The sequence below is a fragment of the Nocardia sp. NBC_01377 genome, assembly GCF_045040005.1.
GTDB lineage: Bacteria > Actinomycetota > Actinomycetes > Mycobacteriales > Mycobacteriaceae > Nocardia > Nocardia noduli.
Genome location: NZ_CP109566.1, coordinates 6,385,051 through 6,440,623, shown reverse-complemented (window position 1 = coordinate 6,440,623; position 55,573 = coordinate 6,385,051). Strand labels below are relative to the sequence as shown.

The 55,573-nt window shown below is 67.2% G+C and carries 60 protein-coding genes, 1 tRNA gene and 1 pseudogene (2 of these 62 running past the window's edge); 38 read left to right on the top strand and 24 right to left on the bottom strand.

The window, feature by feature from the left end; all coding sequences use genetic code 11:
* A protein-coding gene (locus tag OG225_RS29895) for a TetR/AcrR family transcriptional regulator (protein WP_109529090.1) crosses the window boundary here: on the top strand, positions 1-385 show its 3' portion. The gene continues 221 nt to the left of window position 1, outside the view; only the last 385 of its 606 coding nucleotides appear in the window; its start codon lies beyond the left edge, outside the window; the stop codon is at positions 383-385.
* Here OG225_RS29895 and OG225_RS29890 read toward each other — a convergent pair.
* The 6 genes from OG225_RS29890 to rpmB all read right to left on the bottom strand — a co-directional run bounded on the left by OG225_RS29890 (position 359) and on the right by rpmB (position 3,844).
* Positions 359-1,345 carry an AvrD family protein gene (locus tag OG225_RS29890; protein ID WP_405178272.1) on the bottom strand — a complete coding sequence of 329 codons (987 nt, stop codon included), beginning with the start codon at positions 1,343-1,345 and terminating at the stop codon, positions 359-361. The genes OG225_RS29895 and OG225_RS29890 overlap by 27 nt on opposite strands.
* A gap of 36 nt (positions 1,346-1,381) precedes the next feature.
* Positions 1,382-2,356 (bottom strand): beta-ketoacyl-ACP synthase 3, encoded by a 975-nt coding sequence (locus OG225_RS29885; protein ID WP_405183412.1) that lies wholly within the window; start codon positions 2,354-2,356, stop codon positions 1,382-1,384.
* Positions 2,357-2,833: 477 nt separating this feature from the next.
* Positions 2,834-3,088 (bottom strand): 30S ribosomal protein S18, encoded by a 255-nt coding sequence (gene rpsR, locus OG225_RS29880; RefSeq protein ID WP_011211513.1) that lies wholly within the window; start codon positions 3,086-3,088, stop codon positions 2,834-2,836.
* Between the two features lie 32 nt (positions 3,089-3,120).
* Positions 3,121-3,426, bottom strand: coding sequence for a 30S ribosomal protein S14 (rpsN, locus tag OG225_RS29875; protein WP_405178271.1), 306 nt, complete (start codon positions 3,424-3,426; stop codon positions 3,121-3,123).
* Positions 3,426-3,596 carry a 50S ribosomal protein L33 gene (gene rpmG / locus OG225_RS29870; RefSeq protein WP_405178270.1) on the bottom strand — a complete coding sequence of 57 codons (171 nt, stop codon included), beginning with the start codon at positions 3,594-3,596 and terminating at the stop codon, positions 3,426-3,428. The genes rpsN and rpmG overlap by 1 nt, the downstream gene beginning before the upstream one ends.
* Before the next feature lie 11 nt (positions 3,597-3,607).
* Positions 3,608-3,844 (bottom strand): 50S ribosomal protein L28, encoded by a 237-nt coding sequence (rpmB, locus tag OG225_RS29865; RefSeq protein ID WP_405178269.1) that lies wholly within the window; start codon positions 3,842-3,844, stop codon positions 3,608-3,610.
* A gap of 100 nt (positions 3,845-3,944) precedes the next feature.
* Between rpmB and mrf the strand changes: the two genes are divergently transcribed.
* A complete protein-coding gene (gene mrf / locus OG225_RS29860; protein WP_405178268.1) occupies positions 3,945-5,264 on the top strand; it encodes a ribosome hibernation factor-recruiting GTPase MRF in 1,320 nt (439 codons plus the stop codon).
* A 21-nt stretch (positions 5,265-5,285) separates the two neighbouring features.
* Positions 5,286-5,459 (top strand): 50S ribosomal protein L32, encoded by a 174-nt coding sequence (rpmF, locus tag OG225_RS29855; protein ID WP_405178267.1) that lies wholly within the window; start codon positions 5,286-5,288, stop codon positions 5,457-5,459.
* A 45-nt stretch (positions 5,460-5,504) separates the two neighbouring features.
* Here the strand turns inward: rpmF and OG225_RS29850 are convergent, their stop codons facing one another.
* The 7 genes from OG225_RS29850 to OG225_RS29820 form a co-directional block, all read right to left on the bottom strand.
* Entirely contained in the window at positions 5,505-5,726 is a 222-nt protein-coding gene (locus OG225_RS29850; protein WP_109528704.1) for a hypothetical protein, read from the bottom strand.
* A gap of 468 nt (positions 5,727-6,194) precedes the next feature.
* Positions 6,195-6,722 carry a hypothetical protein gene (locus OG225_RS29845; protein ID WP_405178266.1) on the bottom strand — a complete coding sequence of 176 codons (528 nt, stop codon included), beginning with the start codon at positions 6,720-6,722 and terminating at the stop codon, positions 6,195-6,197.
* A gap of 65 nt (positions 6,723-6,787) precedes the next feature.
* Entirely contained in the window at positions 6,788-7,561 is a 774-nt protein-coding gene (locus OG225_RS29840) for an MHYT domain-containing protein (RefSeq protein ID WP_405178265.1), read from the bottom strand.
* Between the two features lie 11 nt (positions 7,562-7,572).
* Positions 7,573-8,157: a GTP-binding protein gene (locus OG225_RS29835; protein WP_405183411.1), complete on the bottom strand. Its 585-nt coding sequence runs from the start codon at positions 8,155-8,157 to the stop codon at positions 7,573-7,575.
* 25 nt (positions 8,158-8,182) lie between these two features.
* Positions 8,183-8,557, bottom strand: a complete 375-nt coding sequence (locus OG225_RS29830; RefSeq protein ID WP_216914688.1) for a DUF742 domain-containing protein — start codon at positions 8,555-8,557, stop codon at positions 8,183-8,185.
* Between the two features lie 8 nt (positions 8,558-8,565).
* A complete protein-coding gene (locus tag OG225_RS29825) occupies positions 8,566-8,976 on the bottom strand; it encodes a roadblock/LC7 domain-containing protein (RefSeq protein WP_216914686.1) in 411 nt (136 codons plus the stop codon).
* Positions 8,973-11,696 carry an ATP-binding protein gene (locus OG225_RS29820; protein WP_405178264.1) on the bottom strand — a complete coding sequence of 908 codons (2,724 nt, stop codon included), beginning with the start codon at positions 11,694-11,696 and terminating at the stop codon, positions 8,973-8,975. Before OG225_RS29820 ends, OG225_RS29825 begins: the two co-directional genes overlap by 4 nt.
* Positions 11,697-12,051: 355 nt before the next feature.
* Here OG225_RS29820 and OG225_RS29815 point away from each other — a divergent pair, with 355 nt between their 5' ends.
* From OG225_RS29815 to OG225_RS29790, 6 genes are all read left to right on the top strand, one after another.
* Positions 12,052-12,738 (top strand): response regulator transcription factor, encoded by a 687-nt coding sequence (locus OG225_RS29815; RefSeq protein WP_216914682.1) that lies wholly within the window; start codon positions 12,052-12,054, stop codon positions 12,736-12,738.
* A 12-nt stretch (positions 12,739-12,750) separates the two neighbouring features.
* On the top strand, positions 12,751-14,226 hold the full coding sequence (locus tag OG225_RS29810) for an ATP-binding protein (protein WP_405178263.1): 1,476 nt from the start codon (positions 12,751-12,753) through the stop codon (positions 14,224-14,226).
* Positions 14,227-14,299: 73 nt separating this feature from the next.
* Entirely contained in the window at positions 14,300-15,679 is a 1,380-nt protein-coding gene (locus OG225_RS29805; protein WP_405178262.1) for a S1C family serine protease, read from the top strand.
* 92 nt (positions 15,680-15,771) lie between these two features.
* Positions 15,772-16,266 (top strand): molybdenum cofactor biosynthesis protein B, encoded by a 495-nt coding sequence (locus OG225_RS29800; RefSeq protein ID WP_232840176.1) that lies wholly within the window; start codon positions 15,772-15,774, stop codon positions 16,264-16,266.
* A gap of 692 nt (positions 16,267-16,958) precedes the next feature.
* Positions 16,959-17,633 carry an MspA family porin gene (locus OG225_RS29795; RefSeq protein ID WP_405183410.1) on the top strand — a complete coding sequence of 225 codons (675 nt, stop codon included), beginning with the start codon at positions 16,959-16,961 and terminating at the stop codon, positions 17,631-17,633.
* A 70-nt stretch (positions 17,634-17,703) separates the two neighbouring features.
* Positions 17,704-18,375: an MspA family porin gene (locus OG225_RS29790; RefSeq protein WP_216914673.1), complete on the top strand. Its 672-nt coding sequence runs from the start codon at positions 17,704-17,706 to the stop codon at positions 18,373-18,375.
* A gap of 78 nt (positions 18,376-18,453) precedes the next feature.
* Here OG225_RS29790 and mscL read toward each other — a convergent pair whose 3' ends face one another.
* From mscL to OG225_RS29770, 4 genes are all read right to left on the bottom strand, one after another.
* Complete coding sequence (gene mscL / locus OG225_RS29785) at positions 18,454-18,858, bottom strand: large conductance mechanosensitive channel protein MscL (protein ID WP_405178261.1); 405 nt, start codon at positions 18,856-18,858, stop codon at positions 18,454-18,456.
* Between the two features lie 135 nt (positions 18,859-18,993).
* Entirely contained in the window at positions 18,994-19,662 is a 669-nt protein-coding gene (locus OG225_RS29780; RefSeq protein ID WP_405178260.1) for an SAF domain-containing protein, read from the bottom strand.
* Between the two features lie 100 nt (positions 19,663-19,762).
* Complete coding sequence (locus OG225_RS29775; RefSeq protein WP_405178259.1) at positions 19,763-20,086, bottom strand: FmdB family zinc ribbon protein; 324 nt, start codon at positions 20,084-20,086, stop codon at positions 19,763-19,765.
* An 80-nt stretch (positions 20,087-20,166) separates the two neighbouring features.
* Positions 20,167-20,763, bottom strand: a complete 597-nt coding sequence (locus OG225_RS29770) for a 5-formyltetrahydrofolate cyclo-ligase (RefSeq protein WP_405178258.1) — start codon at positions 20,761-20,763, stop codon at positions 20,167-20,169.
* 79 nt (positions 20,764-20,842) lie between these two features.
* On the opposite strand from OG225_RS29770, the gene OG225_RS29765 reads away from it, so the two are divergent.
* From OG225_RS29765 to OG225_RS29735, 7 genes are all read left to right on the top strand, one after another.
* Entirely contained in the window at positions 20,843-21,799 is a 957-nt protein-coding gene (locus OG225_RS29765; RefSeq protein ID WP_405178257.1) for a UTP--glucose-1-phosphate uridylyltransferase, read from the top strand.
* 171 nt (positions 21,800-21,970) lie between these two features.
* Complete coding sequence (glp, locus tag OG225_RS29760; protein WP_405178256.1) at positions 21,971-23,230, top strand: gephyrin-like molybdotransferase Glp; 1,260 nt, start codon at positions 21,971-21,973, stop codon at positions 23,228-23,230.
* Positions 23,231-23,242: 12 nt separating this feature from the next.
* Positions 23,243-23,893, top strand: a complete 651-nt coding sequence (locus tag OG225_RS29755) for a GNAT family N-acetyltransferase (RefSeq protein ID WP_216914664.1) — start codon at positions 23,243-23,245, stop codon at positions 23,891-23,893.
* A gap of 300 nt (positions 23,894-24,193) precedes the next feature.
* A complete protein-coding gene (gene glpR, locus OG225_RS29750) occupies positions 24,194-25,417 on the top strand; it encodes a gephyrin-like molybdotransferase receptor GlpR (protein ID WP_405178255.1) in 1,224 nt (407 codons plus the stop codon).
* 85 nt (positions 25,418-25,502) lie between these two features.
* Positions 25,503-25,575: transfer RNA gene (locus OG225_RS29745), tRNA-Ala, on the top strand.
* Positions 25,576-25,806: 231 nt separating this feature from the next.
* Positions 25,807-25,989 carry a hypothetical protein gene (locus OG225_RS29740; protein WP_405178254.1) on the top strand — a complete coding sequence of 61 codons (183 nt, stop codon included), beginning with the start codon at positions 25,807-25,809 and terminating at the stop codon, positions 25,987-25,989.
* Positions 25,990-26,187: 198 nt separating this feature from the next.
* Complete coding sequence (locus OG225_RS29735; protein ID WP_405178253.1) at positions 26,188-26,649, top strand: hypothetical protein; 462 nt, start codon at positions 26,188-26,190, stop codon at positions 26,647-26,649.
* A 159-nt stretch (positions 26,650-26,808) separates the two neighbouring features.
* On the opposite strand, the gene OG225_RS29730 is transcribed toward OG225_RS29735, so the two are convergent.
* On the bottom strand, positions 26,809-27,075 hold the full coding sequence (locus tag OG225_RS29730; protein WP_405178252.1) for a hypothetical protein: 267 nt from the start codon (positions 27,073-27,075) through the stop codon (positions 26,809-26,811).
* Here OG225_RS29730 and OG225_RS29725 point away from each other — a divergent pair.
* Positions 27,059-27,526: an LppP/LprE family lipoprotein gene (locus tag OG225_RS29725; protein ID WP_405178251.1), complete on the top strand. Its 468-nt coding sequence runs from the start codon at positions 27,059-27,061 to the stop codon at positions 27,524-27,526. The genes OG225_RS29730 and OG225_RS29725 overlap by 17 nt on opposite strands.
* 6 nt (positions 27,527-27,532) lie before the next feature.
* Here the strand turns inward: OG225_RS29725 and OG225_RS29720 are convergent, their stop codons facing one another.
* Positions 27,533-28,333: a DUF1460 domain-containing protein gene (locus tag OG225_RS29720; RefSeq protein WP_405178250.1), complete on the bottom strand. Its 801-nt coding sequence runs from the start codon at positions 28,331-28,333 to the stop codon at positions 27,533-27,535.
* A 208-nt stretch (positions 28,334-28,541) separates the two neighbouring features.
* On the opposite strand from OG225_RS29720, the gene OG225_RS29715 reads away from it, so the two are divergent.
* The 3 genes from OG225_RS29715 (at position 28,542) to OG225_RS29705 (ending at position 30,739) form a co-directional block, all read left to right on the top strand.
* A complete protein-coding gene (locus tag OG225_RS29715) occupies positions 28,542-28,979 on the top strand; it encodes a hypothetical protein (protein WP_405178249.1) in 438 nt (145 codons plus the stop codon).
* 97 nt (positions 28,980-29,076) lie between these two features.
* Complete coding sequence (locus OG225_RS29710; RefSeq protein WP_216914454.1) at positions 29,077-29,298, top strand: hypothetical protein; 222 nt, start codon at positions 29,077-29,079, stop codon at positions 29,296-29,298.
* Between the two features lie 154 nt (positions 29,299-29,452).
* Positions 29,453-30,739, top strand: coding sequence for a glycosyltransferase 87 family protein (locus OG225_RS29705; protein ID WP_405178248.1), 1,287 nt, complete (start codon positions 29,453-29,455; stop codon positions 30,737-30,739).
* A 122-nt stretch (positions 30,740-30,861) separates the two neighbouring features.
* Here OG225_RS29705 and OG225_RS29700 read toward each other — a convergent pair whose 3' ends face one another.
* Entirely contained in the window at positions 30,862-33,165 is a 2,304-nt protein-coding gene (locus OG225_RS29700) for a hypothetical protein (RefSeq protein ID WP_405178247.1), read from the bottom strand.
* 96 nt (positions 33,166-33,261) lie between these two features.
* On the opposite strand from OG225_RS29700, the pseudogene OG225_RS29695 reads away from it, so the two are divergent.
* From OG225_RS29695 to OG225_RS29680, 4 genes and pseudogenes are all read left to right on the top strand, one after another.
* Positions 33,262-33,351, top strand: a pseudogene (locus tag OG225_RS29695) (DsbA family oxidoreductase); the annotation flags it as partial.
* Positions 33,352-33,406: 55 nt separating this feature from the next.
* Complete coding sequence (locus tag OG225_RS29690) at positions 33,407-33,778, top strand: DsbA family protein (protein ID WP_405178246.1); 372 nt, start codon at positions 33,407-33,409, stop codon at positions 33,776-33,778.
* 88 nt (positions 33,779-33,866) lie between these two features.
* Positions 33,867-34,322, top strand: coding sequence for a MarR family winged helix-turn-helix transcriptional regulator (locus OG225_RS29685; protein ID WP_405178245.1), 456 nt, complete (start codon positions 33,867-33,869; stop codon positions 34,320-34,322).
* Positions 34,323-34,374: 52 nt separating this feature from the next.
* On the top strand, positions 34,375-34,833 hold the full coding sequence (locus tag OG225_RS29680) for an SRPBCC family protein (protein ID WP_405178244.1): 459 nt from the start codon (positions 34,375-34,377) through the stop codon (positions 34,831-34,833).
* Between the two features lie 47 nt (positions 34,834-34,880).
* On the opposite strand, the gene OG225_RS29675 is transcribed toward OG225_RS29680, so the two are convergent.
* Positions 34,881-36,422 (bottom strand): AMP-binding protein, encoded by a 1,542-nt coding sequence (locus OG225_RS29675; RefSeq protein WP_405178243.1) that lies wholly within the window; start codon positions 36,420-36,422, stop codon positions 34,881-34,883.
* A gap of 231 nt (positions 36,423-36,653) precedes the next feature.
* On the opposite strand from OG225_RS29675, the gene OG225_RS29670 reads away from it, so the two are divergent.
* From OG225_RS29670 to OG225_RS29635, 8 genes are all read left to right on the top strand, one after another.
* Positions 36,654-37,670 (top strand): GAF domain-containing protein, encoded by a 1,017-nt coding sequence (locus tag OG225_RS29670; protein WP_405178242.1) that lies wholly within the window; start codon positions 36,654-36,656, stop codon positions 37,668-37,670.
* 305 nt (positions 37,671-37,975) lie between these two features.
* The gene (locus OG225_RS29665; protein WP_109527807.1) at positions 37,976-38,419 is read left to right on the top strand and encodes a GyrI-like domain-containing protein; all 444 of its coding nucleotides are present in this window, start codon (positions 37,976-37,978) and stop codon (positions 38,417-38,419) included.
* Positions 38,416-38,850 carry a GyrI-like domain-containing protein gene (locus OG225_RS29660; protein WP_216914466.1) on the top strand — a complete coding sequence of 145 codons (435 nt, stop codon included), beginning with the start codon at positions 38,416-38,418 and terminating at the stop codon, positions 38,848-38,850. Before OG225_RS29665 ends, OG225_RS29660 begins: the two co-directional genes overlap by 4 nt.
* A 258-nt stretch (positions 38,851-39,108) precedes the next feature.
* Positions 39,109-39,882, top strand: coding sequence for a hypothetical protein (locus OG225_RS29655; protein ID WP_405178241.1), 774 nt, complete (start codon positions 39,109-39,111; stop codon positions 39,880-39,882).
* Positions 39,872-42,013 carry an Rv1355c family protein gene (locus tag OG225_RS29650; RefSeq protein WP_405178240.1) on the top strand — a complete coding sequence of 714 codons (2,142 nt, stop codon included), beginning with the start codon at positions 39,872-39,874 and terminating at the stop codon, positions 42,011-42,013. The genes OG225_RS29655 and OG225_RS29650 overlap by 11 nt, the downstream gene beginning before the upstream one ends.
* A 67-nt stretch (positions 42,014-42,080) precedes the next feature.
* Complete coding sequence (locus tag OG225_RS29645; protein WP_216914515.1) at positions 42,081-43,898, top strand: bifunctional diguanylate cyclase/phosphodiesterase; 1,818 nt, start codon at positions 42,081-42,083, stop codon at positions 43,896-43,898.
* A gap of 90 nt (positions 43,899-43,988) precedes the next feature.
* A complete protein-coding gene (locus OG225_RS29640) occupies positions 43,989-45,116 on the top strand; it encodes a glycosyltransferase (protein ID WP_405178239.1) in 1,128 nt (375 codons plus the stop codon).
* Between the two features lie 119 nt (positions 45,117-45,235).
* Positions 45,236-46,075, top strand: coding sequence for an SDR family oxidoreductase (locus OG225_RS29635; protein ID WP_405183409.1), 840 nt, complete (start codon positions 45,236-45,238; stop codon positions 46,073-46,075).
* On the opposite strand, the gene soxR is transcribed toward OG225_RS29635, so the two are convergent.
* A complete protein-coding gene (soxR, locus tag OG225_RS29630; RefSeq protein WP_109527813.1) occupies positions 46,044-46,529 on the bottom strand; it encodes a redox-sensitive transcriptional activator SoxR in 486 nt (161 codons plus the stop codon). The two genes, OG225_RS29635 and soxR, sit on opposite strands and share 32 nt — an antisense overlap.
* Positions 46,530-46,653: 124 nt before the next feature.
* On the opposite strand from soxR, the gene arcA reads away from it, so the two are divergent.
* Positions 46,654-47,949: an arginine deiminase gene (gene arcA, locus OG225_RS29625; RefSeq protein ID WP_216914474.1), complete on the top strand. Its 1,296-nt coding sequence runs from the start codon at positions 46,654-46,656 to the stop codon at positions 47,947-47,949.
* A 6-nt stretch (positions 47,950-47,955) separates the two neighbouring features.
* A complete protein-coding gene (locus OG225_RS29620; RefSeq protein WP_405178238.1) occupies positions 47,956-48,318 on the top strand; it encodes a GntR family transcriptional regulator in 363 nt (120 codons plus the stop codon).
* A 17-nt stretch (positions 48,319-48,335) separates the two neighbouring features.
* Here the strand turns inward: OG225_RS29620 and OG225_RS29615 are convergent, their stop codons facing one another.
* Positions 48,336-49,976 carry a dolichyl-phosphate-mannose--protein mannosyltransferase gene (locus OG225_RS29615; protein WP_405178237.1) on the bottom strand — a complete coding sequence of 547 codons (1,641 nt, stop codon included), beginning with the start codon at positions 49,974-49,976 and terminating at the stop codon, positions 48,336-48,338.
* 247 nt (positions 49,977-50,223) lie between these two features.
* On the opposite strand from OG225_RS29615, the gene rsmI reads away from it, so the two are divergent.
* Together rsmI and OG225_RS29605 are read left to right on the top strand one after the other, a co-directional pair.
* Positions 50,224-51,126 (top strand): 16S rRNA (cytidine(1402)-2'-O)-methyltransferase, encoded by a 903-nt coding sequence (gene rsmI, locus OG225_RS29610; protein ID WP_405178236.1) that lies wholly within the window; start codon positions 50,224-50,226, stop codon positions 51,124-51,126.
* The gene (locus OG225_RS29605) at positions 51,123-51,875 is read left to right on the top strand and encodes an isocitrate lyase/phosphoenolpyruvate mutase family protein (protein WP_405178235.1); all 753 of its coding nucleotides are present in this window, start codon (positions 51,123-51,125) and stop codon (positions 51,873-51,875) included. The genes rsmI and OG225_RS29605 overlap by 4 nt, the downstream gene beginning before the upstream one ends.
* 72 nt (positions 51,876-51,947) lie before the next feature.
* On the opposite strand, the gene metG is transcribed toward OG225_RS29605, so the two are convergent.
* Positions 51,948-53,510: a methionine--tRNA ligase gene (gene metG / locus OG225_RS29600; RefSeq protein WP_405178234.1), complete on the bottom strand. Its 1,563-nt coding sequence runs from the start codon at positions 53,508-53,510 to the stop codon at positions 51,948-51,950.
* A gap of 163 nt (positions 53,511-53,673) precedes the next feature.
* On the opposite strand from metG, the gene OG225_RS29595 reads away from it, so the two are divergent.
* Together OG225_RS29595 and OG225_RS29590 are read left to right on the top strand one after the other, a co-directional pair.
* Positions 53,674-54,501, top strand: coding sequence for a TatD family hydrolase (locus tag OG225_RS29595; protein ID WP_405178233.1), 828 nt, complete (start codon positions 53,674-53,676; stop codon positions 54,499-54,501).
* 173 nt (positions 54,502-54,674) lie between these two features.
* A protein-coding gene (locus OG225_RS29590) for a transglycosylase family protein (RefSeq protein ID WP_405178232.1) crosses the window boundary here: on the top strand, positions 54,675-55,573 show its 5' portion. It continues 229 nt past the right edge of the window; only the first 899 of its 1,128 coding nucleotides appear in the window; the start codon lies at positions 54,675-54,677; its stop codon lies beyond the right edge, outside the window.

The following is a 55,573-nucleotide window of genomic DNA, read 5'->3' as shown; positions in this document are numbered from 1 at the left end:
CGAACTCGATGATCCGGCGGCGGCGACCGCGCCGGATGTGTGGGACCGTCTCGGCGCGGTGTACAGCAGGCTGGTCGAGGACCGCGACGTGCTCGTCGTGCTCCTGCAAGGTTTCAGCGCGGCGGCCGCGCACCCGCAGATCGCCGCGGCGGCGCGGCGCTGCCTGGTCACCCTGTTCCACCTGCTGGTCGAGCGCACGGGGAGCCCGGCCCAACAGGTGCAACAGTTCATCGCCAACGGCATGCTGCTCAACGCGCTGCTCGCGATGGACGCGCCGGAGCACGCCGCGGAGGAACCTGCCCTCGCGGCGCTCGCCGACTGCGCGCTGGGCCAGCACACCGGCTATACCCTCGGCCCCTCAGTCCGGAAGTTGATGGGCAAGTAGGCAGGAGCCGGTCACGCCCTGGAACTCCTTGATCAGCAGATCGGCGCTGCGCCAGCGCTGACCGCCGCGGTCGATGACCGACGAGCGTTTGATTTCCACCGTGCCGTCGAAGGTCTCGTCGGAAGGGCGATGCGGACCGTCGGCGAAGAATTCCAGTTTCCGCATCCACAGTGTGTTGCTGCTCGTGCGGTCGAGCGAATCCATCGCGTAGAGCAGGATCTGCGACAGCTGGGCCGCGCCGACGACCGCGTCGATCGGCGAGACCGAGTTCCAGTAGGCCGATTCGGCGCCGACGTATCCGCCCTCGATCCCGGTGCGGACCTGCTGGCGCCCGGTGATCCTGGTCGAGTCCGCGCTCACGACGAGGTCGGTGGCGGTCAGCGTGTGGTCCTTCACGCCGTTGAGGTAGTAGTGCGGAGCGGGACCGAAGATATCGCCGAGGGAGGCGATCCGGTCGACGCCCGGCACGGTCAACGTGCCCGCTCCGATCGGATGGACCACGGTCATGGTGCCGCCGAGATTGCCGACCTGGAATTTGAAGGTGGTCTCCGACTCGTCGGCGGTGTCGGCGGTGGCCGTGATCGTCGCGGTGACGGGAATGCGCTCGAGATCCTCGTGCGGCTGTGCGCCCGCACGCACCGTCGCGTGCCTGATCCACATACGTGCGGATTCGGCGGGATTCAGATCACGGGTGTGGACGATCGCCGCGTCGCAGAGCGCGGCCGCGAGCATGATCGTATCCACGCTGCTGACATGGGGAACCAGTTCCCGGTGCTCTTTGCGTGACCAGGCCGCGGGGTAGGTCAGGCAGGCAAGCCCGGAATGCTCGGCGCCGGTTTCGGTCGACCGGCTGATTCCGAGGGCGGACAGTTCGGGACTTACTTTCTTGTAACCCTCACCGAAGTAACGATCGGACCGTGGTCCGAGGGGCTCGTCGTAGCTGGAGAATGTAACGGTCATCGCACAACACTTTCGAGGAGCAATTCGATAATTCGGTCAGGCAACCTTGGGAAGGTCGAAAACTTGGCCCGCGTAGGAAAGACCGGCGCCGAATGAGACTTGGAGCGCGAGTTGTCCTGGTTTTGCTCGACCGGAGGAAATGAGGTCGGCAATGGCGAGCGGCAGTGCGGCAGCGGAAGTATTTCCGGCTCGCCGTACGTCATCCGCGACGACTACCGATTCATCCGTCCAGCCAAGTTTACGGGCGACACCGTCGATAATTCGGAGATTTGCCTGATGAGGAACGAATACCTCGATATCGGAAAGTGCGATGCCCCCGGCTTCGGCAATTTCGGAAACTATTTTCGGAACGGCGGTGGTGGCCCATCGGAAAACCTCGGTGCCCTCCATCATCAAGAAGGGGGTCGGGGTCCCCGCCGGATCGGCGCGCTGTTGTTCCCAGGTCGGTTCCTGACGGATCAGATGCGATTGCTCGCCGATGCTGCCCCAGATCGTCCGGCGGATGTATCCGGACTCGGTGCGGGTTATCAGCGCAGCTCCGGACCCATCACCGAAGATGGGGGCGACCGATCGGGAATTGCGATCGATGACGTTGCTGAGCTTCTCGGATCCGATCACGAGAATGGTGTCGGATTGTCCGGCATTGATGAGTGCGGCGGCTTGACCGATGCCGTGCGCGTAACCGGAACACCCCGCGGAAATATCGAACGCGGCGGGTCGGTCGCATCCCAGCTCGGCGGCGATAATAGGCGCGGCGGCTGGGGTCTGATTCAAGTGGGTGGAACTCGCCAATATGACGACATCGATCTTACCGGCGGATAGTTTGGCGACATCGAGCGCGGATTGCGCAGCCTGTACCGCCATCGAAATTACTGTTTCATGCCCCCCCGCAAATCTTCTTTCAGTTATTCCGGTCCGCGTGGTTATCCAAGCTTCGTCGACCCCTAGTTCAGGTGCGAGTTCGGAATTGGAAACGATTCGATCGGGACGGTAGGTTCCGATCGTCAACATTCCGGCGGATAAGGCCGTCATAGTTCCACCCCCGAGAGGTGTTACGTGTCAATTATGTATGCATCAATGTATCACCCGTCCAGATTTATGGAATCAGATCACATGGCTATAACGCCTGTATAACAGCAACGTGTGATGAAGGTCACGTTTCTTCATAGACGCTTGACATCGTTCGATTATCGGCATTCGAATTCGCGTCTGCCGATCGATAGCAGTACATTAACTATTGGCCCGATCGTTGCCGTTCGGATACGTGCGGTCCGCTGATTGTTTGATCTTCAACCAGCGTTGTGGGAGTTCTCCCGAACGGGGGTAATTCGATAGCTGTCGGTTCTCTCCGTGGTGCGAACGACCTCGCCGGGCCGGACGGCGGGAGGTCGGCGCGGGGCCGTGAGCCGCGCACAAGGACGGGAGCCGGGGCCGACGCGCGACCCCGGCTCCCGCCGTCAAGTTTCCGGGGCTTGCGCCCGTACGCGACTACCTACTCGTGAAGGGCAGCAGGGCCATCTCGCGGGCGTTCTTCACCGCGACCGCGACCTGGCGCTGCTGCTGCGGTGTGAGTCCCGTCACCCGCCTGCTGCGGATCTTGCCGCGATCGGAGATGAACGTGCGCAGCAGGTTCACGTCCTTGTAGTCGACCGTCTCGATGCCCGCGGCGATCAGCGGGTTCTTCTTCGGACGGCGGGCCTGTTCGGCGCGAACCTTTTTCGAGGGTGCTCGCTTGACTGCCATATCAGGTATTCCTTCTGCGGGATCGGTGGTTGCTACCAACTCGACTTGTGCACACCGGGCAACTCGCCTCGGTGGGCCATCTCGCGCACACGCACACGGGAGAGTCCGAACTTCCGGAGGTGACCGCGCGGACGTCCGTCCGCGGCGTCCCGATTGCGCAATCGTACCGGACTCGCATCGCGCGGCAGTCGTTGTAGCGCGGACTGCGCGACCGCCCGATCGGCCTGCGACGTCGCCGGATCGCGGATGATTTCCTTCAGTTCGCCGCGCCTGATCGCGTAGCGTTCGACGATTCGCTCGCGCTGTTCGTTGCGGGCGATCTTCCACTTCTTCGCCATCAGCGCTCCTCGCGGAAGTCGACGTGCCCGCGCAGCACGGGGTCGTATTTCCGCAGCACCATGCGGTCGGGATCGTTGCGCCGATTCTTGCGGGTGACATAGGTGTAGCCGGTGCCCGCGGTCGACTTCAGCTTGATGACCGGTCGGATGTCGGTCGATTTCGATGCCATGGGATGTGCTCCTAGAGCTTGTCGCCGCGGGCGCGGATGCGGGCGACGACGGCCTCGATCCCGTCCCGGTCGATGGTTTCGATGCCCTTCGCCGAGACGGTCAGGGTGACGCGGCGGCCTTCGCCGGGCAGGTAGTAGGTCTTGCGCTGGATGTTGGGGTTCCAGCGGCGGCCGGTCCGTACGTGCGAGTGCGACACGGATCTACCGAAGCCGGGTTTGCGTCCGGTGACCTGGCAGTGGGCCGACATGCGACTCCCTCCATGAGATGATAATCATTTTCGACAACGTCGGATCCGCACTGTACCCTCGGCGATCGGTAAATGAAAATCATTGTCGAAAGGGGTTTCGGTGGTTGTGTCAGATCCCGGCCCGGTCCCGCCCGAACCCGATCGCCGGGTACCGGTGGTCTTGGTCACGGGCTTTTCGGCCGAGGCGAACACGGTGGTGGACCGCGTCGCCGACGCGCTGGCGGCGCGGGCGGGTACGGCGGTGGTGCGGCACGAACTGGGTGCGTTGCGCGAGGGCGTGGTGCGCCGCACACTGCGCACCGGCGCGCGATCGGTGACGTCGGTACTGGAATTGGCCCACGGCTGCGTCTCGTGCACGCTGCGCGCCGATCTACTGCCGCTGCTCACGACCCTGGCCGCGCGCGATTCGATCGACCGCATCGTGCTCGCACCCGATCCGGCCTTCGAGGCCGAGGCGATCTGTCGGGCGATCGACGAGGTGGAGATCACCGGGGTGGTCGGCCGGGTCGACGGCCCGGCGGGGCGCGACGTGCGGGTGGACGCCGTACTGGCCTGCGTGGACGCGCGGAGTTGGCTCGGTGACGCGACCGGCGACGAGACGCTGGCCGAACGCGGCATCGCGACCGCGGACGACGACAGGACCGTGGCGCAGGTGGCCGTCGGCCAGGTCCACGTCGCCGACGCCGTGCTGGCACTCGGCCACTCCGAGCTCGATCGCACGCGGGTGGGTGCCGTGCTGTCCAGACTGGCGCCCACCGCGCCCGTGCTCTGGCTCGACGATCCCTCGCGCTTGCGCCCCGCCGACGCCGAGGCGCTTGTGTCCTCGATTCCGGTGGACGCGCGTCGCGGGCGGATCTTCGACGCGCACGCGCCGCTACTGCGCGGTCAGCCGCCGCTGGTTCCCGAGGACGGGGTGTCGCTGATCGAATTCGCCGCGGATCGGCCGTTCCATCCGGCACGCCTGCACGAGGCTCTGGACGTGCTGTTCGACGGCGTGGTCACCGCGCGCGGGCGGATGTGGTTGGCGACGCAACCCGACGAGGTGGTGTGGCTGGAATCGGCGGGCGGCGGCCTGCGGGTCGGCGGTGCCGGACGTTGGCTCGCCGCGATGAGCGACAGCGAGATCGAACAGGTCGATCCGGCCAGGCGCGCGCTCGCGTCGCTGCGCTGGGACGAACGTTTCGGCGACCGCCACATCTCGCTGGTCGTCCTCGCGCACGAGGCCGACCCCGTCGAGATCAGGGCCGCGCTGCACTGGGCGCTGGTCGAGGACGAGGAACTGCGCCTGGTCGAACGGTCGCCGGAGCGGGTGGCCGACTGGGACGACCCCTTCGGGGAATGGCATGCCGATCCATGCGCGACCGACGACCCCGTCGACGTGGCACAGCCGAAGGATCGACAGAGCGGAGAGACACGATGAAACGCGCCGGGGAGGTGTGAGATGGCGGTCCCGAAGCGCAGGATGTCGCGCTCGAACACGCGCGGTCGCCGCGCGCAGTGGAAGGCGGTCGCGCCCGATCTGGTGGAGGTGACCGTCGCCGGGGTGACCTACCGGGTTCCGCGTCGGCTGGTCAAAGCGGTGCGCCTCGGTCTGATCGACGTCGATCGCCTCTGATCGCCCGGCGGGGCCGGATCACGATCCGGCCCCGCCGGGCGGAACTCAGCCCTGCTTGTCGGCGAGTTCGACCAGGGTGGCGGCGAGTTGGAAGTACTTGTTGCCGCCGAGGTCGGCGATGGTCTTGATCTTCAATCCGGCCAGCACCTTGTCGTGCTCCGGTGTGAGACCCGCCAGGGCCGACGGCGGGGCGGAGAGGATTTCCGCGAGTGATTTGTTCTCGTATTCCTTGTCGAGAACCTTGTCGAGCACCACGTTGACCGTCATAGGAACTCCTTCGGAACGAACCTTCGGAATGAACCTGACTGTGCCGCGTCCGGACGTAGTCTGTCCGCGTGCTGCTCGCCGACGATAACGCGCTGGACCGTGCGGTGGGTAGTGAACGCGCCGGGCTCGAGCACGGTCGGCGGGGGTGGTGTCGTCCCGATGAACTAGGGGTCTGGTCGGCTTGCGGGGGATTCTGAGGCAATTTATCGGCAAATGCCTATGCGGCTTCTAGCTGGGCATAGTCTGAAACTCTCGCTTGCGAAAAGGTAGCTCTCCGATGAAATGCATACCGAGAGTTGGATTTTCGGGGGTGTAAAAGTCCTGGGGAAATGATGAAATCGAGCTCACAGCCCGGTACCCTCGTGCGAGAGGGCGGGTTCTCCCGGTTTCCGAGAGAACCCGCTCATCGCCAAAGTTCCGGTCCTCGACCGCAGCCCCCCGAACAGACCGCGTGAGAGCGCGTGCCGCTCATGCGTCGGGCGCGGCCGGTTTGCCGTCGGCTCCGTGACCCGGCAGCAGCGCTTCGAGTCGATTCAACTGCGCCCCCACGAATTCCGCGGGTCCTTCGATCAACGACAACGGCCACGGTAACTGTCTGGATTCCAGATTGCGCACCTCGGCGGCGAGTTCGGCGGATGTGGCTTCCAATTCGCTGATCTCCGTGCGTAATTCGCCTACCTGCGCGCGCAGCGCTGTGGTCTGCGCGCACAGCGCCGCGGTCTGCGCGCACAGCGCCGCGGTCTGCTCCTCCAGCTCGCCGATCCTGCGCAGCGCGGTGGCGATGCCCTCGACCAGCGTGCGGTGGTTTCCCTCGGCGTCGGAGCCCAACTGCGGCCAGCCCGCCGATCCGGGGCCGCGCAGCTGGGTCTGGATGTCGTGCAGCACTGCCTCTTGTTCCGGCGTCACGTCCGGCTCCTCCTGTACGAGATCCCACTGGCGAGCTCGTCCGAGCACGACCTCGTCCACCACGGCGTCATCGACCGCGGCGTCGATCACCGAACCGCCTGTCTGCCACTGTAGGTCGGCGCGACGCGGAATTCGCGGCGTTTCCCCGCAGGGGGTCAGCGGATCAGCTCGGATTCACCACCGCGCGCCGCCGACGTCGCGGTCACGGCACTGCGACGGTCGGGGGCGACCAATACGGCGGTGATCGGAATCGCCAGCGAGAGCATGCCGATCACGAACATCGGCACCAGGAACGTGAACAGTTCCTCGCCGTCGGGGGCGGACACGCGCGAATCGACGTGCACCTCCAGACCGGCCAGCCACAGATAGTGCGCGCCGATCACCGTGAGGCCGACGACGATCGCCGCGCCGATCATGGCGGGCAACGGCCACCGGTGCAGGACGAACCACAGCGTGGCAACCGAGAGGGCCACCAGCAGCACGATAGAACCGATGATGGGCGCCCAGCGCAATTCGACCGAACCCCTGACCTGGAGGGCGTCCATGCCCACGTACATCGCCAGCGAGAGTCCGGCGCCCATGGCGAGCGCGCAGCCGATCAGCCGCGGCCACACCAAGGTTCGTCCGAGAAAGATCAGCCCGGCGAACACCGCGAGCCCGGCGAGGATGGCGGCGCCGAGCAGGCGCGCCACGTCGTAACGGAACGAGACCCCACCGGGACCGTTGACGCCGAGCATCGATACGAAGATCGCGAGCCAGATACCGATCGGGCCGATGGACACGGACGCCGCGGTGAGCCACACCGTCCTGAACCGGGCCGTCACCGATTTGGTGGACTCCTTGATACAGGTGAAGCCGACCAACGCACCCGCGGCCGACACGAGAACCGAGAGCCCGAGCACCCAGTAGCCCATAGCGAAATAGCTCACGCGAAGGTTCCTTACCCCTGCCGGACCGGCTGCTCGCGGTTCTGTTCGGCGAGGCGCGCGATGGCGTATTCGGTGACGGCCGCGAGCGACTGACGGACTTCCATGGCATTGCGGGCGTCGATGTCGACGATCGGAACACCCGCGCGGACCGACAGCGCCTCGCGCAATTCGGCCACCGGGAATCGCGGCGCGTCCGGGAATCGGTTGACCGCCACCAGGAACGGCAGTTCCCGTGCCTCGAAGAAATCGACGGCGGCGAAACTGTCCTCGATACGGCGGGTGTCGACCAGGACCACCGCGCCGATCGCGCCGCGGATCAGGTCGTCCCACATGAACCAGAACCGGCGCTGGCCCGGCGTGCCGAACAGGTACAGCACCAGATTGCCCGGCAGCACGATGCGCCCGAAGTCCATGGCGACGGTGGTGGTCTCTTTACCGGGGGTCGCCGCGAGATCGTCGATGCCGTCGGAGAACCCGGTCACCATGGCCTCGGTCCGCAGCGGAACGATCTCCGACACCGCGCCGACGAAGGTCGTCTTACCCGCGCCGAAACCGCCTGCGACAACGATTTTCGTCGAGGCGGTGCGGTTGTCCATGGGTGCCGAGCCGTAGGGCTGGGCGTTATAGGGCGCGGAGTCCACGCAAAGTCCTCTCCATCAGTGTTAGGCGCTCGTCATATGTTGCCTGATCGCTCAGTGTCGAGTGCACCCGCAGCGTCCCTGCGACGACCAGATCCCCGATGACGACACGGATCAGTCCGAGTGGCCGTTGTAGTTTCGCCGCCATCTCCGCGACCGAGAGTCGCGCGGTGCCGAGCCGCACGATGTCGGTGCGCAGGTCTCCGACAGGCCATTCGAAATGGGCAGTGTAGGAGATGGTCTCGATGACCGCCTCCAAGGGAAGATCGACCGCCGGCTCGGTACGCCCGGAGGTCAGCGCATAGGGGCGGACGCGGGTCGGGGGTGTTCCCGGCCCCCCGCCGGAAGGGTTGGGCATCGCACTTCTCAGACAGCCGTACGGGCGGTGGCCGAGACGACGGACCCGACCCGATCGACGAGCAGAGCCATCTCGTAGCCGATACGGCCGATGTCGTGGGTCTTGTTGGCGAGCACCGCGAGATGCGAGCCGTTGCCGACCGTCATCACCAACAGGTAGCCGCGCTGCATGTCCACGATCGACTGCATGACCTTGCCGCCGTTGAACAGTTGCGCCGCGCCCGCCGCCAGACTCGCCAGACCCGCGGTCACCGCCGCGAGCTGTTCGGCCCGATCGCTCGGCAGGTGCGGGCTGGTCGCCTGCAACAGGCCGTCGGCCGACACCAGCACCGCGTGGGTCACGCCGGGTACGTCCCGGGTGAACCGGGTGACGAGCCAATTGAGGTTCTCGTCCGTCGTGTTGCTCGGGTTCTCGCTCATACAAGCCCTCCGTCGTTGTACTGGGCGTCGGCCCGCCCACTGCGGACCCCGCTGAGATGCCTGGTCAGGCTGTTTCGGATTTCATCCGGATTCCTGGTGTTGGCTTCTTCGGCGGGAGCAAGCCCGCCGGGCACCAACTGGGCGCCGGGCTGACGAATCGGCAGCCCGCCTGAGGTGCGCCCCGACGTCGTCGGATTGCTCGCCTCGGCGGCGGCCGCCCAACCCTCGTCGGCGCGCGAGGTCCACGGTGTGATGTCGTCGCTGCCGTCCGAACCCGACGACGCGGGCTCGACCAGCCACTCCGAAACCATGCGCTGATAGATCGGGGTCGGTGTCTCCGCGGTCACCGGGCGCAGACCGGTCACGGTGGTGGTCGAGGTGATCGCCACCGGTTCGGGCTCGGGTGCGGGGGCTTGCCGCGGTGCGAGCGTTTCCGGAGCGAAGGTCTGGGTCTCGGCCCAGATATCGATCTTCTCGGGTTCTGGGGAGTACGAGGACTGGTTCCGATCGGCGGGCGCGGGCAGCGCGAGCGGTTCGGACCGGAGGTAACCGTCGTTGCCGCGCTCGGGGTACCGGCGCGAGGAGCGGCCGGGATCGGTGGCTTCGACATCGATGACGGGGGCGGGCCCGGAATTGTCGCGCTCGCCCGGCACCGCGACCCGGATCGCGGGCCTGCGCTGCGGCAGACCGCCGCCCATATCGTAGGCCTGGGTGTTGGGCCCGGACTGGTCGAAACCGGAGGTGTGCTCGGGCAGCGCCAGACTCGGCACCGGCACCAGCGCGCGCGGCTGCTGCGGATTGGCCTCGGGGCGCGCGATCTGCAACGGCGGGGCCGACATCTGCGCGGGCCCGTTGTCGTGCGAGATCGGGACCGGGGAGACGAGCGTCCCCGGCAGGTGCACGCTCGCGGTGATGCCGGGCTGCTGGGCCATGGCCGAGGTACGGCGCAGGTTGACGGTGATGTTGTGACGCTTGGCGAGCCGACCGACGACGAACAGGCCCATGCGGCGGGCGGTCTCGACGGTGACCTCACCACCGGAGGCGAGGTGGTCGTTGGTGGTCTGGAGATCCTCGGTCGACATGCCGAGGCCGCGGTCGATGATCTCGATCAGGTAGCCGCCGTCGACCGCGCGCGCGACCGAGACCGCGACCGGGGTGGTCGGCGGCGAATAGCGCAGCGCGTTGTCGATGAGTTCGGCGAGCAGGTGCTCGATGTCGACGGCGGGTTCACCGGGGACGATGCCGTCGGGGGCGGCGCCGATCTCGACGCGCTGGTAGTCCTCGACCTGCGAGACCGCGCTCCAGAGCATGTCCGAGAGCGGGACCGGGGGCAGGTGGCCGCGCCGCAGCGCGGTGCCCGCGAGCACAAGCAGGTTGTCGCCGTTACGGCGCATGCGGGTCGCGAGGTGGTCGAGGCGGAACAGGCTCTGCAAGCGTTCCGAGTCGTCCTCGTCGTGTTCGAGTTCCTCGATGAGCGAGAGCTGTTGCTCCACGAGGGACTGGCTGCGCCGCGACAGGGTTTCGAACATGCTGCCGATCTGCAGGCGCAGACGAGCCTGTTCACCGGCCAGGTGCAGCGCGGCCTGGTGGATATCGTCGACGGCCCGGGCGAGCTGGCCGATCTCCTCGGTGGTGTGCACGTCGATCTGGCTGGTCTCCGGGGTCGAACCGCCGGAGCGCACCACCTCGATCTCGTTGGGCAGGTCGACGTGGGCGACCTGCAACGCGCCGTGCCGCAGCCTGCGGATCGGGACGACGAGCGAGCGGGCGACCGCCAGCGCCAGCGCCAGACCGGCGAGCAGGGTCGCGACCACGCTCGCGATATCGCGCAGCACGATGCCGCGCAGTTCCGAGGTCCGGTCGGCCAGCCGCTTGTCGATGGTGTCGACGAGGGCGAGCGTGGTCTGGTCGTAGGAGGCGGCGCTGGTACGCAGCGAATCCACGACCGCGGGGTTGGTCGTCGGATCGCCGACGTTCTGACCGAATGCCCCTAGTCGGGTGTTGATCGCATCGATCAGTGTGTTGGCGTTCAGCGCCGACGACGGTTGCAGCTGGGCGAACTGCATGATGAGCACGAGCTCGCCACCCGCGGTCGTGAGAACCGTCGGCTGCACGGCGGGGTTCTTGGCCGCGCCTGGCGAGCCGATCAGCATGTACTGCTGGGCCAGCAGGCGGCGGGCGTTGGTGGTCACGCCGAGCTGCAGGAAGTAGCGCTGTACGGAGAGTTCTTCGATCGTGGTCGAGACCGCGATCGCGTTACCGATGCGCGCCGCCACATCGTCGGCCTGCTGACCGATGGTCACCGGCGACGAACTGCGCAGACTGTTGCGCATCGCGCGGCCTGCGACGAGCGCGAGATCGAGCTCCTTGCTCACACTGTCGGGCGCTCGGGTCGATTTGAGCGCTGTTTCGAGATCGGCCGCCGTCTGGTCGAATTTGCCCGCGACCCTGTCGATGGCCGAATCCGGCTGATCCTCCCATGAGGTCGCCGCCGATAACGCGAGTTGCTCGGTCGCCCAACCGAACCCGAGCATGGGGCGGATGATCCTTGCCTGTTCCGAGGCAGCGTCCAGCTGCGAGATCATGTCGAGCTCGTCGTTGATACGCAACACCGCGAACGTCGAGGCGAGTACTACCGGTAGCAGCAGTACGACGCCGACCTTGCGGGTGACGGACCAGTTGGACAGCCTGAATTGCCTGGAACGCGGTGCTGATTCCATCCGCTTCCGTCGCCTCCACTCCGCGCGGGGTCCCCGGTGGCTTGTGGCTGTTCAACATGAGGAAGGGATGAACCTGCTGAGAACCAACTCGAGGTCTTCTTTTTACCGCTGGGAACATACCGTGATAGCTGGTTATCGGCAATCTGAGACACCCGCTTTGAGAACTCTCGAATATGGCCGAGCAGAACGCCTTTCGTATGGCGAACGGACCCGGCTCTAGCGGAAATCGGCCGATACTGAAGAAAGGTGCTGGTCACGCTGTTGGTTGACCCGGCCACGAGGTCGCGCGATCGACACGGCGTGTCGGATGCGCCCCTCTCAGTGGACTCTCAGTCGATGCGGTCAAACTGGGGGCATGCGCATTCTGGTAGTCGACGACGATCGCGCCGTCCGTGAATCGTTGCGCCGGTCGTTGACCTTCAACGGTTACTCCGTCGATCTCGCGGTGGACGGGGTCGACGCGCTGGAGAAGGCCACCACGCAGCGTCCCGATGCCCTCGTACTCGATGTGATGATGCCGCGACTGGACGGGCTCGAAGTTTGCCGGAGGCTGCGCAGCACCGGAGACGATCTTCCGATTCTGGTTTTGACAGCGCGGGATTCGGTATCGGAAAGGGTTGCTGGACTCGATGCCGGGGCCGACGACTATTTGCCGAAACCCTTCGCGTTGGAAGAATTGCTCGCCCGATTGCGCGCGCTGCTCCGCCGCAGGGCGACCGATCCCGGTGAGGGTTCGGAGGCCATGCAGTTCGCCGATCTGTCACTGGATCCGGTGACGAGGGAGGTCGCCAGGGGCGATCGGTCGATCAGTCTGACCCGCACCGAGTTCTCGCTACTGGAAATGTTGATGGCGAATCCGCGTCGCGTGCTGACGCGCAGCCGAATTTTGGAAGAAGTCTGGGGCTACGATTTCCCCACTTCCGGCAACGCGCTCGAGGTCTATATCGGCTATCTGCGCCGCAAAACCGAGGCCGAGAGCGAACCCCGGCTCATCCATACGGTCCGTGGAGTCGGGTACGTACTCCGCGAAACTCCTCCGTAAGCCGGCTCGACAATGGCCAGGACTGTGCCCCGTCGACCGGTGGTCGCCACACTCGGTCAGCAGCGTGCGCCGGATTCCGCGGAGATGCGCCCGCCGATGCCGCTGACCCGGTCGGTCTCGTTGCGCTGGCGGGTGACCCTGCTCGCGGCCTCGCTGGTCGCCGTGGCGGTGGCGGTCACCTCCATCGCCGCCTACGCGATGGTCGCGCGCGCGCTCTACGCCGACGTCGATTCGCAATTGCGGGCGCGCGCGGACACGATGATCACCAATAATTTCGAGAATCTCGGTTTTCAATCCATTGTGCTCGCCGGGCTTTTCTCCAACGATGTCGGCGTCGCGCTGATCTTCGCCGATCACAAGCCGTATATGCCGCCCCAGCAGACCACGCCGCCGGTCGGTAGCCAGGAATTGGCCGTCGCCGACGGTCAATTGCCCTCGTCGCTGCGCACGGTCAACAATCAGCGAGTGCTCGCGGTGCCGACCCATTCCGGTGCCACCCTGATCATTTCGCAGCGCCTGGAGCCCACCAGGGAGGTCCTCGACCGGTTGGCCTGGCTGCTCTTCGTGGTCGGCGGCTGCGGCGTGGTGCTCGCCGCCGCGGCGGGCACCACGGTCGCCCGCACCGGGCTGCGCCCCATCGCCAGGCTCACCGCGGCCACCGAGCGGATCGCCCGCACCGACGATCTGACACCGATCCCGGTCACAGGTGACGACGAATTGGCGCGGCTGACCGAGAGTTTCAACACAATGCTGCGGGCGCTCGCCGAATCCCGTGACCGCCAGCGCAGGCTGGTGGCCGACGCGGGCCACGAATTGCGCACACCGCTCACCTCGTTGCGCACCAATATGGAACTGCTGATCGCCTCGGGGCGGCCGGGGGCGCCGCAGATCCCCGACGAGGACATGGCCGAACTGCGCGAGGACGTGGTCGCCCAGATCGAGGAACTGTCCACCCTCGTCGGAGACCTGGTCGACCTCGCGCGCGAGGACGCGCCCGAAACCGTCTACGACCGCATCGATCTCGGCGAGGTGACCGAGCGAGTGCTCGAACGGGCGCGCAGGCGTCGCGGTTCCATCGAATTCGTCGCGGAACTGCGCCCGTGGTTCGTCTACGGCCACGAGTCCGGGTTGGAGCGCGCCGTGCTCAACGTGCTCGACAACGCGGCCAAATGGAGCCCGGAGGGCGCGCAAGTACTGGTGACCATGCGCGAAACCGGACGCGGACTGCTCGAACTCGACGTCGACGACGCCGGTCCCGGCATCCCGTCGGGCGAGCGCGAACTGGTTTTCGAGCGCTTCTACCGGACCACGGTCTCCCGGTCGATGCCGGGTTCCGGACTCGGCCTCGCGATCGTCAAACAGGTGGTGACCAAACACGGCGGCACCATCACGGTCGAGAACTCGGCGCGCGGCGGCGCTCTCATCCGCATCGTGCTGCCCGGTGAGGCCGGGACCGCCCAGATCGACAAACAGATCTCGGAAAACTGATAGCGGGGTCTCAGTCCCCTCTAAGCCGTCATCGCCAGACTGGGTGACAGACGTTCAGGAGAAACGAGAAGCGATGACCGAGGATTTCCAGAACCGCCGGGGGGAGCAGGACGGCGCGGGCACAGGCCACCATCCGACCGAGCAGTTCCCCGCCGCGCACCATGATCCGCATACGGCGTGGCAGCGGCCGGACACCGGCGCCGCCTATTCGACGCCGCAGTACCCGACCGGTCCCTACCGGGAGTACGGGCAGGGGCCGCAGATGCCGCCGCCGGGCCAGGTGCCGCCGACGGCGTTCGGGCCCCAGACGCCCCAGACGCCACAGGCACCTCAGCCGCAGCGTCGTCCGGTGCGTGTCGGGCTGGTCGCGGGAGCGGTGGTACTCGCCTTGGTCAGCGGTGGCGTCGGCGGTGCGGTCGGCACGCTCGCCACCCGCACCGACGACGGCCGCGCGCCGGTGACCAACGCGCTGGACGCGCCGAAACCCAACGTCAGCAATGTCGCCAACGCCCCCGCCGGTTCCACCCAGGCCGTCGCGCAGAAGGTGCTGCCCAGCGTCGTGATGATCAAGGTCGCGAGCAGTCGCGCCGAGGGGGAGGGTTCCGGCGTCGTCCTGTCCTCGGACGGGCTGATCCTGACCAACAACCACGTCGCCGCGGGCGGTGGTCGCGACGCCACGATGGAGGTCGTCTTCTCCGACGGCAGCACCGCGCCCGCCACCCTCGTCGGCGCGGACCCGGTCTCGGACCTCGCGGTCATCAAGGTCACCGGCAAATCCGGGCTGACCCCGATCGAACTCGGCGCCTCCGGTGCTCTCCAGGTCGGCCAGTCGGTCATCGCGGTCGGTTCCCCGCTCGGACTGGCGGGCACGGTCACCACGGGTATCGTCTCCGCGCTCAACCGTCCGGTCTCCACCCAGGGCGAGAGCGAGTCCAGCCAGGTGAATCCGGTGATCGACGCGATCCAGACCGATGCCGCGATCAACCCCGGCAATTCCGGCGGCGCACTGGTCGACGGCAACGGCAAACTGATCGGCATCAACACCGCCATCGCCAGCCTCGGGGCCGGTGAGGGCTCGGGTGCGCAGAGCGGGTCCATCGGCCTCGGCTTCGCGATCCCGGTCGATCAGGCCCGCCGGGTGGCCGACGAACTGATCAAGACCGGCCACGCGACCTACGCGCAGATCGGCATCAAGTTGCGGCCGCAGGACACCGCGGCGCGGGTGCTGGAATCCACCGCCGACGGCCCGGCCGCAAAGGCGGGAATTCCGTCCGGCGCGGTGATCACCTCACTCGACGGACGGGTCATCGATTCCGGTAACGCGCTCATCGCCGCCGTCCGCTCGCACGAGCCTGGGGACAAGGTGAAGGTCACCTACACCGACGAACAGGGCGGCAATCCCAAGACCGTCGAGGTCACCCTGACCGCGGCGCCCGCCGAGGGCGGCCGGTGATGCGTTCCAAGCCCCGCGGTCTCGTGCTGCTCCCACCCGGTTTGACCAGCATCGAGGTCGAACTCGACGGCGTAGGCGCTACGGTGAGCACCATGGAAATCGATGCTCCTGTGGCGGGGCGTGCACTGGTGGTGGTGGTCGATGATCGAACGGCACATGGAGGTGTGGACGCGCTCGGGCCGCTGGTCACCGAACTGCTGACCGAGGCTGGTTTCCTCGTCGACGCATCGGTGTCGGTGCAGGCCGACGAGGTGGAGATCCGCAACGCGCTCAATACCGCCGTGATCGGCGGCGTCGACCTGGTGATCTCGGTCGGCGGCACCGGAATGTCGCCGCGTGATGTCACCCCCGAGGCGACCTCACAGGTTCTGGATCGTGAGTTGCAGGGCATCAGCGAGGCGCTGCGCGCTTCCGGCCGGGTCGCCGGATCGCTGGACGCTGGCCTGTCGCGCGGCCTCGCCGGAATCTCCGGCAGCACCCTCGTCGTCAATCTTCCCGGCACCCGCGCGGCGGTTCGCGACGGAATGGCGACGCTGGGTCCGCTCGCCAGCAAAGTAATCGGTGAACTCTCCGGATTGGTCGAATAATTTCTGCCGAGGGATCTTCCGACGACCCTCGCCCGGCGCAGCGCCGGGCGAGGGATATCGCGCGCGCGGCCCGTATTTTCGGTGACGTCCTCCCGGAAACCACGTCCGACGAACGCGATCCACAATCCGGAGGCGACAGCTCATCCGATGATTGGTTCCGCTCCCAGGTGCCCCCGCACCACGGTTGAGCGATACCGCCGACGCGGTCGGCAACTCCGCCGTAATGTTTTCGTGATGCCTCATCAGTTTCTTCGATATCGCGTTGTGATATACCCCACCGGCCGTGTCAGGATTCCGTAAGGGCCGGTCGGCGCGGTCCGGCCGTGAATCCGGTGGCCAGCGGTCCGCGAGCCCCCTGTCTGCGCATATGCACAGCGAGTGATATGGGCATGCGTTCATCAGTGATCTACATCACAGTTCGCAATGTGAAAGCTCGCGTTGCCAGGCTGTTACCGACGGTTTAACCTTCGCGTGAGCCATTCAACACTGGACCCGAAGGCCCGGGCGAGACTGCTATTTCGTCCTTCCCGGTGGAACCCGGCTCGGTTCCGATTGCCAGCTGAGGCCGTTGCGCCGAAATAACAGCCGGTTACATACCGGCAACAAAGGGGCGACACACTGAGCTGGGCCTGAGAGGACCAATGTCCACCTCGATGGTCGAGGTCGACTGTTTGAACCTGATGAGGGGAAGTATGAGCGAGAACCGCACCAACGGTCTGCGCCGCGGTGCCCGCGTCGCGGGCGTCGGCGCCGCCGCGGCCGTTGCCATGGGCCTGCTTTCGACCGGGGCTGCCAATGCCGATACCTTCGTTCCGTTGCCGGACGGACAGAAGATCGGACCTGGCGTCACCATCACCCGTACCGGAGAGCACGCCCTGATTTCTCCGTCCCTTTCCGGGAACGGCGCGGGCCGCGTTGTCTGGGTCTCCGGAAACGCCAGCGCCGATGTCACCGTCACCCCCGAGGGTGAAGTGGGCCCGAACAACGGTCCCGCCGGTGGCCCGGGTAGCAACAACTCGTCGACGCACGGTGCGTCGCAGCTGAGCACCGGCTACATCGTCGGTTGCCAGGTCAGCATCGCCGACGACGCCATCTCGGCGGGTTTCTCGGGCGGCGTCAGCCTCGACGGTGGCAGCCTCGGCGGCTCCATCGGCCTGGCGCTCGGCCCGGGTGAAGTGAAGTTCGTGCAGATCGACTACAAGGACATCCTGAAGCCGGGTGTCTACTCGGTCGAGTACCAGGACGCCGAGATCGAGATCCAGGGCTGCGCCGGTTACGCGCAGGCGCGCTCGTACACCGTCGTCGAGATCATCGGTGACCACTACTCGAAGACGAGCCTCTACGGCCTGCCGTTCAGCATCGGCTGACCTGTATCGACTTTCGCACGAACAATCTTCTCGCTGAAGCGAATTCACAACCCTCGAGGGGCATAATCAAATGATCAACCGCAAGATCTTGGCGCGGGTGGCCGGTGTCGGCGCCGCAGCCACTGTCGCCATGGGCCTGTTCTCCACGGGCGCTGCCAATGCCGATACCTTCGTTCCGCTGCCGGGCGGCGAAATCGTCAAGACCCTCTCCGACGGCACCGTTGTCACGGTCCGCCTCGTCGGCGAGTCCGCCAACATCAACCCTTCCCTGGGCTCCACCCCGGTGCACCGCAACGCGTGGGTCTCCGGTAGCGCTCAGGTCGAACTGTCCGGTACCGGCTCCGATTCCGGCGGCCGGATCTTCCCGGGCTACACCGTGGGCTGCCAGGTCAACATCGCGGGCGGCGGCACCTCCGGTGGCGTCGACGGCGGCGTCGCATGGGCGGACGGCACGCCGAGCGTCGGCGCCACCGGCGGCGGCGATCTGTCGCTCGGCCCCGGCCAGGCGCAGTCGTTCTACATCCTCGATCTGGAGCAGGCCGACGATTTCGGTAGCGAGACCCACAAGAAGCGCAACGTCTTCAGTGGCTCGAACGGTTCGGTCACCTGGGCCGATTCGACCATCGGCCTGAGCGGCTGTGGCGGTTACGCGCAGGCGCGCGCCTTCGTCAGCGTCGAGGTCGAGACCGAGAGCGTCGTCACCTGGATCACCCTGTACGGTCAGCCGTTCAGCATCGGCTGATCCTCGGGTCACTCGCAGAACGGGTCCGTCGCCTCGGTGACGGGCCCGTTCGCGTTCTCGCACAGGTGAACTCGCCGGTCAGGATTCGTGCTTGCCGCCGGCGTCGCGCTTGCCATCGGCGAGTAGATCGCGGATCTGGATCAGCAACTCGGATTCGGTGAGCTTCTCGTCCTCGGTGCCGAAGCGTTTCTTGGCCCGTGTCGCCGGAATTACGAGAATGAAGTAGAGCACCGCCGCGATGATGATGAAATTGATGGCCGCGGTAATGATCGGTCCGACCTGAACAAAGGTCGCCGGTTTATCGGCAACCAGCTGGAAACCGAGCCCCATTGCATTATCACCGCCGAAGATGGCCAGGATCGGATTGACGATCCCGGTGGTGAACGCGGTGACGATTGCTACGAATGCGGTGCCGATGACCACGGCAACGGCCAGGTCAACGACATTTCCGCGCAGTAGAAAATCCTTGAAACCCTTCAGCATTGCCGGTGTCTCCTTCGAGTGGGAGCCTGTGCGCTGCGCTCTCCGATGGGGATTATTGCCGTATATACGATGCTAGTTCAGGTCTATGGCAAATTCTTGGTAATCATTTCTGGGCGGGGCTCGACAGCCGTGCTCTCAGTGGAATACGACGGTGAGCGCGGTGCGCAAGGACGCCGCGGCGACCGTGGTGGCGTGTTCGGAGTCCATCGCTACCAGGACCACCCGCTCGCTCGCGGTACGCCGATCGCCGGAGGCCGAGACGAGGACGACCGCGGCGTCGGTGGCCAGGATTCGCGCCGGTCTCGCGGAGCCGCCGGTCTGCTCCTCGGCGCCGATCACGTCGACCCGGTCACCTGCCCGCAGAATTTCCGCCACGGCGGTGTCGGCGAGACGGATCGGGACGATACGGGCCTCGCGATCGCCGGTCGCCGCCGCGGCGAGCCTCGGTCCGACGACACGCAGATCGGTGAAGACCTCGCCCGACCGCATCGCGGCGGTCAGCGTCGCGCCGATCAAGGTGGAGGTGTCGCGCACCGCGCCGTCGGGCAGTGTGCCGGATTCGTGCGGCACGATACGCAGATCGCCTGCTTCGAGCGCCCGCCCCGGCGCGAGGTCGCGTCCTGCGACCACGATCTCGGCTCGCCCGGCGTCCGGATCGCCGCGCACGAAGAGCACCACGGCCAGTACGGCCAGCCCCGCGGCGAGCAATCGACGCGCGAGCAGTTGATCGGCCCACTCCGGCCGATTCCACAGGGCGAATCGCAACGGGCTGCCGCGGCCGAGGTCGGCGCGAGATCGGATCATGGCCGGAGCCTATGGCCGCGTGACGTCACCTCGACGGTGCGAACGGGCGAATGTGGACAACACGCGGCCTGTGGACAACGGTGCGACTAGCGCACCGGCCTCAACTGGCGACGGCGGTGCTGCTGCTGGAGGAGGAGCTGCTGCTCGACGATCCGCCGCCGTCGCTCGACGAACTCGAATCCGAGCTCGTGGAACCGGACCCGCTCGAACTGTCGGACTTCGCGGGCTCGCTCGCGGTGGACGCGCCGCCGCGGCTGTCGGTGCGGTAGAAGCCGCTGCCCTTGAAGACGATGCCGACGGAGTTGAACAGCTTGCGCAGCTTGCCCGAGCACTGCTCGCAGACGCTCAGCGCATCGTCGGAGAAGGACTGAACGATGTCGAAGCGGTTGTCACACTGGGTGCACGCATACGAATAAGTTGGCACAGCATCCTCCGCGGTGGTTCGTCAACTGGCACTCTACAGCCGACAGTGCCAACACAGGTAATCGAAGTTTCATTCCGCCGTCATTCCGCGACGCCCGCGATGCCGAGCTGTTGTAATCCGCCGCCGGGCGTGAGCGCCCATCCCATATGGAAATCATGCGGTTCGGCGGGCAGTTCGTCGACCACTTCGGCGTCGCGGACCACGGCGACCAGACGGGCGTCCACGCGGGCCGCGCTCAGCGTGCGGTCGTAGTGGCCCGCTCCACGACCGAGGCGCACACCGCGGCGGTCCACGGCGAGCGCGGGGATCAGCACCAGTTCGGCCCGGGTGATGGCCTCGGGGGGCAGGACGGGGCCGTCGGGTTCGAGCAGACCCCAGCGGGCCGCGTGCAGTGCGTCCGCGCCGGTGTACTCGGCCCACTCCAACGGACCCGGCGGCCCGGCGATGGGCAGCAGCAGTCGCGCGCCCGCCTCGCGCACGGCGTCGAGCATGGCCGTCGAACCGGGTTCGCCGCGCACCGGGACATAGGCGCAGACCCAGGCGGGGATCTCGAGTTCGCGGACCGCCCGCGAGAGTGCCGCGGCTTCGGCGGCGTGTGTGCGCGCCGTCACAGCCGTGCGGCGCGCGAGAATTTCGGAGCGCCATGCATGTTTGTCGCGCTCAACGGGCATCTCCATGCTGATCACCATAAGCTCACCGGCATACCTGGCCGTCGCGACGGCGATGGGTCGAGTGATGGATGGATAGGGTAGACGAATGACAGCAAAGGCCGGAAAGTCCGCCGACGGCGCACCGGTGTCGTGTTTCCGCACCGCCATCGTGCCCGCGGCGGGACTTGGCACACGGTTCCTGCCGGCGACGAAGACGGTGCCCAAGGAATTGCTGCCTGTGGTCGACACCCCGGGCATCGAACTGGTCGCGACCGAGGCCGCCGAATCAGGCGCGCAGCGCTTGGTGATCGTCACCTCCCCGGGCAAGGACGGTGTTGTCGCGCATTTCGTCGAGGATCTCGTGCTGGAGAGCACCCTCGCCGCGCGCGGCAAGTTCAAGTTGCTCGAGAAGGTGCGCAAGGCGCCGGGACTGCTCGACGTGACTTCGGTCGTGCAGGAGGAGCCGCTCGGACTCGGGCACGCGGTGGCCCAGGCAGAAGCCGTCCTCGATGACGACGAGGATGCCGTCGCGGTACTGCTGCCCGACGATCTCGTCCTGCCCAGCGGTGTCCTCGATGTGATGAGCCGGGTGCGGCGCAAACGCGGCGGAACCGTGCTGTGCGCGATCGACGTGCCCAAGGACCAGGTCAGCGCCTACGGCGTCTTCGATGTGGCGATCGTGCCCGATGCGGTGAACCCGAACGTGCTGCGCGTCAACGGCATGGTGGAGAAGCCCGCCCTCCAGGACGCGCCGTCCACCTACGCCGCGGCCGGACGCTATCTGCTCGACCGCGCGATCTTCGACGCGCTGCGCCGGATCACCCCCGGCGCGGGCGGCGAATTACAGCTGACCGACGCGATCGCGCTGCTGATCGCGGAAGGTCATCCGGTTCACGTGGTGGTCCACCGTGGGTCGCGCCACGATTTGGGCAACCCGGGCGGTTATCTTCGTGCTGCGGTCGATTTCGCCCTGGAGAGGGAGGAATACGGCCCCGCCCTACGGGAGTGGTTGGAGCATCGGCTCGGCCCGGACTGGGATCCGCAGCTGACGACCTACGACTGAGCAACGCCCGCCCCGGCCCGGGGGCGACGGCCGGATGGCGGCCGGGTTTCGCCGCCGACGTTCGGTCGGGTACGAATGATGGTTCCACCGTCGGCGCGGGACGTGGTGTGCGCGTTCGTCCGAGCGTCGGCGGCGCACTCGTGAAGCGCGGAGAGAATCAGGAAGGGCTGGATGCGCTCGGTTGAGGATCAGCAGATCAAGGTGACCGCGGCGGCGGTCGCGCCCCGGCCGGTCCGGGTCGCGATCTCCGAAGCCCAGGGCCTGCTGTGTGCCGAGGATGTGATCACCGAGCGTCCACTGCCCGGATTCGATCAGGCCGCCATCGACGGCTACGCGGTGCGCAGCGTCGACGTGGCCGCCGCAGGCTCCGATATCCGCAACGAAGAAGGCGATCTCGTCGATCTGACGCTGCCGGTCGTCGGCGAGGTGGTGGCCGGTTCACGGCAGCCGATCCGGCTGCAACCCCGCCAGACCGTGCGTGTCGACACCGGCGCCCCGCTGCCGACCCTCGCCGATGCCGTGCTCCCCTTGGATTTCACCGATGGCGGCCGGGCCAGGATCAAGGTCTACGAATCCGTGCGCTCGGGCGACTACGTCCGGCGCATCGGTGACGACGTGCAGCCGGGTGATGTCGCGGTGCGCGCGGGCACCATCGTCGGTCCCGCGCAGGTCGGTCTGCTCGCCGCCGTCGGCCAGGACAAGGTGCTCGTGCACCCGCGCCCTCGGCTCTCGGTGATCTCGGTGGGCGGCGAACTCATCGATATCGACCGCACCCCCGGCCCCGGTCAGGTCTACGACGTGAACTCCTACGCGCTCGCCGCCGCCGCGCGCGACGCGGGCGCCGACGTGAACCGCGTCGGCATCGTCAGCGACGATCCGCGCCGATTGCGCGATGTCGTGGAGGGACAGCTGGTTCGGTCCGAGGTCGTGGTGATCGCGGGCGCTGTCGGCGGCTGGGCCTCCGAACAGGTCAGGGAGGCGCTGGAAGGTCTCGGTGAACTCGAGGTCGCCCGCGTCGCCATGCATCCCGGTTCGGTCCAGGGTTTCGGAAGACTCGGCCGCGACGAGGTGCCGACCTTTCTGCTGCCCTCCAATCCCGTTGGCGCGCTGGTGGTTTTCGAGGTGATGGTGCGGCCGCTGATCCGAATCGCGCTGGGGCGAAGGCATCCCATGCGACGGATCATCCGGGCCAGGACCATCACCCCGATCAGTTCGATGGAGGGGCGCAAGGGTTTCCTGCGCGCGCAATTGATGAGAGACGAATCCACCGGTGACTACCTGGTTCAGCCGCTCGGCGGCGCGGCCGGATCCTCCTCGCACCTGCTCGCGACGCTGGCCGAGGCGAACAGCCTCATCATTCTGGACCCGGACGACACCGAGATCAGGACCGGCGACGAGGTTCGCGTCGCTTTTCTCGCACAGCGCGGTTGAGGCGTGGAGACGATGAATGTTTTCCGGGTGACCCAGCATCCGGGGTGGCCCGCTCATCTCGGCCCGGTGACCGCCGCGGCGGGCCGGGTGACGTTGCGCCCGGTCCGGTTGCGCGACGCGTCGGCGTGGAGCCGGATCCGCCTGCGCGACAGGGAACATCTCGAACCGTGGGAGCCCACCGGCCGCGGCGCCTGGGAAGCGCGCAATCACGCGTCGAACTGGCCCTCGCTGTGGTCGAGTCTCAAAGCCGAGGCGCGGCGCGGCGCGATGATCCCGTTGGTGATCGAGGTCGACGGTAATTTCAGCGGGCAACTGACCGTGGGCAATATCGTGCGCGGCGCGCTGCGTTCGGCCTGGATCGGCTATTGGGTCGCGAAAGATCTGGGCGGACAGGGAGTCGCGACGGCGGCGCTCGCCCTCGGACTCGATCACTGCTTCGGACCGGTCGGCCTGCACCGCGTGGAAGCGACGGTGCGTCCGGAGAATCTGCCGAGCCAGGCCGTATTGCGCAATGTCGGATTCCGCGAAGAGGGTTTGCTGCGGCGCTACCTCGACGTCGACGGTGACTGGCGCGATCATCTGCTCGTCGGCCTCACCGCGGAGGAGATCACCGGCACCGTCGTGGATCGTTTGGTCCGCGACGGACGGGTCATCCTCCCTTAGTCATCGCATCGGAAATGAGGGCGAACCGCCGCGTTCACACGGGCCGCATTGATGGGGAGTTTGTTACCAGTGTGACTTGTGTGCACGGCGCGCCTGCCGGAAAGTCCCGCTGCGCGGAATTAACCTACGGACGTCGGAGGTGCGTCCCGCATCTTCGGCAGGGAGCCTGCGAGGCGACCGGCGACCGGACTCGGGTCCGTCCGTTTTGCATCGAGCGAACGCACGGCAGCGGGGGCGCGGTGCGGGAAAGTCGCGGGCCGAATGGACAATTCACGCGGGGACGGAGGTAGCTGAGGCGAGATGCCGAATTCGATTCTGTGGATCGGCCTGGTCGTGCTCTGGGTCTTCGTCCTGTTCCCGATACTCGCCGACCGGCATCCACGGATCCGGCAGACCACCGATGCTGCCCTGGCGACCCGCGTGCTGCACCGCGGCGGTGCCAAGCGGCGCCCACGAAAAGGGCCGGCCGCCGGTCACGACAGCGACCCGGACTATCGGCCGACCCGAGTGCACAGAAAGCTTTCCCATAGCGATGATGCGGAGGACCGGATGAATGCACCGGCCGACGAACTAGTCACCGAGGCCGACCAGGAGTCGGGGTACGCGCCCGAACTCGAGACGGGCGCCAACCCGCCGGACATCGTCGCGGCCGCTGTCGACGCGCCACTCGCCGCCGATATCGCCGACACCGAGATCACGGACGCCGAATTCATCGACGACGATTCGGCCGACGACGATTCGGCCGACAGGGATTCCGACGACCGCTGTTACGCCGACGACGACATCGCCGACGCGGAACTCGCCGAAATCGCCGATGACGGATACATCGAAACGCATTCCGAGGATGCCGATTCGGACGACATCGCGCAGACCGCGGCCGGAAGCGCTGCGAACCACGACGAACCGGCCGATGATGACGACGTGGCCGACGAGTACCTCGAACCGTCCGCGGCGCGCATCCCGCCCGCCCGGTCGACGGATCGGGCCGACGATACCGAATACGACACCGACGACACGGAATTCGTGCCGTCGCGCCGCGGCCGCGGCGGCTACGACCCCGAAGCCGATGCCATCGCCCGCGCCGCCCGCTACACCTTCCGCCAGCGCGCGGTACTCGGCCTCGTCCTGGCCGCCCTGCTCTTCGGCGGATTCGCCATCGTCTCCGATCAGCGACTGTGGTGGGGCTGCGGCCTGTCCCTGGTCGTCCTCGCCGGGTACCTGGCCTACCTGCGCAAGCAGGTCCGCATGGAAGAGGACATCCGCCGCCGCCGCGCCGCCCGCCTGCTGCGCGGCCGCGACTCCGACCACGATGCCGAAGCCGACGAAGCCTCCGTCCGCGTCGAACAACATTTCCGCCGCCACATGGACCGCGAGACCGCCCGCGCCCTGCGCCGCCGCTCCGTCCTGCTCGAAGCCGACGACGAGGACCCCGCCTTCATCGACCTCGACCATTTCGACCCCGCCGTCGCCCGCGCCCTGCGCCGCGGCCGGTCCGCCGAGATGCGCCGCGCCGCCGGCGCCTAGTATTTTCGCAGCTCAACCCACCGATTCGGAGTCTGGCCGCAACGTTTGCTACAGTTACCCAGCGCGGTTCCCAAGGGATCCGCACGGGGCTATAGCGCAGTTGGTAGCGCGTCTCGTTCGCATCGAGAAGGTCAGGGGTTCGATTCCCCTTAGCTCCACAATTTGCACAGGTCAGGCCGGGTTACGAGAATATTCTCGAACCCGGCCTGACCTATTTCCGCCCGAGCCGCGACTGATTCACCCGGCGGCGCGACTGCGGGAGGGGGAGGGATCGGATGGCATTGGAGATCGTCGTGTAGGACATCAACTATGCCGAGATACACCGCTTCGTTGACGATGCGGACGAAACGCTGTCCAGGCTGTGCGCGGCGCAACCCGACACTAATCCGGTGCGAAGTTTCCGGCGGTACTGCGACACGATGTTCAACCGGTACCGGCTCGGCGTGATCCTGGATCGGATCGATCAGATCGAGGTGCGGACCGATGCCGAGCGGCAGGCTGTCCACCTGCTGCGGAGGGTGTCGACGATCGCGCTTCGCGCCAACGGATATCTCCTGTTCGTCGGCGACTGATCCGAGCGGCTTTCCGCTGACCGCGTGAGCGTCACGCCATTGGTTGTGTGGGCGTCCAGTGCTGCCGATGTGCGGTGTCGGCCGCACCGTTCGGGTGGATGTGACGATGGCGGATCCGGCGTCGTCGAAGTGCGTCCTGTTTACGAACGGCGTTGAGCGGAAATGCTTCCAGTCGACATAGCGACGGAAGGTGAACGCATGAAGGTACGTACGGTTTTCGGGGCCGCGATAGTGGCGGTCGGGGTGTCGACGGGGGCGTTTTCGGTGGGGGTGGGGTCGGCTGGGGCCGATACGGTGGATCGGGCGGATGTCATCTGCTGGGGGTTGAGTCCGAATATCGTCGACCTGCCGTACGCGGGGCGGATCGCGGCGTATCAGTGGGATGCGACGCCGGGGCGGCCGACGATCGAGATCACGTCGGCGCAGCCGAGTATCTGGGGGTACCAGACCAACCCGGCGATCCGGTGGACGAATCTGGCGACCGGTGAATCCGGTGAGGCGGTGGGGAGCGGTCGGGTGGGGCTCGGGTCGACCAATCCCGTGTTCTTCCTGCATCTGCCGACGGGGGCAGGACCGGTTCGGGTGGATCTGACGACGGTCAACGCGGGGCCGATCCAGGTGCCGCCGGTGCACTGCTCGGGTGTGATCGATATTCGCTAGTTGGCCTCGATTCATCCCCGGGAATTCCTGTAACACCTCGAAAACAGGTCCGATACACCTGACAATAGTTGGGGGACACGAATATTCGTCACGCGGCGATAACGCGCAGCGTATGTATCGGTGCGCGGATATTCGTCCGGACACGATCGAATATCGAAATCATAGAAAGCCCACGGGCTTCGAGGGGTGCGAAATGAATGTCAAATTATCGGCGGTGTTGTCGATCGCGGCGAGCGTAGTGATCGGAGTCGCCGCGTGCGGCACCGATTCGGGCACGTCGACCGCGGGCGGGACCTCGACGGGGAGTGCCGCGACGTCCTCGGCGAGTCCGACGACGCCGCGGACCACGAGCGCCGGTTCCCCGGTCGAAACGGCACCGGAAGTGACGTCGAAACCCGGGACACCCGAGGTGACTTCGCCCGCCACGCCGAAACCCGAAACCCCGACCGCGCAGCCCGCGCCGGAGGGCAGCGGCCACGGTCTGTGCTTCGATGTGAACTCGGCACTCGCGGCGTCGTCGGTCGCGCGTTTGGGCGAGCCCCCGGCGGGGGACGGTTGGGAGATCCAGGCGGGCAGCGATGATCCGATCGAGGCCGGATGTTCCGGTGTGCTGTCGTGGATGACGGTGGAATGGCCGGGAATTCACCCGGGCACGCACATCCTGTTCTTCACCGGCGGAAAGTATCTCGGTACCGCGAGCGCGCAGCCGTACGCGTACACGACGGTTCTCGGCAAGACCCGCGATACCGTGTCGGTGCAATACCGCTGGCCGAGGGAGGAAGATCCGCTGTGCTGCCCCCAGGGCGGACCGAGCGTCGTGACATTCACCCTGACCGGAACCACGGTGACGGCGAACGGGCAGTTCCCGCCGAACTGAACGGCCCTATACCGGGCGCAGGACGACGATTCCGGGAACCGTTCTCGCGTATTCGAGCAACGGTGAGTCCACGACCTTGTTGTTCGCCGCGAGCGAGGACGCGTTGCGCAGGACCGGACCCGATGGCGTCGTCGCGAAGATGCCGACGTGGGTGACGTCGAGGCCGGGCTGGTCGGCGTAGGCGCCGATGTAGTCGCCGTTGCGCAATCGGGCGATGACGGCCTCGTCGACGAATTCGCTCGGGATGTAGGTGATATCGCGTCGGACGACGGGCAGGCCGGGCAGATAGTTCCCGCCGTCGCCCTTCGCGTTCAGATCCTTGGTGACGGTTACCGCGCGGGGATCGACCGATGCGGTGACGTCGGTGGCGTTGATCTTCCGTGTATGCGCCCAGTCGGTGAAGAAATGCCTGCGCTGGGCGAAATCGACGCGACCTTCGGTGTAGCGCGTATCGATCAGATTCCGTAGGAACTGATCCCGGTCGCCGGATTCGCTCAGCGCCGCCACGTAATCCAGGTAGGTGAAGCAGTCGACGCGGCGGAAATCGACCACCAATTGTTCCGGCCGCGACGCGGAGCCGACGAGCATATCGGCGCCGTAGGGCGTGCCGAGGAACTGCCGCGACAGCAGTTCGATCAGATCCGCTCTGTTCCGGCCACTCTCCGATGCCCGTACCGCCAGGGCATCGTCGATTCTCTTTCCGGTGACGTCGTCGACGGCGATCGGATCGCCGAGCGCGGTCGGACCGGTGAGGACGAAGCACCCGGCCAACGCGAGCACTACGGCCAGGAATCGAATGATGCGCAAGATACCTCCAGCGGTTTCGCGGTAGGACGAATCAGCCGTGCGGGTCCAGGCTAGCCGGTGCCGGCGGTGTCCTCGGACGCTCCGGGGAAGCTGGGCACACGGACCGAGCCGGAGTACGGCCCTCCGAGCCCGGGGGCGGAAACCGGCGCGGTGTCACGGATCCCGCTCCTATAGTGGGAATTCCGTAGACGACCAGGAGGCAGCGCGAATGACCAGGTTCATGTCCCGGATCACGATCGGCGCCGCGGCGTTGCTGGCGACGACGGCGGCGGTGGTCGTCGCGGGGGCGTCCGCGCAGGCGGAGGTGACCTCGGTGAGCGTCGCGGCGGGTCCGGAGGGACTCGCGGTCGGCTGCCGCTACACCGTGACCGCCGTCGTCACCGATGCGGTCATCCCGCCGGGCACGGTGTTCTTCATGGTCGCGGGCGGAGTCATACCGGGCAACGGCGAACGGCTCCCCTCGGCGGCGGTGCACCATCCGGAGAACAACACCGTCACCGTCACCTGGACGCCGACCCGTGTCGGTGCGCAGAATCTCGTCGCGATCCAGTCGGAGCCCGGCCGGTACACCTCGTCGCAGTACATCGCGGTCGACGTGCGGCACACCGGAATAGATACGGGCAGTTCCCGCCAGGTCATCGGATGATCGGGCGGGGGCGTCGCGTTTGACGGCCGTTCGCCGAGGCGTAACCATGGAGGGGAAACCGGACAACCATCATCCGGTTCGGCGTGATGAGGGACGAGTGCGGGATCGATCCGATGTGGAACAGGCGCGAGTGTTCTACGACCTGCTCGTCGCGGAGGCCGAGACGCTCACCTCCGCCATCCGGGGGATGGGACTGACCAGCCGGGGAACCCCGAGGGCCAATACCGAATCGCAGTTGCTGCAACGTGAACTGCGCGAGGTGCTGCGTTGCCTGGACAATCTGCGCGCGAGCTTTCCCGAACTGCGCGGCGAGCAGTAGCAACCGCGGGGTGACACGCCCCACTCGGAAAGTGTCTCGGCAGAGGTTTGCGACCTGTTCACCCCGGGTTTCCGTGTCGGTGCCATGCGGGTGCAAGCTGAACGTAATGACAGTGACATGTTTGTGATTCGCTGTTTCGGTAAGTTAACTGTCCGTGCGCAATTCGCGGCCATTGGATTTCCCTCGCACCGGGCCGACGTTTTTCGTTCTCGCGATCGGTGCGGTCGCGGCGCTGATTCTTGTCCTCACCACGGTCGATCCGTGGCTCGATAAATCGGGGATCCTGGTCGGCGGATTGGATGTGCATGTCTATCGGGACGGTGCCTGGCGGATACTGCACGGCCGCGCGCTCTATACCGAGCCGACGTTCCGCGGACTTCTCTACACCTATACCCCGTTCTCGGCGCTCGCCTTTCTCCCGATAGAACGGGTGCCCTGGTCGGCGGTCACCGATACCTGGCTCGCGGTGAATATCGTGGTGCTGCTCGGCTGCGTGCTGCTGAGCTGGCGCATCCTCGGCTATCGGATCGGGCGAAATCTGCTCGGGCTGAGCGTATTGCTGACCGCGACATGCGTTTTTCTCGAACCGGTGCGCACCACCCTGTACTACGGGCAGATCAATCTGGTGTTGATGCTGCTCGTGCTGTGGGATTTTTCGCGGGCCGACGGCAGCCGTGGGCCCGGATTCGGCGTCGGTATCGCGGCGGGCATCAAACTGGTCCCCGGCTATTTCGTCGTGCAGTTCCTGGCGCTGCGGCAGTGGCGTGCGGCGGCGACCGCGTCGGGCGTCTTCGTCGCGACGGTCGTGGTGAGCTGGGTGGTGCTGCCCGAGGACTCGCGCCAGTACTGGACTTCGACCTTCTTCCAGTCGGGCCGGATCGCGGTCGACACGCATCCGGCCAATCAATCGCTGCGCGGCGCGCTGGCCCACCTGATCGGTCGACCGGCTCCGGTGTGGTTGTGGCTGGTACTCGCGGCGGCGGTCGCGGTGCTGAGTTCGGCGGTCGTCGCCGAGTTGTCTCGGTGCGGGGAGCGGCTGCTCGCGGTCATCCTGGCCGGGCTCACCGCCTGCGTGATCTCGCCCTACGCGTGGGGGCATCACTGGGTGTGGTTCGTGCCGTTGCTCGTCTACCTGGTCCATCGGGCGCAGTACCAGCGCGGCTGGTGGATCGTCGCCATCGCGCTCTTCCTGTCGACCGGTGCGTGGGCCTATCACTGGAGTCCGACCTGGGTGTCGATCGGTGTCTTCCTGCTGCCGCCGTCGTGGCCGGTGTCGCCACTGCTGATCAATGCCTACGTCATCGCGTATTGCGGGGTGCTGGCCGGGTCGATGGTGCTGGTTCACCGGATGCGGCGCGAGGTCGCCGCATTGCCGGAGGGGATCGAGGGCTCGCAGTGGCTCCTGTTGCCGCGCCGAGGTTCGGACGTGTCCGTCGAGTGATCGGCCGGTGTGCGGCCACCGGGGAATCGGGCGGACAACGGCGGAGCCGCCGATGGTCGGCGACTCCGCGCGACGACGGTTCCGGGTGGACCGTCAGCCGCCCGCGGGCATGACGCCGGAATTCATGTCGTCGACGACGTACCCACCAGGGAAGAACTGCGCTCGCTCGCGGCGGGCTCGTCCGCCGGGACTTCGAGGTCGCGGCGGCGTTGCCGGTGAAAGGCCCAGTGCAACAGCCCGATTCCGGCCAGGCCGCCCGAGGCGCCCGCGATGCCGAGTTCCCAGCCCGGCGGGCGCCAGGCGAGGACGAGTTCGGCGTCGTCGGTGCCCGCGGGGATGTCGACGGCGATGAAGGTGCCCGCGACGGTGGTGTGCGGGATCTCGTCGCCGTTCAGGGTGACGCGGTGGCCGGGCCAGCCGAGTCGGGACAGGACCACCCGGCCGCCTTCGATCGAGGTCACGCGGGCGTTGCTGGTGAAACTGTTGTGCCTGGTCGCGTTGGCGAGAACGCCTTCGGTGTCGGCGATGATGCCATTGCGGGTGGAGATCAGGCCGTCGACGCGTTCGAGGACGACGATGTAGCGTTCGTGCCCCGGGTAGTCGACCCACTGCCAGCCCTCGGGGGCGGCGTGGTCACGGGCGTCCGGGTACTGGGCCCGGTGCAGCACCACGCGGTCGATCTTCATCAGGTCGACGATCGTTCGCCCGGTGGACGGTTCGGTCGCGAAGGCGCGGCGGAAACCGTCGGCGCAGGTGCTGCCGTCCCAGGCCATGCACAGCAGACCCGCGAAGGCGGCGTGTCCGATGGGCGTGTAGCCGTTGACGTATTCCAGGCCGAGGTTCTTGGCGTAGTTGCCGATGGCGAGTGAGCCGTACGCGTCGGTGACACTCCGGTCCTGCGGCGCGAGCAGGGCACGGTCGGCGAGTTGCAGTGTGCGACCGTCGAAGTCGGGGAAGGCCGCGGTCATCGTCGAACGGCGTTCCGGGAAATTGTAGGACAGTGGCGTGCTGGGCGAGGCTTCCACCTGGCCGAAGGCGATCGGCAGCATCGCCACGATGGCGAGTACGCACGCCGTGGCAACGCCCTTGTGGCGGGCGAGCCACACCGCGGCCGCGCCGAGTGCCGCGACGGTCAGCGCCGCGAGGAGATGGCGCAGGACGAGTTCGGGGGCCGCCGAGACCGATCGGATGAACAGCACGCCGATCAATGTCGCCGCCGCGACGGCGCGCCTGCGTGAGGAGGCGAACACGCCGTGACGGCTGAGCAGTACGCACACCAGCACGAGCAGAGTGACGGCCAGCATCGGGAGTACGCGCGCGGGCCAGCGCAGCGGGCCGATGGCGCCGGGGCCCGCGGTCCACATGAGCACGGCCGCCGCGAAGAACGCGATACCGCTGATCTCGCGCGCCGAGCGCGCCACCGCCCGCCAGTCGATGAACGCCAACGCCGGAATCAAGAACCAGGCGATGTAGACCATCGGCAGTGGTTGGACGTGGCCCCACCAGGCGGTGAACGCCGGGGTGGTGCTGGGCAGGCTGGCGTTGAGCGATTCCGACCACGGCACGGTGAGGAACGGATCGTTGTGGATCTTTGCGTTGCCGCGCCAGGTGACCTGCGAGGAGAGCAGGCCGGGCAGATTGGCGATCAACGCCGCGAGCGCCGCGCAACCGGAGGCGAGGATGAGCCGCCGGATCGGCGGCCACTCACGCCGGTGGACGTACTCGCCCGCGAGCACCGCCGCGATCATCAACCCCGCGAGCACCGCGGGGAAGGCGTATTGGACGGTCAGCGTCAGGTAGAGGAAGACGAACAGCGGAATCGGTCCGCCGCGTCCGCGGGCGTAGAGCACGGCCGAGGCCCACGCGTTCACCAGCCACGCGGTGGCGGTGTGCGAGGTCATCCAGCTGGCCTGGTCGAAGAACAGGAACCATCCGCTGAGCGGGAAGGCGACACCCGCGACGGCCGACCACGGTGCGCGCGCGCCGTAGGCGAGGCAGGTCCGGTAGACGCCGAGTCCGGCGATGATCGAGAAGACCAGTTTCACCAGGGTGGCGTAGACGGCGAGGTTGTCCATCGATGGCGCGAGGAAATGGACGAGCAGTTGGGGCGGGTTGTAGAGACCCGCTTCCTCCAGTGAGTAGTTGCCCGCCATCCATTCCCACGGCACCAGCGCGGGAAAACGTCCCTCGCGCAGCTCGTTTCCGAGGTGCACCCACATCGGCGCGTACTGGGCCTCGGTGTCGTCGGTGTAGTAGTGCCTGGCGTCCGCGAGCAGAACCGCCGCGTAACCGGCGATCACTCCGAACCCGGTCACCGCCCCCCACGTGTATCTCTCTTTTCGCGATTCGATTGCCGCGCTTGTACTCACGAGGGCCGGAGCGTAGGCGAATCGGGTAAACAGGACAAGACCGGCATCGGAATCCATGACCGTCGGTCTCGGAATATTCGCCGATCAGGCAATGTTTCAGCTATTCGGGACCGGGGAGATGCCCCGTTGCCGGGAATGCGGAAGTGAGCGGTGATGCGCGTCGAGATCTGGTCCGATATCGCCTGCCCACGGTGCTACGTCGGCAAGGCCCGATTCGAGAATGGGTTGGCCGGATTCGCCCATCGTGACGCGGTCGAGGTGGTGTACCGGTCCTTCGAACTGGATGCCGGGTCACCGCGTGAGGCCACGCCGCTGCTGCCGTTTGCTGACGCTGCTGTACCGGGCGAATTTCGCGGACGAGCGCTCGGCCTTCGACCCGGCACGACTGCTCGAACTCGGCGTCGCGGCCGGACTCGACGAGCGCGAGGTGGGCGCCGTGCTCGCCGACGAGACTCTGTTCGCGGCGCAGGTGCGCGCCGACGAGCGCGAGGCCGCCGAACTCGGCGCGAACGGTGTGCCGTTCTTCGTCTTCGACCGCGGGATCGGCGTCTCCGGTGCGCAGCAGGCCGAGACTTTCACCCGCGCGCTGGAGCGGGCATGGTCCGCCCGTTCGCCGCTGGTCACGGTCGCCGCCGAGGACGCGGAGTCCTGCGGACCCGATGGCTGCTGACGCCTGGCAAACCAGGCGATAGATGTTACACCAGCAATTATTGTGTGCAATTGAGTTGCCCGCTACCGTTTAGGGAGGAGGTGTGACGATGACACAGGGTGAGATCGCCCTCGGCGAGGAATTGCGGCTCGACAGCCAGGTGTGTTTCGCGCTGTACGCCGCCTCCCGCGCGGTCACGCGACTGTACCGTCCGCTGCTCGATCCGCTCGGGCTGACCTATCCGCAGTACCTGGTGATGCTGGTGCTGTGGGATCACGGGTCCGTCGCGGTGAAGGAGCTGGGGGCGGCACTCGACCTGGACTCCGGCACCCTCTCGCCGCTGCTCAAGCGGTTGGAGGCGAACGGACTGCTGACGCGCAGCCGTAGTGCCGAGGACGAGCGGTCGGTGCGGGTCGAGTTGACCGACGACGGGGTGGCACTGCGCGAGCGCGCGGCCGATATTCCGCGACGTTTGGCCTGCGCCATCGGCTGGGATCCCACGGAATTGGTCGAGTTCCGCACCCGACTGCGCGAATTCACCGCCGTGATCGGTGAGGAACAATAGACCGGTGCCGATCATCGGCTGAGTCGATTGCCGCGCCTGCTAGCGTGCGGGTATGCAGGACAGTGTGACAGTTCGGATGGCCGCACCCGCCGAGAAGATCTGGGAACTCGTCAGCGATATCACCGAAACCGGGCGATTCAGCCCCGAGACCTTCGCCGCCGAATGGGTGGGCGGCGCGAAGGAGCCCGTGGTCGGGGCGAAATTCCGCGGACATGTGAACCGCAACGGCTGGGGTCTCAAATATTCGACGGTGTGCCGCGTGATCGCGAGCGAACCGGGACGTGAATTCGCCTTCATCGTGCTCGGCCCCGGCGGTATGGCCATCAACACCTGGCGCTATGTGTTCGAACCGGTCGACGGCGGCACGGATGTCACCGAATCGTTCGAACTGTCCAGGACGGTGCCGCTGCGGTTGTATTGGGCGTTGGCCGGTCATTGGCGGGGCCGGACCAATCGCGCGGGGATGCTCGAGACGTTGAACCGCGTCAAGGCGTATATCGAAGCCGCGTAGGTGATCCGGGCTCGCGCGGTACGGGTTCTGCCGTCGCGCAACCGGATTCAGTCCGGATAGAGCGCCCGTAGTCGGCGTTTGTAGATCTTCCCCGAATCGTCGCGCGGGAGTTCGGTGACGATTCGCAGTTCGCGCGGGATCTTGTAGTCGGCGAGCCGGTCACGCAATCCTTTCCGCAATTCCTCGGCGTCCAGAAGCGCACCGGGACGCGCGACGACATGCGCGGCGACGGCTTCGCCGAGATCCCCCGGATGCGGGATGCCGAATACCGCGACATCCTCGACACCGTCGAATTCGAGGAAGGCCGATTCGATTTCGGCGGGATAGATGTTCACCCCACCGGAGATGACGATCTCGCTGGAGCGGCCCGTCAGGTAGAGGTAGCCGTCCTCGTCGAGGTAGCCGGTATCACCGATATCGAGGAAACCGGGGATCGGTGCGGTGGACTCGGCGTCGCGACCCAGATAGCGGAACGCGGGCCAGTAGTCCGCGCCGCGCACGAACACCCGGCCGATTTCGCCCGGGGGAAGCCGGATTCCGTCCGCGGTGGCGACGACGGCGGCCGACCCGTCCACGCCGCGACCGACACTGCCCGGACGCGCCGACCATTCGTCGGCGCTGATCCAGGTGATGGTGCCTGCCTCGGTGCAGCCGTAGAACTCGATCAGGGCGTCGCCGAACCAGTCGATGGCCGCGCGCTTGACCGCGGGCGGGCACGGCGCGGCGGAATGGATCAGGTGGGTCAGACTCGAGACGTCGTAGCGGCGGCGGAGGTCGTCGGGCACCGACAGCAGACGCGACAGCATCGTCGGCACCACTTTGGCCTGGGTGATCCGTCGTTCGTCGACCAGGCGCAGGAAGCGCGCGGAATCCCAGCGCGGCATGATCGTGATGTCGGTGCCCATGCGCAGCGCCAGCACGGCGACCGCGTTCGGGCTGGTGTGGTACAGCGGCCCGGCGACGAGCATGCGCCCACCGGGGACCAGGCCCATCCGCTGTGCCGTGCCGCCCGCGATGGACAGCAGTTGTGTCGGCGTCATCCGTTCGCGCAGTACGCCTTTGGGGGCTCCGGTGGTGCCGGAGGTGTAGATCAGGCCCATCGAATCCGCGATCGCCCCGTCGACGTGGCCCAACGGTGTCTCGCTGTCGGCGATCCACTGCTCGAGGGTGGGGTGCCTGCCGGTCGGTGTCGCCGCGGTGTGGTCGAGCCCGGCTTTGTCGAGTAGTTCGACCGGCATCGCCACTTCGACGATCCACGCTGTGAGACAGGCGGATTCGATGGCCCGTTCGACGGTGGCGATGAACTCCGTATGCGCGATGACGATCCGCGCGCCCCCGTCGGCGAGCACGTGGGCGATCTCGCGCGCCTGCCACCTGGTGTTGATCGGCACCGGATTCGCGCCGCAGGTGGCGACGGCGAGGGAGACCTCGAGGAATTCGATGTCGTTGCGCAGCAGTACCGCCACGCGATCACCGCGGCCGATACCCCGCGCGGCGAGCGTCGCGGCGAGACGGCCCGCGCGTTCGTGCGCCACCGGCTGCTCACGGATTCGCGCGCCGCAGCGGATGGCGGGGACCGCGGGACTCATGCGGCGGATCCGGATCGGCGTCGCGGCACCGGGCGGTGGCGCTGTCGGAGGACGTGTTCGGCGTGGACGTGCATCCGGGTCCGCATGGTGATCGAGTCTGCTCGACTGTGTTCTCGTGCGCCAGTGGTCGTAGAGTCGGTGCGACGAGCATCCGGTGGGACAGGGACGGAGCTCAGGCGGGGTGACGGGCAGGGGAAATGCGACCGTCCGAACGAAGTCGAGGGGTGGGATATGTGGTACGTGATAGACGCCGCGGAACCGGATCGGGCGATCAGGCAGGTGCCGGAGGAGCGGACGGCGCGTGAGCGCTCGGTGCACCGACTGGTGCGGCCGGGGACGCTGTCCACGGTGGCGAGTTCGGCGGTGGCGCAGGCCATCGGGAGCAACGAGAGCTGCGATCGCGAGGTCCTGGTGCGGGGGGAACGGCGGGATGTGCACGCCGAACCGGTGCCGGGGCCGGACGGGACGCCGCTGGCCGTGCGGTTGTGGGTCGGCAGGCGGCGGCGTGATCCCGCGCCCGGTATCGACGTCTTCCTCTGGCACGGCAGGCAGTGGACGGTGCTGGCGGACGGGACGGGCGGGACGGTCCTGCCGCACGGGCATCCGCGGCTGCACGGCGCGTGGTTCCTGTCGCGGATCATCGAATGCGAGGAGCGCGACCGGCTGATGACGGCGGCGCTGGACTCGCGGCCGGGGACCAGGTGGCAGGGCGCCATGCAGGTGCGCACCCCGGACGAGCGCAGCGCCAGGGTGTTCGGATTCTTCCGCCACCACGGGCCGAATGTCCTGCGGGGGCTGCTGCTCCAGGTCGAGCCCGCGCGCGAACCCGGCCTGATCGCTCCGACCTATCGGGACGACGCCGCCGTCGCGCTGCTCGGCGGCACCACCGCTCTGATCGATGCCGAGACCATGCAGATCATCGAATGGTTGACGCCTCCGCTCGGTGATATCGCGTGGCGTCATCATCCCGCGTCCAAGGGCACCGATCCGTCCGGCGCGGGTGAATTCGATCTGTCCACCACCCATCTGATCCACCCCGATGACATCGGGATCTATCTGACGGCGCTGCGGTCTCTGGTGGAGAACCGGGTGGATCGGGCGCGCGGGGTGGTGCGATTGCTCACGTTGTCGCGGGGCTGGCAACCGGTCGAACTGTCCTGTGTCCGGCTTCCGCACGGCCCGTCGCGGTTCCTGACCTGTCTGATCCGGCCGGTCGGGCCGGACACGCCGTCGGGCTTGATCGAATAGCGGTGAGTCTGCTCGTGTCGAGTTTCGGCGCGGGTGTTCGCTGTGACGGCACGTCCCGGGATTGCCCCGCGATTGCGAACCCCGTGCGGGGGTCGGGGTGCCGGTTCGGCGCGCCCGGCGAAGGGCCGCCGCGCCGCCCGGGTGCAAGCCCCCTTGGCGGACATCCGTCCAGTTCAAACCGGGTGCGCGGCGGGGAACCCGGCGGCCGAGGTGATCGTTTTCCCTCCGGCCGTGTTGATAGCATGGCCTTTCTGTCCGACCGGATGCGGGCGTCGCCCCCGGATATATCTCGAAAGAGTCTTTTCATGCAGTTTGAAATCGTCGAGCGGGACGAGACGTGGGTTGCCGGGTTACCGGTGCGCAGCCCGAAACGTGCGCTCGGAGAATTGCGTGACCAGGACCTAGAGGCCGCATGGGCCGCGGTGCTGCATCAGGATCTGGGCGGCCCGCTCGCGAGTGCGTATACCGATTACAGCGGCGAACTCGGCACTTACCACACCCAGATCGTCGGATATCAGTGCGCGACGTTCGAGGAAGTCACGCGCGGTCATCTCGTGGCACTGCTTAGGGGCGGCTCCTATGCCCGCTTCTCTTCTGTCGGTAACTTTCCGCAGGTGATGACCGACCTGTGGACGCAGATCGCCTATGCCGAGGAGCACAACCAGATCAAACGCACCTATACCGGCGATTTCGAGTGTTATCCGCACGCCTACAAAATCGATCTGTATCTGGCGGTAGATCCCCGATGAGCTATGCGATCGTTGTTCGCAACGAGGCGATCTACGGTGGGCTGGTCGTTCCTCGGGTGCGTCCGAGCTTCAAGGTCAGCAACAGCGATCTGATCGAATTCCTCAAGGATCGACTGCGCGACCGGGCGGCGACGTCCCAGCCGCTGTTCACCGTCTACGTGCCCGATCCCGCGGGAAACTACAACGCGATGGTGTGTTTCGAGTACCGCGCGCCGCAGGCGGTCCCGGTCGGCGACCTCCTGGTCCGGGTGCCCAAGGGTGTGTACGCCCGCTTCGAGCCGAACGGCGACTACCACGATCCGGTGGAGGACGTCTGGGCGCAGGTGGACGACGCGACGGCCTCGGCCGAGATCACCCGCGCCTATCGCGAGGAAATAGAGATCTGGCGTGGGCCGGAGTCGGTGGAACTCTTCATTTCCATCCTCGTTTGATAGCCCACCAATTGCGATGAGAGAACCAACTGGTCTTTTCGTTGCGAACCGGATTGGCTTCCAGGGTTCTGAACTGCGGTAACTCGGGTGATTTCTCGATGTTTCCGGAAGGTTAGCCGGATGCCTGGTGAATTCTCGTGGGATGACGGATACTGCCCTAGGCGACTCTGCCGCCCGAACGAATCCGGGGGCCCGGGTTCGCCGGATGGGGTATGAACGACCGTGCGCGAGCGCGGAAGCAACGGAGTAGGAATACCGATGACTGTCGAAGCGATTGCAGTCGTTCCGGAGGACGCCCTCGGCGCGGGAATCCCGCGATTCCGTGACGAGCAATCCGGGTACACATTCTTTGTCGCCGCTCCCGCCGCGTGTCCTGTCCTGTGGAATCGCTATCTGAACGGGGCGCACGAGGTCTACCGCCAATTCGGCGTCGAACCCGCGCTCGAATTCGAGCGGACGAGCGACGGCGCCTCGACGGCGCTGTTCTTCCTCGGTGTGGACCCTGCGGGCGAGGCGGTCGCCGGTGTCCGGATCCAGGGCAGGTACACCCACGTCGACGAGGTCCGCGGTGTCGCCGACTGGAACGGGCGTCGCGGCGCCGTGGAACTGCGGAGCATGGTCGCCGACCGCATTCCCGAGGGCGTGGTCGAGGCCAAGGGCGCCTGGGTGGCGCGGGACTCGCCGCACCGATCCGCACTCGGCGACGTGGTCTCGCGCGCCGTGCTGCACGGCGCGCTGCTGTTGGACGCGCGCTTCGGATTCGCCACCGTCGCCACCTTCACGGTGCCTCGGCATCGGGCCAGCGGGGCCGTGCGCGCCGCGCACATACCGTCGGTGCCCTTCCCGGACGAGCGCTACCGGACGGTCCCGATCTGGTGGGACACCCGCACCTACAGGGCGTTCGCGGACCGGTCGCAGAGCGCGCGGATCCGCGCCGAGACCCGCGCACTCGCCGAGGCCGACCATTCCTACTTCGCCGCGCCGCCGGGCAGCGAGCGGGCCGCACAGGGGCGGGACGGCCATGGGGGATGATCCCGGCCGAGTGCCCGACCATCGCCCGCTGATCCTGGACGAGGCCGACCCGGCACACACGAGAACCCTGGCCGAATTGCGCGACCTGCCGCATATCGAGCACATCGACCTGCGGGAACCGCTGCGCGCCGAGTTCGACTGCCTCGCCGACACCGCGGGGTCGGTCGCCGATCCGGATTCGCCACGGTGGATCTACTACCCGTGGCGTCGCGCCCTGGTCGGACTTCCCGGCCCGGATGTCTTCCGCGCGGTGCGGCTCGATCGCAATCGCAACAAACTGACCCGCGCCGAACAGGACCGGCTGGCCACCTCGACGATCGGTGTCGTCGGTCAGAGCGTCGGACACGCGATCGCCTATCTGCTCGCGCTGGAGGGCGTCGTCGGCACGCTGCGGCTGGCCGACCTGGACGACATCGAACTGTCGAATCTGAATCGGGTGCCGGGCACGGTATTCGACATCGGCGTCAACAAGGCCGTGGTCACAGCGCGCAAGATCGCCGAACTCGACCCCTACCTGCCGGTCGAGATCTTCGAGACCGGACTCGACGACGATTCCGTCGACGCGTTCCTCGCCGGATTGTCGATCGTCGTCGAGGAATGCGATTCGCTCGACATGAAACTGGTGATCCGCGAGGCGGCCGCAGTGCACCGCATTCCGCTGCTGATGGAAACCAGCGACCGCGGCCTGCTCGATGTCGAGCGCTTCGACCTCGAACCGGATCGGGAGCCTTTCCACGGTCTGCTCGGCGGGGTGCGCGCGGCCGATCTGCGCGGTCTCTCCGCGCAGGACAAAGCCCCGTTCGTGGTGCGTCTGCTCGGGGCGCGTGGCCTGTCGGCGCGAATGGCGGCGAGCATGGTCGAGGTCGGCGAGACACTGTCGAGCTGGCCGCAGTTGGGCAGCGATGTCATGCACGGGGCGGCGAGCGTGGTGGCGGCGGCCAGGCGGATCGGGCTGGGCCGGAAACTGCCGTCGGGACGTATCAGGATCGACGTGGACGAGTGTCTCGACGATCTGGCCGAGCCCGCGCCCGAGGGCGAGCCGATCTGGGACGACCCGCCCGAGTCCGCACCCGCCGTCGATCCGATCGGCGCGATCATGACGGCCGCCCAGCGGGCGCCCTCCGGCGGTAATTCCCAGCCGTGGCGGCTGCGGGCCGATGCAGGCGCGCTGCGGATCGAACTCGCGCCGGAAGCGTCGTCGGCGATGGATATCGGATTCCGTGGCAGCGCGGTCGCGCTCGGCGCCGCGCTGTACAACGCGCGCACCGCCGCGGCAGCACACGGACTGCTCGGGCCGCACCGATTCGTCGAACAGGACGCGGGCGTCGCGCTGACGGGCGTGCTGACGCTGGGCGACGGCGACGATCCGGTGCTGGCAGCGGACTACCCGGCGGTGCTGACCCGCGCGACCGATCGCGCACTCGGCACCGGCGCGGCGATACCGGACGCGGTCCTGGCCGCGCTGACCGCCGTCGCCGTCGACTCGGGAGCGAATCTGCGTGTGCTCACCGACCGAGACGATCTGGCGCTGGCCGCGACGCTCTGCGGCGAATCCGACCGGGTGCGCTATCTGACCCCGCGGACGCACGCGGAGATGATGGACGAGGTGCGCTGGCCCGACGACGATCCTGACGTCGGCATCGACGCGCGTAGCCTCGCGCTGACCCCGAAGGAGTGGGCGGGCTTCGAGATAGCGCGCCGCGCCGATGTCGTGGCGCAATTGCGGTCCTGGGACGGCGGCGCGGCACTGGGCGCCTACACCAGGGATCGGGTGCGCACCGGATCGGCACTCGTCGCGGTGACCTTCGACGCGGTGGATTCCCGTCTCGAGGGCTACGCGAGGGCGGGTACGGCGGTGTCACGGGTGTGGATCGAGGCGCAGCGGCACGGTCTGGCGGTGCAACCGATCTCGCCGATGTACCTCTACGCGCGAAGTTCTGGTGAACTCGCCGCGATTTCCCCCGACTACGTGGATACACTAGCGTCACTTCAGAGCCGTTTCCTGAACCTACTTGGAGTGCCGGGGCATGAGATCATGGCATTGGTTCTGCGCTTGAGTTACCCGGCCGCCGACACTGCCCCGGTACGGAGCAGGCGGCGTCCGCTGCCGGGCGTGGACAGCCGTAGTTAGCGCGATCGGAGACAAAGTGCCTCGGCGGACACTCGACTCACTGGTGACCCAGGTCGCCTCCGAGCTGATGGGTGTGGACGCCACGACCATGGTGGCGGCTACCGAACGCGTGCTCGCCCAGCTGGTCGAATACTTCGACGTCGATTTCAGCTACGTGCGTCATACCGACCGCGAACGGCGAGCGACGGTCCTGGTCGCCGAATGGCCGCACCGTCAGCAGGTGCCCGATCCCGATCCGCTCGGCATCATCTACTTCGAGAGCGCCGACGGCGTCTTCCGTCAGCTCGAACATTCGACCGAACCGGTGCTGGCCAGGCCGACCCCCGAATTCGCGGACTACCAGGAGACGGTGCGACGCGCCTCGGGCATTCCGCAGGTCACCTCGGCCGCCATGCCGCTGCTCTCGCGCGGCGAGTCGACCGGGGTGCTCGGGTTCATCAAAGAGGGCGACCGCGAGTGGAGCACCAGGGAACTGAATGTGCTCAAGGCCATCGCGGCGCTGTTCGCCCAGCTCCAGGCGCGGGTCGTCGCCGAGGAGCGGTTGCGCTACATCGCGCTGCACGACGACCTGACCGGGCTGGCCAACCGCCGCGCGCTGCTCGAACACATGGAAGAGCGTCTGCGCGCGGGCTCCCCGGGACCGGTCGCCGCCTTCTTCCTCGACCTGGACCGGCTCAAGGCGCTCAACGATTTCCTCGGGCACACCGCGGGCGACAACTTCATCAGGACGCTGTCGTCGCGGCTGCGTGAGCATCTGGACCCCAACGACATGATCGCCCGTCTCGGCGGCGACGAATTCGTCATCGTGCCCGCCAAGCCGATGGACGCGGTCGCCGCGGAATACGAGGCGGCGCGGATCCAGCAGTTGATCGGCAGGCGGGTGACCGTCGGCGGTGAATCGGTCAGCCGTGGGGCCAGCGTCGGCGTCGCGGTCGGCATTCCCGGCGAGACCACCGTCGCCGACGTGCTGCGCCGCGCCGATCACGCCCTGCTGTCGGCCAAATCCGGGGGCGGCAACGGCGTCGCGGTCTTCACCGACGCCATGCGCGCGCAATTCGAACTCCAGGACGATGTCGAGCTGAATCTGCGCGGCGCGGTCTCCGACGGTTCCCTGCTCCTGCACTATCAGCCCGAGGTGGATCTGCGCACCGGTCGGATCGTCGCACTCGAGGCGCTGGTTCGCTGGATGCACCCGACCAGGGGTCTGCTGCCCCCGGCCGCTTTCGTCACCGTCGCCGAGGCTACCAACCTGGCCGGTGAGCTGGGGCGCTGGGTGATCAGGTCGGCCTGCGCGCAATTCGCGGAATGGCGGCGGCGCGGGTTGGCGGGCAATGTGGTCATGCGGATCAACGTCTCGCCGGTGCAGTTGGTCAGCCTGGATTTCGTCGAGCGCATCGAGGACATCCTGCGGCTGTTCGGCATCGACGGCAGTTCGGTCTGCCTGGAGATCACCGAACACGTCGTCGTCCAGGATCTGGCGCGCACCCAGGTCACCCTGCGCGGACTCAAACGCATGGGCGTGCAGATCGCCATCGACGATTTCGGCACCGGCTACAGCTCGCTGTCCCACCTCAAGGCGCTTCCGGTCGACGCGGTGAAGATCGATCGCGGCTTCGTGCAGCGACTCGGCGCGAGCACCGACGATCTGGCGATCGTGAAGTCCATCATCGGCCTGGCCGGATCGTTCGGTCTCGGCGTCGTCGGCGAGGGTGTCGAAACCGCCGTCGCCGCGCGCACCCTCGTCGGTCTGGGCTGCTATCGGGCCCAGGGATTCCTCATCGCCAGGCCGATGCCCGCGGATCAGGTGGAGGAACATCTGGCGCTCGGCCGGATTCCGCTCGATCTGGATCTGCCGCGCGTCGGGCGGACCCAGACCGCGCGCTGAACCGCGGTTTCGCGCGTTCTTCCCCAGCTGTTCACGCCCCGTTGAACGCTACAGTCCCCGGGGTAACGGTGCCGGGGCGACCATCGGCTGGTGCGCATCGTGCAGCTGGCGAACTTCTACGGTCCGCGGTCCGGTGGTCTGCGCACCGCGCTGCACCACCTCGGCGAGGGATATGTGAGGGCGGGACACGAGGTCGTCCTGATCGTGCCTGGTCCGCGTCGTGACGAAGAGGTGCTGCCGACCGGCGCGGTGCGAATAACCCTGCCCGCGCTGGCGATCCCGTGGACCGGCGGTTACCGCGCGGCCGATCCGCGCCGGGTGGCCGATGTGCTGGCCGGGCTCGCCCCCGACGTCCTCGAGGTGTCCGACCGGCTGACGCTGCGCGGTTTCGGACGGTGGGCCCGCCGCCGCGACGTGGCGAGCGTGATGATCTCGCACGAGCGGCTCGACCGGCTCCTCGGCCAGGTGATGCCGGGTTCGCTCGCGCGCCGCTGCGCCGACATCGCCAACCGTCGCACCGCCGAGGAGTACGACATCGTCGTCTGCACAACGGAATTCGCGCGCGCCGAATTCCTGCGGATCGGTGCGGCGAACGCGGAACTCGTACCGCTCGGGGTGGATCTCGATCTGTTCAGCCCGCGCAGGCGCGACGATCGGCTGCGCGCGGACCTCGGTGTCGGCGATCATCCGCTCCTGGTGCACTGCGGACGGCTCTCGGTGGAGAAACGGGTGGACCGCAGCATCGAGGCCGTCGGTGAACTGCGCAAGGACGGTGTGGCGGCGCGACTGGTCGTCGCGGGGGACGGGCCGCGTCGCGAGGCGCTCGAACGCAGGGCACGGAGTCTGCTCGCGCTGCCGGACGGATCACCCGCCGTGCACTTCACCGGATTCATCTCCGATCGCACCATGGTGGCGAAACTCCTGGCGACCGCGGATGTCTCGCTCGCGCCCGGTCCGCACGAGACCTTCGGGCTCGCCGCGCTGGAGGCGCTGGCCGCGGGCACCCCGGTGGTCGCGAGCCGTTCCTCGGCGCTGGTCGACATCGTCACGGCCGAATGCGGCGCGGTCGCCGCCGATCACCCGTCGGCCTTCGCGCACGCGGTCACCGACGTGCTCGCGCTGCCGACCGTGGGGCGGCGACGCGCCGCGCGAATCCGCGCCGAACAGTTCACCTGGCCGCGTGCGGTGGCGGGCATGCTCGACGTCCTCGGTCGGTGACCTGTCACAGATCGGCCGTAAGGCATGGGCCGTCGCGCGACCGGCCGAGTAGCCTGCGGGGACGAAGCGGGTGGAGTCGAGGACAGGGAGCAGCGGTGCGAGAACTCGGGCGTAGTACGATGCGCGGGGCGAAGGTACTGGTCACGGGTGCGGCGAGCGGAATCGGTCGGGCGACGGCGCTGGCCGCGGCCGACGCGGGGGCTCTGCTCGTGCTCACCGATATCGCCGAAGAGGGGTTGGCCCACACGGCCGAATCCATTCGCGCCGCGGGCGGAACCGTGCTGGCGAGCCGGGCGTTCGACATCACCGACTACGACGCGGTCACCGCGTTCGCCGCCGATATCCACGCCGAGCACGACGCCCTCGATATCGTCATGAACGTCGCCGGCGTCTCCGCGTGGGGCACCGTCGAGACGCTGGAACACCGGCACTGGCGGAATATGGTCGAGGTCAATCTGATGGGGCCCATCCACGTCATCGAGAATTTCGTGCCGCAGATGGTGCGGGCGGGCCGCGGTGGCGCACTGGTGAACGTGTCCTCGGCGGCGGGGTTGATCGCGCTGCCGTGGCACGCGGCCTACAGCGCGGGCAAATTCGGAATTCGCGGTGTCTCCGAGGTACTGCGCATCGATTTGCGCCGCCACGGTATTTCCGTGCACCTGGTGGCGCCGGGCGCGGTGAATACGCCGCTGGTGCACAGTGTGGATCTGGTCGGTGTGGACCGCGACGATCCCCGAGTACGCAAACTCACCGCGAAATTCACCGGGCACGCCATTCCGCCGGAACGGGTGGCGAACGCGATTCTGCGCGGCGTCGAACGCAATCGGTTCATCGTCTACAGCTCGTTCGATATTCGATTCGGCTTCTGGTGGGTGCGAAAGTTCCGCTACCCGTACGACTTCCTGATGCGGCGGGTCAGCGCCGCGTTCAGCAGGCTGTTGGTTTCGAAGAGCAGTTGAGGTGGGTGTCGAGGACGCGGGCGCCCGGGCCGTCGACGCCGAGCCGGTCGTGCTCGTTCACCAGTTTGCAGCTGCCCAGTGACAGGCAGCCGCAGCCGATGCAGCCGGTGAGGTTGTCGCGCAGGCGGATCAGCTGATTGATCCGGTCGTCGAGATCGGTGCGCCAGGTGGTGGACAGCGTCTCCCAGTCCCGCCTGGTCGGGGTGCGACCTTCGGGCAATTTGTCCAGCGCCGACCGAATCTCGCTGAGCGGTATGCCGACCCGTTGGGAAATGCGGATGAACGCGACCCTGCGCAAAGTCTCACGGGTGTACCGACGTTGATTCCCACTGGTGCGACGACTGCTGATGAGACCTTCGCGTTCGTAGAAGTGCAACGCGGAAACGGCCACTCCGCTACGCTCGGACAGTTGCCCGGGGGTCAGTTCCTTCGCTCGCCAATCGGCAGTCGACATGCACGCTCCTCCATTCACCTCAACAATACTTCAGGTTGATGGCGGCGGGTGTGAGATTCGGACACCGGCGTATGCGAAGGGCGAATTGCGTGCTCGGAAGCGATTCGCGAACTACGGTCGGATCATGGGAGCAGACGCGTTGCCAGGGGGGACCGGAGCGAGTCCGCCCGACGAGGCGCCCGGCCTCGCCGACGAAACGAGTCTCGGTGTGACCTCCGAGGTCGGCGCACTGCGTGCCGTGCTGCTGCACCGACCCGGCGACGAGCTGCGCAGGCTGACCCCACGCAACAACGATCAACTGCTGTTCGACGGCATCCCGTGGGTGGAGCGGGCCCAGCAGGAGCACGACACCTTCGCGAACGTCCTGCGCGATCGCGGCGTCGAGGTGCTGTTACTCGCCGACCTGCTCGCCGAGACCATCGCGGTCAGCGGCGCCGCGCGGATCCAGGGCATCTCCGCCGGGGTCGACGCGCGCCGCCTCGGGCACGCCCTCGCCGACGAACTCGCGGCCTACCTGCGCGGTGTGCCCGCCGCCGAACTCGCCGACATCCTCATGGCCGGGATGACCTTCGACGAACTGCCGTTCGGCCCGACCACGGCCTCGCTGGTGCGACGGATGCACCACGGCGCCGATTTCGTCATCGATCCGCTGCCGAACCTGCTGTTCACCAGGGATTCGTCGTTCTGGGTCGGACCGAGGGTCGCGATCACCTCGCTCGCGCTGCCCGCCCGGATGCGGGAGACCTCGCTCACCGATCTGATCTACGCCTTCCACCCGCGTTTCCTCGGGGTGCGCCGCGCCTACGAATCGCATACCGCGCCGATCGAGGGCGGTGACGTGCTGTTGCTGGCCTCGGGCGTGCTCGCTGTCGGCGTCGGCGAACGCACTTCGCCCGCAGGTGCGGAAGCCCTGGCGCGCAGTCTGTTCGACGACGAACTCGCCCATACCGTCCTGGTCGTTCCGATCGCGCAGAATCGCGCGACCATGCATCTGGACACGGTCTGCACGATGGTCGACACCGACGCCGTTGTCATGTACCCGGCCGTGCGGGACTCGCTGCGCGCGTTCACGATTCGCCGCGAGAACCACTACGGCGGACGCGGCGGCGGCGACGGGGTGTCGATGCGCGGGCCCGACCCGTTCCTACCCGCGGCCGCCGAGGCGATGGGGATCGGGAAACTGCGTGTGATCGATACGGGACTGGACGGAGTGACCGCCGAACGGGAACAGTGGGACGACGGCAACAACACCCTGGCGCTCGCGCCCGGGGTGGTCGTCGCCTACGAACGCAACGAAATGACCAATGCGCGACTGATGGACGCGGGCATCGAGGTGCTGCCCATACCCGGCTCCGAATTGGGGTCGGGGCGAGGCGGACCTCGGTGCCTGTCCTGTCCACTCGCCCGCGATGACGTGTGAGCCGCCATGTTCCAGTTCACGATCAACACCGCCTCTCCGATACCGCCCTACGAGCAACTACGCCTGGGCATCATCGCCAGGGTGCGGGCGGGAGAACTGACCGCGGGTACGAAGATCCCGACGGTGCGAGCCCTCGCGGCCCAGCTCGGGCTGGCCCCGAACACGGTGGCCCGCGCCTACCGCGAGCTGGAAGCGGACGGGGTGCTGGAGACCAGGGGCAGGCAGGGCTCGTTCATCGCGTCCTCCGGTGATCCGACCAGGGACGCGGCCGGGCGGGCGGCCAGCGAGTACGTCACGGCGGTGCGCAGGCTCGGCCTGGACGACGAGACCGCCGTGCGCTACGTGAAGGCGGCGCTCGAATCGCGGTGACGTGCTCCGGTGCGACCTCAGCGCCAGCTCGGCAACCACAGGTGGTCGTGCCAACTGCTCGGCGTGATGGGGTGGGCCACCAGAATCGGCCATAGCCACACGAAATTCGCGACGACCAGGCCCAGGTACAGGCAGACGGCCAGCAGTCCGAGACTGCGGCGTTCACTCGGTAGCGGGGGCAGGAACGCACCCGTGGGACTTCGGCGCGTGGCGAATTCCCTGGCGGGCCCGAGGATATCGCCGAGCACCAGCGCGATTCCCATCACCAGGAACGGGGCGAGCGGCACCGCGTAGAAGTAGTACATCTGCCGGTCGAGGGTGAGGAACCAGGGCAGCAGGCCCGCGCCGTAGCCGACGAGCACCGCGGTGTAGCGCCAGTCGCGGTGGGTGATCGCGCGCCACAGCATCCAGCCCAGGATCGGCAGCGCGATCCACCAGATGGCGGGGGTGCCGACGAGCATGACGGCCTTGACGCACTGGGATTGGCCGCAGCCCTCCACATTGGCGTCGGCGTAGTAGTAGAGCATGGGACGCAGGCCCATCGGCCAGGTCCACGGCTTGGATTCCCACGGGTGGTGATTGCCCGCCGAGTTGGTCAGTCCCTCGTGGAATTGCAGGGATTCGCCGCTGTAGTACCACAGCGACCGCAGCGCGTCGGGCACGAACGAGAAGGTGCCCCCCGGCCCGATCTGGTTGCCGACCGCGTACCTGTTCACCCCGGTCTCGCTGGCGAACCATCCCCAGTAACTCGCGAGATAGACCCCGAGCGGGATCAGGACCAGCGCGTACAGCGCGGGCCCGATATCGCGCACCGCCGTGCCGAACCAGGGGGCGCGCACCCCGTAGGTGCGCCGCGCCGCGAGGTCGAAGAACACGCTGAGCAGCCCGAACGCGACGATGAAATAGATGCCGGACCATTTGGTTCCGCACGCGAGCCCGAGCAGGACGCCCGCGCCGAAACGCCACCACCGCACACCGAGCCGCGGTCCCCACGACGTGTCGCCGATACGCCCCTGGGCCTCGGCGCGCGCGAGGCGATGCCGCACCTCGTCGCGGTCGACGATCAGACAGCCGAAAGCGGCGACGACGAACAACGCCATGAAGATGTCGAGCATGCCGATCCGCGAGGAGACGAAGGTCACCCCGTCGCAGATGAGCAGGATGCCCGCGATGGCGCCGATCAGCGTGGAACGCGCCATCCGCCGCACGATCCGGATGACCAGCAGTACCAGCAGCGTGCCCGCGACGAAGGCGCTGAACCGCCAGCCCCAGCTGTTGTAGCCGAAGACGGCCTCGCCGATGGCGATCATCTGTTTGCCGACCGGCGGGTGCACGACCAGGCCGTACCCCGGATTGTCCTCGACCCCGCCGCCGGTGAGCATCTGCCAGGCCTGCGGCGCGTAATGCTTCTCGTCGAAAACAGGGGTACGCGCGTCGGTGGGACTGTGCAGCAGGAACAACCGTGTCACGGCGGCGACGGCGGTCAGGATCGCGGTGACGACCCAGCCCCGCAGGGTGTCGGTCGGCCCGAAATCCGGGGACGGCCGCAGCGGGGCGGGACTCGACCACTGTGGCACGGTCCCGAACGGTGTGCTCGTACGGGAGGTCACCTGGGTCACGCCCCGATCGTATGCGGTTCCCGCCCGGCGGTCGCGCATCGGTGAGCACACCGCCGCCCCGCCGCCTGTCGGTCCCGGGATGTCTCGCACGACTGCCGAGTCAGCGCGAACCCGCCGACGCGGCCCCGGTCCGCGATGCCTGTTTCGCGTCTTCGTTACTCGAACCTCGTGATCCGGACCCGGTAGCGTGCGCCCTCCCGTTCGGCGCGACCGGCGGCCCGGCGGCGAGCACTAGGCTGCTGGTTGATCCGGCGACCGCCGGGGGTCAGGTCGAGGCGGGAGTGCGGTGACGGACGAATCGGCGGCAGGTGAACCGGCGGTGTCGGCGGGCGGTGTCAGTGGCAGATTGGTACTGGCCGCGACGCCGATGGGCGATGTCGGTGACGCGTCGCGGCGATTGCGCGAGGCACTGGCCACCGCGGATATCGTGGCCGCCGAGGACACCAGGCGAACCAGGGCGCTGGCGAAGGCGCTCGAGGTGGAGATCACCGGGCGGGTGGTCAGTTTCTACGATCACGTCGAGACCGCCCGCATTCCCACGCTGCTCGCCGATATCGAGGGCGGTCGGACCGTACTGCTGGTGACCGACGCGGGCATGCCCTCGGTGAGCGATCCCGGCTACCGCATGGTCGCCGCCTGCGTGGCACGCGACCTGCCGGTGACCTGTCTGCCCGGCCCGTCGGCGGTCACCACCGCCCTCGCCCTCTCCGCGCTTCCGGTCGAACGCTTCTGTTTCGACGGATTCCCGCCGCGCAAATCCGGCGCGCGCCGCGAATGGCTGCGCAGTCTCGCGGCCGAGCCGAGGGCCTGTGTGTTCTTCGAGGCCCCGCACCGGCTGGCCGACTGCCTGGCCGACGCGGTGCAGGTGCTCGGCCCCGATCGCCGCGCCGCGGTGTGCCGCGAACTCACCAAGACCTACGAGGAGATCGTGCGCGGCACACTCGCCGAATTGGCGGCGTGGGCGCAGGAGGGTGTCCGGGGTGAGATCACCGTCGTGCTGGCGGGCGCGGCGCCCGAATCCGCCGACCCGGCCGATCTGGTCGGCGAGGTCGAAACACTCACGGCGAGCGGGATGCGGCTCAAGGACGCGTGCGGCGAGGTGGCCGCCATGGCCGGGGTGTCACGGCGCGAACTCTACGACGCGGTCCTCACCGCACGTTCATCCGACGAGAGGATGATCGAGCCATGACGTCATTGGAGAAGAAAGCGAAAATCTTTCTCGAGCTGCACCAGCCGGGTAATCCGGCGGTGCTGCCGACAGTGTGGGACGCGTGGTCGGCGAACCTCGCCGTGTCCGCCGGTTTTTCCGCACTGACCCTCGGTAGTCATCCGGTCGCCGATTCGGTCGGCCGCAGCGACGGCGAGGGGATGACCTTCCTCGAGTTGCTCACCAGGGTCAGGCAGGTCACCGACGCCGTGACGGTGCCGGTGTCGGTCGATATCGAAGCCGGATACGGCCTCGAACCGGCGCAGCTCATCGAGGGACTGCTCGAGGCGGGCGCGGTCGGGCTCAATATCGAGGACACGGTGCACAGCGAGGGCAGGCGGCTGCGCACACCCGAGGAGCACGCCGACTTCGTGCGCGGGCTGCGCGAATTCGCCGACGCCGCGGGCGTGCACGTCGTCGTCAACGCGCGCACCGACCTGTTCCTGCGCAAGAACGGCGAGGAGGCCGACCGCGTCGACCGTGCCATCGCGCGGTTGAAACTGGCGGCCGAGGCGGGCGCGGATGTGCTCTATCCGGTCGGCAGGCATTCCGATGCCGATATGCGTCGCCTGACCGCCGAATTGCCGAGGCCCGTCAACGCGATCGGCATTCCCGACACCTCCGACAAGGCCGAACTCGCCGCACAGGGCGTCGCCAGGATCAGCTTCGGGCCCTACCTCCAGTTCGCGCTGGCCGAGGAGGCCAAGCGCCTGCTCGCGCGCTGGACGTAGCGAACCTGCGTCCGAATCGATGACGCCGACGTACCGGAACCGGTACGTCGGCGTCATCGGAATTCATTGGCACTACGCCTCTTTGGGCTCCACGTAGCGCGGATACACCGGTTCCGGCGCGGGCAGCGCGACACCGGGGGTGAGCGGGGTCGCGATATCGGCGAAGGTCCGGTTCTGCTGCGCGAGCAGATCCAGGATCTTCGCCGCCGATCCCGGCATCACCGGCTGCACCAGGATCGCGACGATCCGCACCACCTCGAGGGTGACGTACAGAACGGTCGCCATCCTGGCCAGATCCGCCTCGGTCCCCGATTTGCGCAGGGCCCACGGCTGCTGGGCCGAGAAATACCTGTTCGTCTCGCCGAGCGTCAGCCAGATCGCCTCCAGCGCGAGATGCATCTGCTGGGCGTCGAATTCGGCACGGCACCGGTCGAGCAGCGAATTCGCGCGGTCGAGCAGCGCGCGATCCTCTTCGGTGAATTCCCCCGGCGTCGGCACCGAGGCATCGCAGTTCTTGTTCACCATGGTGAGGCTGCGCTGCACCAGATTGCCGAATTCGTTGGCGAGGTCGGCGTTCATCCGGCCGACGATGGCCTCGTGGCTGTAACTGCCGTCCTGCCCGTAGGAGATTTCGCGGAGCAGGAAGAAGCGCAGCGCGTCCAGGCCGTATTCGTCGACGAGCGCGAGCGGGTCGACGACATTGCCGACCGACTTCGACATCTTCTCGCCCTTGTTGTACAGGAACCCGTGCACGAAAACACGTTTCGGCAATTCCACACCGGCCGACATCAGGAACGCGGGCCAGTAGACCGCGTGGAAACGGGTGATGTCCTTGCCGATGATGTGCACGTCCGCGGGCCAGAATTTCCCGAACGCGGCGGAATCGGTATCGGGGAAGCCGACGCCGGTGATGTAGTTGGTGAGCGCGTCGACCCAGACGTACATGACGTGATCGGGGTGGCCGGGCACCGGCACGCCCCAGTCGAAGGTGGTACGCGAGATCGACAGATCCTTCAGGCCCGCCTTGACGTAGCTGACGATCTCGTTGCGCCGGGTGGCGGGCGCGATGAATTCCGGGTGCTCGTCGTAGAGGGCGAGCAGTTTGTCCTGGTACTCCGACAGTGTGAAGAAGTAGTTGGACTCCTCGGTCCATTCGACCGGGGTCTTGGTGTCGGTGGAGATCCTGGTGCCGTCCTCCTGGACGGTGGTCTCCTCGTCGGTGTAGAACGCCTCGTCGCGCACCGAGTACCAGCCGGAGTAGTTGCCGAGGTAGATGTCGCCGCTGGCGAGCATCCGCTCCCAGATGGCCACGCTCGCGGTCTGGTGATCCGCGTCGGTGGTGCGGATGAAACGGTCGAAGGAGATGTCGAGCGCCTTGTCCATCGCCTCGAACACATCCGAATTGCGCGCCGCCAGCTCCTCCACCGGCACACCTTCGGTGGCGGCGGTCTGCTGCATCTTCTGGCCGTGCTCGTCGGTGCCGGTCATGAAGAACACGTCGTAGCCGTCGAGCCGTTTGAACCTGGCGATGGCGTCGGCCGAGATGTACTCGTAGGCGTGCCCGATATGCGGTGCGCCGTTGGGGTACGCGATGGCGGTGGTGACGTAGAACGCCGGGCGATCGGTGTCGCTCATGCCTGCGCCTGCCTGACATCAGGCTCCGGCACGACCGAACCGTCGGCGGTGGGGATGGATCGCTCGCTTCGCTCGCTCATGGTTTAACTACTGTAATGCGCGTGCATTCAGTCGCTCGATCGAATATCCCCGCATCCGGTGTGCTGTCACCGGCAGGCCGCCGATGAGCGCGAAACGGCCCGCGCCGGAACTGCCCGAACCGCTCGAACCGCTGGTCGACGCCCACACCCACCTGGATGCCTGCGGCGCGACCGACGCCGATTCGGTCCGGGTGATGGCCGATCGGGCGGCCTCGGCCGGGGTCGGCACCATCGTCACCGTCGCCGACGATCTGGCCGCCGCGCGGTGGGCGGTGCGCGCCGCGCACTGGGATCCGCGGGTGTACGCCGCGGTGGCATTGCATCCGACCAGGGCGAACGCTCTCGATGACGAGGCCAAGGCCGAGCTGGAACGGCTCGCCGCCGATCCGAGGGTGGTCGCGGTCGGTGAGACCGGGCTCGACTACTACTGGCCCGGAAAGCTCGAGGGCTGCGCGGATGTCGAAACCCAGATCGAGGGTTTCCGCTGGCATATCGATCTGGCGAAACGGTCGAAGAAGCCGCTGATGATCCACAATCGCGAGGCCGATCACGATCTGCTCACCGTATTGCTGGACGAGGGCGCGCCGTCGAAGGTGATCTTCCATTGCTTCTCGTCGGATACGAATATGGCGCTCGCGTGCGTGGGGGAGGGCTACTTCCTGAGCTTCTCCGGAACGGTGAGTTTCCGTAACGCGCACGAATTGCGCGAGGCCGCCAAGGTCGTCCCGGTCGAGCAGATCCTGGTGGAAACCGACGCACCCTATCTGACCCCGCATCCGTTCCGCGGAGCGCCGAACGAACCGTACTGCCTGCCGTACACGGTGCGCGCGCTGGCCGAATTGCGGGAGCAGGATCCGTTCGAGTTGGCCGAACTCACCACACTCAACGCGAGGCGCGTCTACCGGGTCTGAGATCGCGCGAATACCCGTTCGGCATCGCACTACACAGGTGTGTGATCCAGCTCACTTCTGGTCTCCATTCCGTGATTTACCTGCGGTGTCGAGATTTGTTCGTGATAACGGTCCGCGCAGTTCGCGTGTCGTCGGTTGTCGTGCCACCCCGGCTTCGTTATCGTGCTGTGACCATGTCCCCATTCGTGCGCATCAACCAGTCCAGATCGCCGCTGCTCTACGCGGCGATCGCGGCCCTGCTGATGACGCTGATCGTGGGTGCGGCGATGGCGATCGTGAACCGCAAGACCGTCACCGTCGTGGTGGACGGCGAGCAGACCACCGAGACCACCATGTCGCGCAATGTCGCCGGACTGCTGCGCGCCGCGGGCTTCGACGTCTCCGACCGCGACCTGGTGCGCCCCAATCCGGCCGCCGCGCTCGTCGACGGCGCGACGATCGTGTTCAACCGGGCCCGCGAGATCACCCTGACGATCGACGGCAAGGCGCAGAAGGTGTGGACCACCGGCGTGACCGCGGGTGAGGCCATGGAACAGCTGAAGATCTCCGCCGACAACTACGTCGCGCCCGCGCGCGGCGAGCGGTTGCCGCTGATCGGCGCCTCGATGCGGGTCTCGACCCCGCGCACCGTCGCGCTGCTCGACGGCATCGGCAATACCGTCGACGTGCGGCTGGCCGCGCCGACGGTCGGCGAATTCCTCACCGTCGCGGGTATTCCGCTCATCGAGCAGGACAGCGTGGAACCGGCCGCCGACACCCCGCTCACCGACGGGATGAAGGTGGTCGTCACCCGCCAGCGGATCGAGAAGCGCGTCGAGACGATGCCGCTGGATCCGCCGGAGAACGTCATCGAGGACGTCACGATGAATATGAGCCGCGCCATCGTCGAGGAGAAGGGCGCGCCCGGGGTTCAGGACGTCACGTTCGCGGTCACGATGCTCAACGGCTCCGAGATCGGCCGGGAGCAGATCGCCAGTACCGTCACCGTGCCCGCGCAGCCCAAGACGGTGCGCAAAGGCGCCAAACCGGGTACCGAGGTGCCCCCGGTACGCGACGGCGCGATCTGGGACGC

Coding starts and splice junctions, on each gene's coding strand:
- OG225_RS29890 (WP_405178272.1), bottom strand. CDS start 1,345: ATGACCGTTACATTCTCCAGCTACGACGAGCCCCTCGGACCACGGTCC.
- OG225_RS29885 (WP_405183412.1), bottom strand. CDS start 2,356: ATGTTGACGATCGGAACCTACCGTCCCGATCGAATCGTTTCCAATTCC.
- rpsR (WP_011211513.1), bottom strand. CDS start 3,088: ATGGCAGTCAAGCGAGCACCCTCGAAAAAGGTTCGCGCCGAACAGGCC.
- rpsN (WP_405178271.1), bottom strand. CDS start 3,426: ATGGCGAAGAAGTGGAAGATCGCCCGCAACGAACAGCGCGAGCGAATC.
- rpmG (WP_405178270.1), bottom strand. CDS start 3,596: ATGGCATCGAAATCGACCGACATCCGACCGGTCATCAAGCTGAAGTCG.
- rpmB (WP_405178269.1), bottom strand. CDS start 3,844: ATGTCGGCCCACTGCCAGGTCACCGGACGCAAACCCGGCTTCGGTAGA.
- rpmF (WP_405178267.1), top strand. CDS start 5,286: ATGGCGGTCCCGAAGCGCAGGATGTCGCGCTCGAACACGCGCGGTCGC.
- OG225_RS29850 (WP_109528704.1), bottom strand. CDS start 5,726: ATGACGGTCAACGTGGTGCTCGACAAGGTTCTCGACAAGGAATACGAG.
- OG225_RS29835 (WP_405183411.1), bottom strand. CDS start 8,157: ATGGACAACCGCACCGCCTCGACGAAAATCGTTGTCGCAGGCGGTTTC.
- OG225_RS29830 (WP_216914688.1), bottom strand. CDS start 8,557: ATGCCCAACCCTTCCGGCGGGGGGCCGGGAACACCCCCGACCCGCGTC.
- OG225_RS29825 (WP_216914686.1), bottom strand. CDS start 8,976: ATGAGCGAGAACCCGAGCAACACGACGGACGAGAACCTCAATTGGCTC.
- OG225_RS29820 (WP_405178264.1), bottom strand. CDS start 11,696: ATGGAATCAGCACCGCGTTCCAGGCAATTCAGGCTGTCCAACTGGTCC.
- OG225_RS29815 (WP_216914682.1), top strand. CDS start 12,052: ATGCGCATTCTGGTAGTCGACGACGATCGCGCCGTCCGTGAATCGTTG.
- OG225_RS29810 (WP_405178263.1), top strand. CDS start 12,751: ATGGCCAGGACTGTGCCCCGTCGACCGGTGGTCGCCACACTCGGTCAG.
- OG225_RS29805 (WP_405178262.1), top strand. CDS start 14,300: ATGACCGAGGATTTCCAGAACCGCCGGGGGGAGCAGGACGGCGCGGGC.
- OG225_RS29800 (WP_232840176.1), top strand. CDS start 15,772: ATGGAAATCGATGCTCCTGTGGCGGGGCGTGCACTGGTGGTGGTGGTC.
- OG225_RS29795 (WP_405183410.1), top strand. CDS start 16,959: ATGAGCGAGAACCGCACCAACGGTCTGCGCCGCGGTGCCCGCGTCGCG.
- OG225_RS29790 (WP_216914673.1), top strand. CDS start 17,704: ATGATCAACCGCAAGATCTTGGCGCGGGTGGCCGGTGTCGGCGCCGCA.
- mscL (WP_405178261.1), bottom strand. CDS start 18,858: ATGCTGAAGGGTTTCAAGGATTTTCTACTGCGCGGAAATGTCGTTGAC.
- OG225_RS29780 (WP_405178260.1), bottom strand. CDS start 19,662: ATGATCCGATCTCGCGCCGACCTCGGCCGCGGCAGCCCGTTGCGATTC.
- OG225_RS29770 (WP_405178258.1), bottom strand. CDS start 20,763: ATGGAGATGCCCGTTGAGCGCGACAAACATGCATGGCGCTCCGAAATT.
- OG225_RS29765 (WP_405178257.1), top strand. CDS start 20,843: ATGACAGCAAAGGCCGGAAAGTCCGCCGACGGCGCACCGGTGTCGTGT.
- glp (WP_405178256.1), top strand. CDS start 21,971: ATGCGCTCGGTTGAGGATCAGCAGATCAAGGTGACCGCGGCGGCGGTC.
- OG225_RS29755 (WP_216914664.1), top strand. CDS start 23,243: ATGAATGTTTTCCGGGTGACCCAGCATCCGGGGTGGCCCGCTCATCTC.
- glpR (WP_405178255.1), top strand. CDS start 24,194: ATGCCGAATTCGATTCTGTGGATCGGCCTGGTCGTGCTCTGGGTCTTC.
- OG225_RS29735 (WP_405178253.1), top strand. CDS start 26,188: ATGAAGGTACGTACGGTTTTCGGGGCCGCGATAGTGGCGGTCGGGGTG.
- OG225_RS29715 (WP_405178249.1), top strand. CDS start 28,542: ATGACCAGGTTCATGTCCCGGATCACGATCGGCGCCGCGGCGTTGCTG.
- OG225_RS29700 (WP_405178247.1), bottom strand. CDS start 33,165: ATGGATTCCGATGCCGGTCTTGTCCTGTTTACCCGATTCGCCTACGCT.
- OG225_RS29685 (WP_405178245.1), top strand. CDS start 33,867: ATGACACAGGGTGAGATCGCCCTCGGCGAGGAATTGCGGCTCGACAGC.
- OG225_RS29680 (WP_405178244.1), top strand. CDS start 34,375: ATGCAGGACAGTGTGACAGTTCGGATGGCCGCACCCGCCGAGAAGATC.
- OG225_RS29675 (WP_405178243.1), bottom strand. CDS start 36,422: ATGAGTCCCGCGGTCCCCGCCATCCGCTGCGGCGCGCGAATCCGTGAG.
- OG225_RS29670 (WP_405178242.1), top strand. CDS start 36,654: ATGTGGTACGTGATAGACGCCGCGGAACCGGATCGGGCGATCAGGCAG.
- OG225_RS29665 (WP_109527807.1), top strand. CDS start 37,976: ATGCAGTTTGAAATCGTCGAGCGGGACGAGACGTGGGTTGCCGGGTTA.
- OG225_RS29660 (WP_216914466.1), top strand. CDS start 38,416: ATGAGCTATGCGATCGTTGTTCGCAACGAGGCGATCTACGGTGGGCTG.
- OG225_RS29655 (WP_405178241.1), top strand. CDS start 39,109: ATGACTGTCGAAGCGATTGCAGTCGTTCCGGAGGACGCCCTCGGCGCG.
- OG225_RS29650 (WP_405178240.1), top strand. CDS start 39,872: ATGGGGGATGATCCCGGCCGAGTGCCCGACCATCGCCCGCTGATCCTG.
- OG225_RS29645 (WP_216914515.1), top strand. CDS start 42,081: ATGGGTGTGGACGCCACGACCATGGTGGCGGCTACCGAACGCGTGCTC.
- OG225_RS29635 (WP_405183409.1), top strand. CDS start 45,236: ATGCGCGGGGCGAAGGTACTGGTCACGGGTGCGGCGAGCGGAATCGGT.
- soxR (WP_109527813.1), bottom strand. CDS start 46,529: ATGTCGACTGCCGATTGGCGAGCGAAGGAACTGACCCCCGGGCAACTG.
- arcA (WP_216914474.1), top strand. CDS start 46,654: ATGGGAGCAGACGCGTTGCCAGGGGGGACCGGAGCGAGTCCGCCCGAC.
- OG225_RS29620 (WP_405178238.1), top strand. CDS start 47,956: ATGTTCCAGTTCACGATCAACACCGCCTCTCCGATACCGCCCTACGAG.
- OG225_RS29615 (WP_405178237.1), bottom strand. CDS start 49,976: ATGCGCGACCGCCGGGCGGGAACCGCATACGATCGGGGCGTGACCCAG.
- OG225_RS29605 (WP_405178235.1), top strand. CDS start 51,123: ATGACGTCATTGGAGAAGAAAGCGAAAATCTTTCTCGAGCTGCACCAG.
- metG (WP_405178234.1), bottom strand. CDS start 53,510: ATGAGCGACACCGATCGCCCGGCGTTCTACGTCACCACCGCCATCGCG.
- OG225_RS29595 (WP_405178233.1), top strand. CDS start 53,674: ATGAGCGCGAAACGGCCCGCGCCGGAACTGCCCGAACCGCTCGAACCG.